Source organism: Hydrogenophaga sp. (assembly GCF_030373245.1).
Classification (GTDB): Bacteria; Pseudomonadota; Gammaproteobacteria; order Burkholderiales; family Burkholderiaceae_C; genus Hydrogenophaga.
In genome coordinates this window covers 391,911-447,670 of record NZ_JAUCZF010000001.1, presented here as the reverse complement: position 1 = coordinate 447,670, position 55,760 = coordinate 391,911, and the positions used below count along the sequence as shown (strand labels likewise).

The 55,760-nt window shown below is 65.3% G+C and carries 54 protein-coding genes (2 of these 54 cut by a window edge); 28 read left to right on the top strand and 26 right to left on the bottom strand.

The window, feature by feature from the left end; genetic code table 11:
• Nucleotides 1–340, top strand: the 3' portion of a protein-coding gene (locus QUV25_RS02225; protein ID WP_300860984.1) for a fatty acid desaturase. The gene continues 887 nt to the left of window position 1, outside the view; 340 of the gene's 1,227 nt are visible here — the last part of the coding sequence; the start codon falls outside the window, past its left edge; it ends in the stop codon at nt 338–340.
• Between the two features lie 129 nt (nt 341–469).
• Entirely contained in the window at nt 470–763 is a 294-nt protein-coding gene (locus QUV25_RS02220; RefSeq protein WP_300860982.1) for a YciI family protein, read from the top strand.
• A 59-nt stretch (nt 764–822) separates the two neighbouring features.
• On the opposite strand, the gene rpmG is transcribed toward QUV25_RS02220, so the two are convergent.
• From rpmG to trxB, 3 genes are all read right to left on the bottom strand, one after another.
• Nucleotides 823–993, bottom strand: coding sequence for a 50S ribosomal protein L33 (gene rpmG, locus QUV25_RS02215; RefSeq protein ID WP_300860980.1), 171 nt, complete (start codon nt 991–993; stop codon nt 823–825).
• A 12-nt stretch (nt 994–1,005) separates the two neighbouring features.
• A complete protein-coding gene (gene rpmB, locus QUV25_RS02210) occupies nt 1,006–1,239 on the bottom strand; it encodes a 50S ribosomal protein L28 (RefSeq protein ID WP_056269541.1) in 234 nt (77 codons plus the stop codon).
• 304 nt (nt 1,240–1,543) lie between these two features.
• Nucleotides 1,544–2,485, bottom strand: a complete 942-nt coding sequence (gene trxB / locus QUV25_RS02205; protein ID WP_300860978.1) for a thioredoxin-disulfide reductase — start codon at nt 2,483–2,485, stop codon at nt 1,544–1,546.
• Nucleotides 2,486–2,646: 161 nt separating this feature from the next.
• Here trxB and QUV25_RS02200 point away from each other — a divergent pair, with 161 nt between their 5' ends.
• The 8 genes from QUV25_RS02200 (at nt 2,647) to QUV25_RS02165 (ending at nt 11,661) form a co-directional block, all read left to right on the top strand.
• On the top strand, nt 2,647–3,321 hold the full coding sequence (locus QUV25_RS02200) for a Crp/Fnr family transcriptional regulator (protein WP_300860977.1): 675 nt from the start codon (nt 2,647–2,649) through the stop codon (nt 3,319–3,321).
• Nucleotides 3,322–3,390: 69 nt separating this feature from the next.
• The gene (locus QUV25_RS02195; RefSeq protein ID WP_300860975.1) at nt 3,391–5,742 is read left to right on the top strand and encodes a DNA translocase FtsK; all 2,352 of its coding nucleotides are present in this window, start codon (nt 3,391–3,393) and stop codon (nt 5,740–5,742) included.
• A 49-nt stretch (nt 5,743–5,791) separates the two neighbouring features.
• Nucleotides 5,792–6,427, top strand: a complete 636-nt coding sequence (lolA, locus tag QUV25_RS02190; protein ID WP_300860973.1) for an outer membrane lipoprotein chaperone LolA — start codon at nt 5,792–5,794, stop codon at nt 6,425–6,427.
• 19 nt (nt 6,428–6,446) lie between these two features.
• Entirely contained in the window at nt 6,447–7,745 is a 1,299-nt protein-coding gene (locus QUV25_RS02185) for a replication-associated recombination protein A (protein ID WP_300860972.1), read from the top strand.
• 228 nt (nt 7,746–7,973) lie between these two features.
• Nucleotides 7,974–8,903 carry a branched-chain amino acid ABC transporter permease gene (locus tag QUV25_RS02180; protein WP_300860971.1) on the top strand — a complete coding sequence of 310 codons (930 nt, stop codon included), beginning with the start codon at nt 7,974–7,976 and terminating at the stop codon, nt 8,901–8,903.
• Nucleotides 8,904–8,920: 17 nt separating this feature from the next.
• A complete protein-coding gene (locus QUV25_RS02175; protein WP_300860970.1) occupies nt 8,921–10,021 on the top strand; it encodes an ABC transporter ATP-binding protein in 1,101 nt (366 codons plus the stop codon).
• A gap of 13 nt (nt 10,022–10,034) precedes the next feature.
• Nucleotides 10,035–10,805: an ABC transporter ATP-binding protein gene (locus QUV25_RS02170; RefSeq protein WP_300860969.1), complete on the top strand. Its 771-nt coding sequence runs from the start codon at nt 10,035–10,037 to the stop codon at nt 10,803–10,805.
• Between the two features lie 139 nt (nt 10,806–10,944).
• Nucleotides 10,945–11,661 (top strand): ABC transporter ATP-binding protein, encoded by a 717-nt coding sequence (locus QUV25_RS02165; RefSeq protein ID WP_291014831.1) that lies wholly within the window; start codon nt 10,945–10,947, stop codon nt 11,659–11,661.
• A gap of 249 nt (nt 11,662–11,910) precedes the next feature.
• On the opposite strand, the gene QUV25_RS02160 is transcribed toward QUV25_RS02165, so the two are convergent.
• The 15 genes from QUV25_RS02160 to QUV25_RS02090 are packed head-to-tail and all read right to left on the bottom strand — an operon-like array spanning nt 11,911 to nt 28,489.
• Nucleotides 11,911–13,746 carry a nucleoside-diphosphate sugar epimerase/dehydratase gene (locus QUV25_RS02160; protein ID WP_300860967.1) on the bottom strand — a complete coding sequence of 612 codons (1,836 nt, stop codon included), beginning with the start codon at nt 13,744–13,746 and terminating at the stop codon, nt 11,911–11,913.
• Entirely contained in the window at nt 13,743–14,795 is a 1,053-nt protein-coding gene (pseI, locus tag QUV25_RS02155; protein WP_300860966.1) for a pseudaminic acid synthase, read from the bottom strand. The genes QUV25_RS02160 and pseI overlap by 4 nt, the downstream gene beginning before the upstream one ends.
• On the bottom strand, nt 14,782–16,335 hold the full coding sequence (gene pseG / locus QUV25_RS02150; protein ID WP_300860965.1) for a UDP-2,4-diacetamido-2,4,6-trideoxy-beta-L-altropyranose hydrolase: 1,554 nt from the start codon (nt 16,333–16,335) through the stop codon (nt 14,782–14,784). Before pseG ends, pseI begins: the two co-directional genes overlap by 14 nt.
• A gap of 2 nt (nt 16,336–16,337) precedes the next feature.
• Nucleotides 16,338–17,120 (bottom strand): imidazole glycerol phosphate synthase subunit HisF, encoded by a 783-nt coding sequence (locus QUV25_RS02145; RefSeq protein ID WP_300860963.1) that lies wholly within the window; start codon nt 17,118–17,120, stop codon nt 16,338–16,340.
• Nucleotides 17,114–17,752, bottom strand: coding sequence for an imidazole glycerol phosphate synthase subunit HisH (hisH, locus tag QUV25_RS02140; RefSeq protein ID WP_300860661.1), 639 nt, complete (start codon nt 17,750–17,752; stop codon nt 17,114–17,116). The genes QUV25_RS02145 and hisH overlap by 7 nt, the downstream gene beginning before the upstream one ends.
• A gap of 3 nt (nt 17,753–17,755) precedes the next feature.
• Nucleotides 17,756–18,907, bottom strand: coding sequence for an N-acetyl sugar amidotransferase (locus QUV25_RS02135; RefSeq protein ID WP_300860660.1), 1,152 nt, complete (start codon nt 18,905–18,907; stop codon nt 17,756–17,758).
• A gap of 20 nt (nt 18,908–18,927) precedes the next feature.
• A complete protein-coding gene (locus tag QUV25_RS02130) occupies nt 18,928–19,548 on the bottom strand; it encodes a pseudaminic acid biosynthesis-associated methylase (RefSeq protein WP_300860659.1) in 621 nt (206 codons plus the stop codon).
• Nucleotides 19,545–20,303 carry a glycosyltransferase family protein gene (locus QUV25_RS02125; protein ID WP_300860658.1) on the bottom strand — a complete coding sequence of 253 codons (759 nt, stop codon included), beginning with the start codon at nt 20,301–20,303 and terminating at the stop codon, nt 19,545–19,547. Before QUV25_RS02125 ends, QUV25_RS02130 begins: the two co-directional genes overlap by 4 nt.
• A complete protein-coding gene (gene pseC / locus QUV25_RS02120; RefSeq protein WP_300860657.1) occupies nt 20,300–21,475 on the bottom strand; it encodes a UDP-4-amino-4,6-dideoxy-N-acetyl-beta-L-altrosamine transaminase in 1,176 nt (391 codons plus the stop codon). Before pseC ends, QUV25_RS02125 begins: the two co-directional genes overlap by 4 nt.
• Before the next feature lie 11 nt (nt 21,476–21,486).
• The gene (gene pseB, locus QUV25_RS02115) at nt 21,487–22,485 is read right to left on the bottom strand and encodes a UDP-N-acetylglucosamine 4,6-dehydratase (inverting) (protein ID WP_300860960.1); all 999 of its coding nucleotides are present in this window, start codon (nt 22,483–22,485) and stop codon (nt 21,487–21,489) included.
• A gap of 37 nt (nt 22,486–22,522) precedes the next feature.
• Entirely contained in the window at nt 22,523–23,806 is a 1,284-nt protein-coding gene (locus QUV25_RS02110) for a UDP-N-acetylglucosamine 2-epimerase (protein WP_300860959.1), read from the bottom strand.
• Entirely contained in the window at nt 23,803–25,593 is a 1,791-nt protein-coding gene (asnB, locus tag QUV25_RS02105; RefSeq protein WP_300860958.1) for an asparagine synthase (glutamine-hydrolyzing), read from the bottom strand. Before asnB ends, QUV25_RS02110 begins: the two co-directional genes overlap by 4 nt.
• Complete coding sequence (locus QUV25_RS02100; RefSeq protein ID WP_300860957.1) at nt 25,593–26,147, bottom strand: sugar transferase; 555 nt, start codon at nt 26,145–26,147, stop codon at nt 25,593–25,595. Before QUV25_RS02100 ends, asnB begins: the two co-directional genes overlap by 1 nt.
• A complete protein-coding gene (locus tag QUV25_RS02095; RefSeq protein WP_300860956.1) occupies nt 26,144–26,962 on the bottom strand; it encodes an aldolase/citrate lyase family protein in 819 nt (272 codons plus the stop codon). The genes QUV25_RS02100 and QUV25_RS02095 overlap by 4 nt, the downstream gene beginning before the upstream one ends.
• Nucleotides 26,963–26,974: 12 nt before the next feature.
• Complete coding sequence (locus tag QUV25_RS02090) at nt 26,975–28,489, bottom strand: lipid II flippase MurJ (protein WP_300860954.1); 1,515 nt, start codon at nt 28,487–28,489, stop codon at nt 26,975–26,977.
• Between the two features lie 152 nt (nt 28,490–28,641).
• Here QUV25_RS02090 and lysS point away from each other — a divergent pair, with 152 nt between their 5' ends.
• The gene (gene lysS, locus QUV25_RS02085; RefSeq protein ID WP_300860952.1) at nt 28,642–30,204 is read left to right on the top strand and encodes a lysine--tRNA ligase; all 1,563 of its coding nucleotides are present in this window, start codon (nt 28,642–28,644) and stop codon (nt 30,202–30,204) included.
• Between the two features lie 13 nt (nt 30,205–30,217).
• Here lysS and QUV25_RS02080 read toward each other — a convergent pair whose 3' ends face one another.
• Both QUV25_RS02080 and rpoH read right to left on the bottom strand, forming a co-directional pair.
• Nucleotides 30,218–31,666, bottom strand: coding sequence for a ferric reductase-like transmembrane domain-containing protein (locus QUV25_RS02080; protein WP_300860951.1), 1,449 nt, complete (start codon nt 31,664–31,666; stop codon nt 30,218–30,220).
• A 166-nt stretch (nt 31,667–31,832) separates the two neighbouring features.
• Nucleotides 31,833–32,792, bottom strand: a complete 960-nt coding sequence (gene rpoH / locus QUV25_RS02075) for an RNA polymerase sigma factor RpoH (protein WP_300860949.1) — start codon at nt 32,790–32,792, stop codon at nt 31,833–31,835.
• A 290-nt stretch (nt 32,793–33,082) separates the two neighbouring features.
• Between rpoH and QUV25_RS02070 the strand changes: the two genes are divergently transcribed.
• Nucleotides 33,083–34,357, top strand: a complete 1,275-nt coding sequence (locus QUV25_RS02070) for a D-amino acid dehydrogenase (RefSeq protein WP_300860947.1) — start codon at nt 33,083–33,085, stop codon at nt 34,355–34,357.
• Here QUV25_RS02070 and QUV25_RS02065 read toward each other — a convergent pair.
• Entirely contained in the window at nt 34,327–34,812 is a 486-nt protein-coding gene (locus QUV25_RS02065; protein ID WP_300860946.1) for a hypothetical protein, read from the bottom strand. The genes QUV25_RS02070 and QUV25_RS02065 overlap by 31 nt on opposite strands.
• Nucleotides 34,813–35,198: 386 nt before the next feature.
• Between QUV25_RS02065 and imuA the strand changes: the two genes are divergently transcribed.
• From imuA to QUV25_RS02045, 4 genes are all read left to right on the top strand, one after another.
• On the top strand, nt 35,199–36,104 hold the full coding sequence (gene imuA / locus QUV25_RS02060; protein WP_300860944.1) for a translesion DNA synthesis-associated protein ImuA: 906 nt from the start codon (nt 35,199–35,201) through the stop codon (nt 36,102–36,104).
• A complete protein-coding gene (locus QUV25_RS02055) occupies nt 36,049–37,440 on the top strand; it encodes a DNA polymerase Y family protein (RefSeq protein WP_300860943.1) in 1,392 nt (463 codons plus the stop codon). The genes imuA and QUV25_RS02055 overlap by 56 nt, the downstream gene beginning before the upstream one ends.
• A 315-nt stretch (nt 37,441–37,755) precedes the next feature.
• Nucleotides 37,756–38,502: a hypothetical protein gene (locus QUV25_RS02050; protein WP_300860942.1), complete on the top strand. Its 747-nt coding sequence runs from the start codon at nt 37,756–37,758 to the stop codon at nt 38,500–38,502.
• 49 nt (nt 38,503–38,551) lie between these two features.
• Complete coding sequence (locus tag QUV25_RS02045) at nt 38,552–41,761, top strand: error-prone DNA polymerase (protein ID WP_300860940.1); 3,210 nt, start codon at nt 38,552–38,554, stop codon at nt 41,759–41,761.
• A 283-nt stretch (nt 41,762–42,044) separates the two neighbouring features.
• Here QUV25_RS02045 and QUV25_RS02040 read toward each other — a convergent pair whose 3' ends face one another.
• From QUV25_RS02040 to phnF, 5 genes are read right to left on the bottom strand one after another with little or no spacing between them, the layout of a single operon-like run.
• Nucleotides 42,045–42,866, bottom strand: a complete 822-nt coding sequence (locus tag QUV25_RS02040; RefSeq protein WP_300860939.1) for an endonuclease/exonuclease/phosphatase family protein — start codon at nt 42,864–42,866, stop codon at nt 42,045–42,047.
• On the bottom strand, nt 42,863–43,510 hold the full coding sequence (locus QUV25_RS02035; protein ID WP_300860938.1) for a DapH/DapD/GlmU-related protein: 648 nt from the start codon (nt 43,508–43,510) through the stop codon (nt 42,863–42,865). Before QUV25_RS02035 ends, QUV25_RS02040 begins: the two co-directional genes overlap by 4 nt.
• Complete coding sequence (phnN, locus tag QUV25_RS02030) at nt 43,507–44,061, bottom strand: phosphonate metabolism protein/1,5-bisphosphokinase (PRPP-forming) PhnN (RefSeq protein ID WP_300860937.1); 555 nt, start codon at nt 44,059–44,061, stop codon at nt 43,507–43,509. The genes QUV25_RS02035 and phnN overlap by 4 nt, the downstream gene beginning before the upstream one ends.
• 49 nt (nt 44,062–44,110) lie before the next feature.
• Complete coding sequence (locus tag QUV25_RS02025; RefSeq protein WP_300860936.1) at nt 44,111–44,827, bottom strand: DUF1045 domain-containing protein; 717 nt, start codon at nt 44,825–44,827, stop codon at nt 44,111–44,113.
• A complete protein-coding gene (gene phnF / locus QUV25_RS02020; RefSeq protein WP_300860934.1) occupies nt 44,817–45,578 on the bottom strand; it encodes a phosphonate metabolism transcriptional regulator PhnF in 762 nt (253 codons plus the stop codon). Before phnF ends, QUV25_RS02025 begins: the two co-directional genes overlap by 11 nt.
• Before the next feature lie 75 nt (nt 45,579–45,653).
• Here phnF and phnG point away from each other — a divergent pair, with 75 nt between their 5' ends.
• From phnG to QUV25_RS01960, 12 genes are all read left to right on the top strand, one after another.
• The gene (gene phnG / locus QUV25_RS02015) at nt 45,654–46,172 is read left to right on the top strand and encodes a phosphonate C-P lyase system protein PhnG (RefSeq protein ID WP_300860933.1); all 519 of its coding nucleotides are present in this window, start codon (nt 45,654–45,656) and stop codon (nt 46,170–46,172) included.
• On the top strand, nt 46,169–46,804 hold the full coding sequence (phnH, locus tag QUV25_RS02010) for a phosphonate C-P lyase system protein PhnH (protein ID WP_300860932.1): 636 nt from the start codon (nt 46,169–46,171) through the stop codon (nt 46,802–46,804). The genes phnG and phnH overlap by 4 nt, the downstream gene beginning before the upstream one ends.
• A gap of 2 nt (nt 46,805–46,806) precedes the next feature.
• Complete coding sequence (locus QUV25_RS02005; RefSeq protein WP_300860930.1) at nt 46,807–47,916, top strand: carbon-phosphorus lyase complex subunit PhnI; 1,110 nt, start codon at nt 46,807–46,809, stop codon at nt 47,914–47,916.
• Nucleotides 47,913–48,815, top strand: coding sequence for an alpha-D-ribose 1-methylphosphonate 5-phosphate C-P-lyase PhnJ (locus tag QUV25_RS02000; RefSeq protein ID WP_300860929.1), 903 nt, complete (start codon nt 47,913–47,915; stop codon nt 48,813–48,815). The genes QUV25_RS02005 and QUV25_RS02000 overlap by 4 nt, the downstream gene beginning before the upstream one ends.
• A 62-nt stretch (nt 48,816–48,877) precedes the next feature.
• A complete protein-coding gene (locus tag QUV25_RS01995; RefSeq protein ID WP_300861988.1) occupies nt 48,878–49,324 on the top strand; it encodes a GNAT family N-acetyltransferase in 447 nt (148 codons plus the stop codon).
• 126 nt (nt 49,325–49,450) lie between these two features.
• Nucleotides 49,451–50,239, top strand: coding sequence for a phosphonate C-P lyase system protein PhnK (phnK, locus tag QUV25_RS01990; RefSeq protein ID WP_300860928.1), 789 nt, complete (start codon nt 49,451–49,453; stop codon nt 50,237–50,239).
• A complete protein-coding gene (gene phnL, locus QUV25_RS01985) occupies nt 50,236–50,952 on the top strand; it encodes a phosphonate C-P lyase system protein PhnL (RefSeq protein WP_300860927.1) in 717 nt (238 codons plus the stop codon). Before phnK ends, phnL begins: the two co-directional genes overlap by 4 nt.
• Nucleotides 50,949–52,106 carry an alpha-D-ribose 1-methylphosphonate 5-triphosphate diphosphatase gene (locus tag QUV25_RS01980; RefSeq protein ID WP_300860925.1) on the top strand — a complete coding sequence of 386 codons (1,158 nt, stop codon included), beginning with the start codon at nt 50,949–50,951 and terminating at the stop codon, nt 52,104–52,106. The genes phnL and QUV25_RS01980 overlap by 4 nt, the downstream gene beginning before the upstream one ends.
• Nucleotides 52,107–52,296: 190 nt before the next feature.
• Entirely contained in the window at nt 52,297–53,157 is an 861-nt protein-coding gene (gene phnC, locus QUV25_RS01975) for a phosphonate ABC transporter ATP-binding protein (RefSeq protein ID WP_300860923.1), read from the top strand.
• Between the two features lie 89 nt (nt 53,158–53,246).
• Nucleotides 53,247–54,191 carry a phosphonate ABC transporter substrate-binding protein gene (gene phnD, locus QUV25_RS01970; protein ID WP_300860921.1) on the top strand — a complete coding sequence of 315 codons (945 nt, stop codon included), beginning with the start codon at nt 53,247–53,249 and terminating at the stop codon, nt 54,189–54,191.
• Nucleotides 54,192–54,309: 118 nt separating this feature from the next.
• Complete coding sequence (gene phnE / locus QUV25_RS01965) at nt 54,310–55,116, top strand: phosphonate ABC transporter, permease protein PhnE (protein ID WP_300860919.1); 807 nt, start codon at nt 54,310–54,312, stop codon at nt 55,114–55,116.
• Nucleotides 55,117–55,144: 28 nt separating this feature from the next.
• Nucleotides 55,145–55,760 carry the 5' portion of an MFS transporter gene (locus QUV25_RS01960; RefSeq protein ID WP_300860918.1) on the top strand. The gene runs 578 nt beyond the window's last position, so only the first 616 of its 1,194 coding nucleotides appear in the window; it begins with the start codon at nt 55,145–55,147; its stop codon lies off the right edge, out of view.

Here is a 55,760-nt window from a genome sequence, read left to right as displayed (position 1 = left end):
TGCGCGGGAAATGCGTGCCGCCTGCCAGCGGGAGCTCGAAGGCCTCAAGGCGCGCAGCGCCGACGTTGGCCCACTCCAGGTCGCGCGTCGCTGGTTGCATCGCGACCACGACAAGGTGCCCGAGGCATTGTTGCCCCAGTTGGCGTTGGCCCGTGCCGAGCACCCGGTGCTCGACAAGATGGTCACCATGCGTGAGGAGTTGCGTGCGCTCTGGTCCAGCACCAACGCCACCCGTGAGCAGCTCGCGACCGACCTGCAGGCCTGGTGCCGCCGTGCAGAAGATAGCGGCATCGCCGCATTGCGCGACTTTTCGATCCGGTTGCGCTCCGCGCACGCATAGAGCAGGCCCACGCCTGCGCCGCCCTTGCAGCGCGTCAAACCCTCAGTTGGCGACCCGACGGACCTGGCGATGTGCCACGTCTGCATGGGGCGGGCGGCCCGCTCGTTCTGAGCAAAGAGAGCCCGACACATGCGTTTCGTCGTGATTTTTGAAGAGGGTGACGAAATGGTGCCGGTGCGTGAGCAGCTGGAACCAGCACACTTGGCGTTTCTGGAGGCGCACCGGGACGAAATCCGGATGGCGGGTGGCTTGCGCAACGAGCACGGCGGACCATACGTGGGAGGTTTGTGGGTGTTTGAGGTGGACAGCCGAAAGCGGGCAGTGGCCTTGATCGAAAGCGACCCCTATTTCTTGGCGAATCCGCGCAAATACCGGTTGCTGGCCTGGGGCAAGGCCTTGCCGAGGTACCAGGTCACGCTCTGATCTGAAAAAAAAAGCCGCTGTGACAACAGCGGCTTTTTCATTGGGGGAGCCTTGCCGAATCACTTCAGCTTGATTTCCTTGTAATCCACGTGTTTGCGGGCCTTGGGATCAAATTTCTTGATCAGCAGCTTCTCTGGCGTGGTTTTCTTGTTCTTGGTGGTGGTGTAGAAGTGGCCGGTTCCAGCGGTGGATTCCAGCTTGATCTTCTCGCGCGTGCCTTTGGTTGCCATGGTCGGTTCTCCTTAAGCCTGCCCGCGGGCGCGCAAGTCGGCCAGCACAGCGTCGATGCCATTCTTGTCGATCAGGCGCAGCGCGGCACCCGACACGCGAAGGCGCACCCAGCGGTTCTCGCTCTCGACCCAGAAACGGCGGTATTGCAGGTTCGGCAAGAACCGGCGCTTGGTTTTGTTGTTGGCGTGGGAAACATTGTTCCCGACCATGGGCTTCTTGCCCGTGACGTCGCAGACGCGTGCCATGAGGACACTCCGATATTGTCAAACGGCCGCTACCCGTGCGGTAGGGGCCTCACCTCGCCAGAAGAAAGGGTGGCGGTAACCCAGAATTTGCAGCGCAAAACCCGAGGGCCATTTGCAGCAAAGCTCTCAATTATATGCAAGGTGGAGGCAGGGTTCCCGAGTGCGCCGACCAGCGGCAAGCACCTGGCCGGAGCGCGTGCCTTGTTCGAGGGGCACCGCGGAAAGGACTTTGCCCGGCCGCAGGTGCCGCCCACCGGCCAAGCCGAAGGTGCTAGAGCAGGGGCGCGCGCAGCGCGGCGGGGGGTTACTGGCTTTCCAGGAAGCGCTGGGCATCCAGCGCGGCCATGCAGCCTGTGCCGGCACTGGTGATGGCCTGGCGGTAAACATGGTCCTGCACATCTCCCGCGGCGAACACGCCAGGCACGCTGGTCATGGTGGCCAGGCCTTGCAGGCCCGAGCGGGTGACGATGTAGCCGTCTTTCATGTCGACCTGACCTTTGAAAATGTCGGTATTCGGGCTGTGACCGATAGCGATGAAACAGCCTTTGACGGTCAGTTCCTCGGTTGCGCCTGTCTGCACGTTTTTCAGCCGCACGCCGGTCACGCCAGACGCGTCACCCAGCACCTCGTCCAGGGTGCTGTGCAGCTTAAGCTCGATCTTGCCTGCGGCCACTTTTTCCATCAGCTTGTCGACCATGATGGCTTCGGCCTTGAAGGTGTCGCGCCGGTGGATCAGGTACACCTTGCTGGCGATGTTAGAGAGGTACAGCGCTTCTTCCACGGCGGTGTTGCCGCCGCCAACCACGCTGCAGATCTCATTTTTGTAAAAGAAACCGTCGCAGGTGGCGCAGCCCGAGACGCCCTTGCCCATGAAGGCCTCTTCGGACTGCAGTCCCAGGTATTTGGCCGAAGCGCCGGTGCAGATGATGAGTGCGTCGGTGCTGTATTGACCGCTGTCGCCAGTCAGAACGAAAGGCCGCTTGGAAAGGTCAACCGCATTGATGTGATCGAACACGATCTCGGTGTTGAAGCGCTCGGCATGAGACAGGAAGCGCTGCATCAGCTCGGGGCCTTGCACGCCGTCAACATCGGCCGGCCAGTTGTCCACATCGGTGGTGGTCATCAGCTGGCCGCCCTGCGCGATGCCGGTGATGAGCACTGGTTTGAGGTTGGCGCGAGCCGCATAAACGGCCGCTGTGTAGCCGGCGGGTCCGGAACCCAGAATAAGAACTTTAGAATGCTTCATGTTGTGGCGACCCGTCGAAACACTTGGGTCCTGCGGGATTGAATGAGAAGATCAGCGGGTGCTGAATGATGTGAGGTGCGTCCCTATAGGATGTAAGCATCGCAATAGCAAGATTGTATGAAAGTGTGCCGCCCCTGCGGACCAACCCGAGGAATACACGCATGTCCATCTTGTCGAACCTGGATCTGATTCGCCGGGTCCCCCTGTTTTCTACCCTGACCCAGGCGCAAGCCGAATCGGTGGCCGATGCGGTGATCAAGCGCCGTTTCAAGCGCGGCGAGTGCATCGTCGAGCAGGGCAAGAAGTCCAACATGCTGGCCATTGTGCTCACCGGCCGGGCGCGCGTGGTCACCACAGACAGTCGCGGACGCGAGGTGATTTTGGCCACCATGAACCCGGGTGATTACGTGGGCGAGATGAGTCTGATCGACAACCAGCCGCACTCGGCCACCGTGCGCGCCGAGGTGCAGACCGATGTGTTGATCCTTGGCCGGGTGGAGTTCGCGCGCTGCTTGCCAGAGAATACCTCTATGGCCTACGCTGTGATGAAGGGCCTGGTGCAACGCCTGCGCCACGCCGATCGCAAGATCGAGTCCCTGGCGCTGATGGACGTCTACGGCCGGGTCGCGCGTGCTCTACTGGAGGTGGCCCAGCCTGATCACGAAGGCCAGTTGGTGATCAAGGAACGCGTGTCGCGCCAGGACGTGGCCAAGATGATTGGTGCTTCGCGCGAGATGGTCAGCCGGGTCATGAAGGACCTCGAAGATCGGGGTTTCATCGAGGTGACCGAAAACGGCAGCACCATCATCAAGGAACGGCTCAACTCCCTGGGCTGATAACCAAGCGAAGCCCCTGGGGCAAGGGGTTGCTTGGGTTAAAGTTGGTGTCGATTCCCCTCGACGCCCATGACCTATTCGCTCAACACACTCAATGCCGACCGCGCCAACGAGGCGCCTTCTGGCGTGGGTCGATTCGCCCAGGAGATTGGGCTGGTGCTTGGCGCTGCATTGCTCGCGTTTTGGCTGCTCGCCATGCTCAGCCACTCGTTGGCTGACCCGGCCTGGAGCACGACTGGCAGCCAGCCGTTGGTGGGTAACTGGGCGGGCCGCTTCGGCGCGCTGATCGCCGACGGCAGCTACTTTTTGCTGGGCTTCTCGGTCTGGTGGTGTTTTCTGGCCGGTGTTCGCGCCTGGCTGTCGGGGCTTGCACGCTGGATCCGGGGTCAGCAGGGCGTGCAGAGCGACGAGCCCCTAGGCGAGGCGCCCAGCCGCTGGTGGCGCCTGTGGCGGCATCCGGCGAGTTTCTGGGTGGGTCTGGTGTTGCTGCTGGTCGCCAGTACGGTGCTGGAATGGAGTCGCTTGTACCGGCTAGAGGGTTTGTTGCCCGGCCATGCGGGCGGCGTGCTGGGTCACGCGATGGGTCCTTTGACCATGCGCTGGCTCGGCTTTACTGGTTCGGCGCTGGCCATGCTGGCCTTAGTGCTGGTGTGTCTCCCGCGGGTGTTCCGTTTCTCCTGGGGTCATCTGTCCGAGCGGATGGGCCACAAGCTGGATGGCTGGTTCGAAGCGCGGCGCGAGAAGCGCGAAGCGGTGGAAGACCAGCGCATTGGCGTGCAGGCGGCGCGCGAGCGTGAGGAGGTGGTGGCGGTCGAGCGCGAAGAGATCGAAGACCACCATCCAACACCGGTGGTGATCGAATCTCCACGGGTTGACTTGCCTCCCAGTGCGCGGGTGGCGAAGGAGCGGCAGAAACCGCTTTTCGTCGAAATGCCCGACAGCAAGCTGCCGCAGGTGGACTTGCTGGACGGCGCGCCGCAGCATCAGGCGGGTGTGGACAGCCAGACGCTGGAGATGACCAGTCGCCTGATCGAGAAGAAGCTCAAGGATTTTGGTGTTGAAGTGCGGGTGGTGGCGGCAGCGCCTGGCCCAGTGATCACCCGCTACGAGATCGAGCCCGCCACCGGCGTCAAGGGCTCGCAAGTCGTGAACCTCAGCCGCGACCTGGCGCGTTCGCTGTCGCTGGTGTCTATCCGTGTCATCGAGACCATTCCAGGCAAGAATCTGATGGCGCTGGAGTTGCCTAACGCCAAGCGCCAGATGATCAAGCTGAGCGAGATCCTCGGCTCATCGGTCTACAACGACGCACGCTCGCTGCTGACCATGGGCCTGGGCAAGGACATCGGCGGCCTGCCCGTGGTCGCCGACCTGGCCAAGATGCCGCATTGCCTGGTGGCTGGCACCACCGGTTCGGGCAAGTCGGTCGGCATCAACGCCATGATCCTGAGCCTGCTCTACAAGGCCGACGCGAAAGACGTGCGCCTGCTGCTGATCGACCCCAAGATGCTGGAGATGAGCGTCTACGAAGGGATTCCTCATCTGCTGGCGCCGGTGGTCACCGACATGAAGCACGCCGCCAACGGCTTGAACTGGTGTGTGGGCGAAATGGAAAAGCGCTACAAGCTGATGAGCAAACTGGGGGTGCGCAACCTGGCGGGCTACAACACCAAGCTCGACGAAGCCAAGGCGCGCGGCGAGATCATCGGCAACCCGTTCAGCCTCACGCCCGAGCAGCCCGAGCCGCTGGAGCGCCTGCCTTACATCGTGGTGGTGATCGACGAGCTGGCCGACCTGATGATGGTGGTCGGCAAGAAGATCGAAGAGCTCATCGCCCGGCTGGCGCAAAAGGCGCGCGCGGCCGGTATCCACCTGATTCTGGCGACCCAGCGTCCCAGCGTGGATGTGATCACCGGCCTGATCAAGGCCAACATCCCGACCCGTCTGAGTTTCCAGGTCAGCAGCAAGATTGACAGCCGGACCATCCTTGACCAGATGGGCGCCGAGAGCCTGCTGGGCATGGGCGACATGCTCTACATGCCTTCTGGTACGGGCTTTCCCATTCGTGTGCACGGTGCGTTCGTGAGCGACGAAGAGGTGCACCGCGTCGTGGCCTATCTGAAAGAGCAGGGCGGCGAACCCAACTACATCGATGGCGTGCTGGAGAGCACGGTCGGCGATGGTGAAGGTGGTGATGTTTTCGGCGAGGGCGGCGACAGCAGCGAAAAGGACGCGCTCTACGACCAGGCGGTGGAGATCGTGCTCAAGGACCGAAAAGCCAGCATTTCCTATGTGCAACGCAAGTTGAAGATCGGCTACAACCGCGCTGCGCGCTTGCTCGAAGACATGGAAAACGCCGGACTGGTGAGCGCGCTCACCTCCAGTGGTCAACGCGATATCCTGGTGCCTTCGCGTGGGGACTGATGTGCGTCTTCAGGCTGAACCTTGTGCCCGCGTCTTGGTCTGACTGCGCATGATCAAAATTTTTCTGGCACTTTCGCTGGCTCTCACCAGTGTTGTGGTGCACGCCGATGGCTTGAAGACGCTGGAGACTTTTTTGCGTGACGTGACGGGCGGCCAGGCGCGCTTCACGCAGGTGGTTACTTCGCCGTTGCGCGCAGGCGAGACGCAGGCGCGCACCAAAACATCCACCGGCACGTTTGAATTCCTGCGGCCGAACCGCTTCCGTTTCGACTACAACAATCCGTTCCCGCAGGCCATCGTGGCCGATGGTCAGACGCTGTGGCTGCACGATGTGGACCTGAATCAGGTGACTGCGCGCCGGCAGCAGGACGTGCTGGGCAGCACGCCCGCCGCGCTGATCGCGTCCGGGACCGACCTCAAGGCACTTGGCGAATCGTTTGAGCTGAAGTCTGCTCCGTCGGCTCAAGGCCTGGACTGGATCGACGCCAAGCCGCGCCAGCAAAATGGCCAGTTGCAGCGTGTTCGCGTGGGATGGCGCCAAGGCCAGCTCGCGGTGCTGGAGATCGCCGACAGCCTGGGCCAGCGCTCCGTGCTGACCTTCACCGAGTGGCAACCCGCGTCGTCGGTGGCCACTGAGCGTTTTCGCTTCACGCCGCCGGCGGGTGCGGATGTGATTCGTCCCTGAGCGGGTGCTCCCGCTGCCTGTGAGTCGCGCCCCGGACCCCGCCCTGACGCCTCTGGCCGAACGGCTGCGGCCTCGCACGCTGGCCGAAGTCATCGGGCAGTCGCAGCTGCTGGGTGAGGGCATGGCGCTGCGGCTGGCGTTTGAATCGGGCCAGCCGCACAGCTGCATCCTCTGGGGCCCACCCGGTGTCGGCAAGACCACCATCGCGCGTCTCATGGCCAGCGCGTTTGACGCCCAGTTCATCACCATCAGCGCGGTGCTCGGCGGGGTGAAGGATATTCGCGAGGCGGTGGAGCTGGCGCAAGCCGCGCGGGACGGGCTGGAGGCGCGTCGCACCATCGTGTTCGTGGACGAGGTGCACCGCTTCAACAAAAGCCAGCAAGATGCCTTCCTGCCGCACGTTGAGAGTGGTTTGTTCACCTTCATCGGTGCGACCACCGAGAACCCATCCTTCGAGGTCAATTCCGCGCTGTTATCGCGCGCCGCGGTCTATGTGTTGCAGTCGCTGGGCGAAGAAGACTTGCGCCAGCTGCTGGTGCGCGCGCAGGGCATGGGCGCGGTGCCGGCCATGGAGCGGGCCGCAGCGGATCGGCTGATTGCCTACGCCGACGGTGACGCGCGCCGCCTGCTCAACACCCTGGAAACACTTGCCGTGGCTGCGGGTCGCGAGAAGGTGTCAGAAGTGACCGACACGTGGTTGCTGCGAGTGCTGGGCGAACGCATGCGCCGGTACGACAAAGGTGGCGAGCAGTTTTACGACACGGTCAGCGCATTGCACAAAAGCGTGCGCGGCTCCGACCCGGATGCTGCGCTGTACTGGTTGGTGCGCATGCTCGACGGTGGCGCCGAACCGCGGTATCTGGCACGTCGGCTGATTCGCATGGCCAGCGAAGACATCGGCCTGGCGGACCCGCGAGCCCTGCGCCTGGCGCTGGATGCAGCGGAGGTGTACGAGCGCCTGGGGACACCCGAGGGCGAGCTGGCCCTGGCTGAGTGCGTGATCTATCTGGCCATGGCGCCGAAGTCCAATGCGGTCTACACCGCCTACAAGGCGGCTCGCGCCTGGGTGAAAAAGGATGGCACGCGCCCGGTGCCGCTGCACCTGCGCAACGCGCCCACCCAGCTCATGAAGCAGCTCGACTACGGCAAAGACTACCGGTATGCCCACGACGAAGCCGACGGTTTTGCGGCCGGCGAACGCTATCTGCCCGAGGGCATGGTCGATCCCGGTTTTTACCAGCCTGTGGAACGCGGGCTTGAGATCCGCATTGCCGATAAGCTGCGCAGCCTTCGGCGCCTGAACCATCAAGACGACTAATGCAACAACAATCCCGCTGATGACGGGGCTTTGGCGGCTGAGAAGCCAGGGTTAACCCGAGGCGCCTAAGGGCTTACACGCATGAGACGGGGTATACGCCTCGATACAATCCGGCCACCAACCCGCAGTCTGCCCTGTACATAGGTCGAGCCTGGCGGGTTTTTTGCTAAGTTGAAGGCAGCCCGGCAAACGCCGCGGCAGCACAACAACAATCCGAAGAGGTTTTTTATGGACGTTTTGCTGCAGCAGATCATCAATGGTCTGGTTCTGGGCAGTATGTACGCGCTGGTGGCACTGGGCTACACCATGGTGTACGGCATCATCGGCCTGATCAATTTTGCCCACGGTGACGTGCTCATGGTGGGCGCTCTGACCAGCTGGACGCTGATCGGCTGGATGATGGAGTCTTGGGCGGGTCTTCCAGGCTGGATGATCTTGCTGGTCGCCACGATGATCGCGATGGTGGTGTGCGCAGTGCTGAACTTCAGCATCGAGAAACTGGCCTACCGGCCGCTGCGCAATTCACCGAGATTGGCACCGCTCATCACCGCCATCGGCATGTCCTTGCTGTTGCAAACCATGGCCATGATCATCTGGGAGCCCAATCCCAAGCCCTATCCCGGCATGTTGCCGCGCGAACCGATCCCCATTGGCGGGGCTGTGATCACGATCACGCAGATCACTATCCTGGCCACCACGGCCATTACCCTGGCGCTGCTCATGTACCTGGTGAACCGCACCAATCTGGGTCGTGCCATGCGAGCCACAGCCGAGAACCCGCGGGTGGCTGCGCTCATGGGTATCAAGCCCGACGTGGTGATTTCCGCCACCTTCATCATCGGCGCCATGCTGGCGGCGATTGCTGGTGTGATGTGGGCGTCCAACTACGGCACGGTGCAGCACGCCATGGGCTTCATGCCCGGCCTCAAGGCCTTTGTGGCCGCGGTCATGGGCGGCATTGGCAACCTGGCCGGTGCGGTCGTGGGCGGCATTGCGCTTGGCCTCATCGAGTCGCTGGGCGCCGGTTATCTGGGCAAGCTCACCGGCGGCTTCCTCGGCAGTCAGTACACCGACATTTTTGCTTTCATCGTGCTGGCCTTGGTGCTCACGCTGCGGCCCTCGGGCTTGCTGGGTGAGCGGGTGGCAGACCGCGCCTGACGATCGAGGAAAACACCATGATGAATACCAAAGCCGGTAAATTTTTCGTCTATGCGGTGCTGGCGATCGCGGTGCTCGCGTTGCCGCTGGTGCTGCAGTCCACGGGCAGCAACTCCTGGGTGCGCATTCTGGATGTGGCCCTGTTGTATGTGCTGCTGGCGCTGGGCCTGAACATTGTGGTGGGCTACGCCGGTCTGCTCGATCTGGGCTTCATCGCCTTCTTTGCGGTCGGCGCCTACTTGTACGGCCTGCTCGCTTCACCCCACCTCACCACCACCTTTGCGTTCATGGCGGCCCATTTCCCCGATGGCCTGCACATGAACTTCTGGCTGGTGATGGTCATTGCGGGCATTGTGGCGGGGGTGACCGGGCTGATACTGGGTGCGCCCGTGCTCAAGCTGCGTGGCGACTACCTGGCCATCGTCACGCTGGGCTTTGGCGAGATCGTGCGCATCTTCATGCTCAATCTGGACCGCCCGATCAATATCACCAACGGCCCCAAAGGTCTGAGCAACATAGATGCGGTGAGCGTGTTTGGACACAGCATGAGTAACCGGCTCACCATCGGCTGGGGTGACTGGAGTTACACCTTCGAGTCGGTCACGCTGTATTACTACCTGTTCCTCTTTTTTGTTCTGGTGGCGATCGTGATCGCGCACCGGCTGCAGGACTCGCGCATCGGTCGTGCCTGGATGGCTATCCGCGAAGACGAAATCGCCGCCAAGGCCATGGGCTTGAACACCCGTAACCTCAAGCTTGCGGCCTTCGGCATGAGCGCCACGTTTGGTGGTGTCTCCGGTGTGCTGTTCGCCTCGTTCATGCGCGGTGTGTACCCGGAGTCGTTCATTCTGATGGAGTCGGTGATGGTGGTGGCCATGGTGGTGCTGGGCGGGCTAGGACACATTCCTGGCGTGATCCTGGGTGCGCTGTTGCTGGCTGGCTTGCCCGAACTGTTGCGCCACGTGGCGGGTCCGCTGGAAGCGCTGTCCGGTGGTCGCCTGCCGTCGCCGGAAATCCTGCGGCAGCTGTTGATTGCGCTGGCCATGGTGGCGGTGATGTTGATCCGTCCCAAAGGTCTGTGGCCTTCGCCGGAACACGGCAAGTCGCTGGCGAAATAAGGGAGGCAACTGAATGTCAGACACGATTCTCAAGGTTGCCAACGTCTCCAAGCGATTTGGAGGCCTGCAAGCCCTCAGCGATGTGGGCATCGAGATCCAGCGTGGCCAGGTGTATGGCCTGATCGGTCCCAACGGCGCGGGCAAGACCACGTTCTTCAACGTGCTCACAGGCCTGTACACCCCCGACAGTGGCTCGTTCGAGCTGGCCGGCAGACCCTACACACCCAAGGCGGTGCACGAGGTGGCGCGCGCCGGTATCGCGCGCACGTTTCAGAACATCCGCCTGTTCGCCGAGATGACCGCACTGGAGAACGTGATGGTGGGTCGGCATGTGCGCACGCAGTCGGGTCTGATCGGCGCGGTGCTGCGCACCGGTAGCTTCAAGCGTGAGGAAGCGGCCATCGCCAAACGTGCACAGGAGTTGCTGGAGTATGTGGGCATCGGCAAGCTGGCCGATTACAAGTCGCGCACACTGAGCTATGGCGACCAGCGCCGTCTGGAGATCGCGCGCGCCCTGGCTACCGACCCGCAGCTCATTGCGCTTGACGAACCGGCCGCGGGCATGAACGCGACCGAAAAGCTGCAGCTGCGTGAGTTGATCGACCAGATCCGCAAGGACAACCGGACGATCCTGCTGATCGAACACGATGTGAAGCTGGTCATGGGCCTGTGTGACCGCGTGACGGTGCTGGACTACGGCAAGCAGCTGGCGTCGGGTACGCCCGCTGAGGTGCAGCGCAATCCCAAGGTGATCGAAGCGTATCTGGGCACGGGTGGTGGGTGAGATCCCCCAGCGCCACGCTTCGCGTGTCACCCCCCAGGGGGTGATGCTGGCGGACCGGTTCAGCCGGACCAGCAGCATCCTTGGTTTATGGCACTTGCTCCGGCTAGACCGTTGAGCGCACAGAAGAGGGAAGTTTTACATGGCAAACACGCTGCTCAAAATCACCGGCCTGAAGGTCTCTTACGGTGGCATCAAGGCGGTCAAAGGCGTTGACCTGGAGGTGCGCGAGGGTGAACTGATCTCGCTGATCGGCTCCAACGGCGCGGGCAAGACCACCACCATGAAAGCGGTGACCGGGTCGCTGGCTTTTGAAGGCGGCGACATCGAGTACCTGGGGCAGAGCATCAAGGGGCGCGGGGCCTGGGACATGGTCAAGCAAGGCCTGGCCATGGTGCCGGAGGGCCGTGGTGTGTTTACCCGCATGACGATCATCGAAAACCTTCAGATGGGTGCCTACATTCGCACCGACAAGGCCGAGATCGCCAGCGACATCGAACGCATGTTCGGCATTTTTCCTCGCCTGAAAGAGCGCAAGGACCAGCTCGCGGGCACCATGAGCGGCGGCGAGCAGCAGATGCTGGCGATGGCACGCGCGCTCATGAGCCGGCCAAAAGTGTTGCTGCTGGACGAGCCCTCGATGGGCTTGTCGCCCATCATGGTGGACAAGATCTTTGAAGTGGTGCGCGATGTGTCCAAGCAAGGCGTGACCGTGCTGCTGGTGGAGCAAAATGCCCAGCGCGCTCTGCAGATCGCCGACAGAGGCTACGTGATGGACTCGGGCGAGATCACCATGACCGGTGCCGGCAAGGACCTGCTGGTGGATCCGAAGGTGCGCGAAGCGTACTTGGGTCACTAACCCCCGCCGCGCTGCGCGCGAACCCCTTGAGAGGGGGCAACACCTGCGGCCGGACAAAGCCAGTTCCGCGGTGCTCCTGGACCACGCCCCTTTGAGCGCTCGGCATCGCGAGGGCCAACGCCATTAGATTAGGGCCTTTTGCACCTCGTTCGCACTCAGGAAAATAGTGTGAACAGGCCCTAGCTAAGCCGGATCCACGGTGTTCTTGCATTTGGTGTTGCGCGCTCCTGGGGTCGCGGCCCGTTGTTGCTATTGGACGGGCTGATACTCCGGCACCAGCGACTGGAGCCACACCCGCAGCTCGGCCGCGCTGGGTGCGGGGCCTGCGCTGGCGATCCATTGCAACACCGCTTCGGTATCAACCTGCGTGTCCGCGCCTTTGGCCACCCGCAGTTTGGCGTGGGGCGTGGGTTCGGTGGTCTCGTCGTTGGCCAGCAATTCTTCAAACAGTTTTTCGCCCGGGCGCAAGCCGGTGAAGCTGATGGGAATATTCTGCTCGGTTTGTCCTGAGAGCCGAATCAGCAAACGCGCAAGGTCCACGATCTTCACCGGCTCGCCCATGTCCAGCACAAAGATCTGTCGCGTCTGGCCCATGAGACTGGCTTGCAGCACCAACTGTGCGGCTTCGGGAATGGTCATGAAGTAGCGCACGATGTCGGGGTGCGTCACCGTGACGGGACCGCCGCGCCCAATCTGGCTGGTGAAAAGCGGCACCACCGAGCCGCTGGAGCCCAGCACATTGCCAAAACGCACCGCTACATAACGCGTCTGCGCAAACTCGACCGCCACCGATTGCAGTACCTGCTCGGCCAGGCGCTTGCTCGCTCCCATGACATTGGTCGGATTCACCGCCTTGTCGGTGGAGATCAGAACAAAGCGCTGTGCACCCACGCGGCCAGCCACGCGCGCAGCGTTTAGCGTGCCCAGCACATTGGTGCGCAGCGCCTCGATCTCGTTCAGCGACTCCATCAGGGGCACATGCTTGTAGGCCGCGGCATGGAAGACGGTGGCGGGCCGGTGCTGCTCGGCGATGGCGAGCAGTCGTTCGAACTCGCGAACGTTGCCTGTGTAGTACAGGCCCTGCATTTGCGGATGCGAGGCGGCGAGCTCTCGTTCCAGCTGATAGATCGCGTATTCCGACACGTCCACACACACCAGCCGCCGTACCCCAAAGCGTGCGATCTGGCGGCAAAGCTCCGAGCCGATGGAGCCACCTGCGCCAGTCACCATCACGGTCTGACCGGTGAGCAGTTCGGACAGGCCTTGTTCGTCCAGCGCCACCGGCGCCCGCCCCAGCAGGTCTTCCAGTTCGACTCGCCGCGGCTGGCTGTGATCATTGCGCAGCCATTCGTCGGGTCGCGGCATGGTGAGCAAAGGCAGACCCACCTCGCTCGCGCCCATCAGGGCGGCTCGTCGGGCATCGGTTCCTGGTGCTGATACGACCAAGGCGGCCGCCGCCTCCAGCCGTTGGGCCAGACGCGGGAGATCCGCCAGAACGCCGACCACGCTCAGGCCTTGCAGCGAGCGCCCCTGTTCTGCGGCCACGGGACTCACGATGCCCACGGGCGTCCACTGACGCAAGCCCCGCAAGGCCGGCAGGGCAGCGGCTGCGTCCTGCACCGAGCCCACCAGCAACAGTGGCTTGCCCGATAGAAATGAGGGCTCGGCGCCAGATAGGGCGATGCGTGCGAGTGCGCGCGCTGCGCCCAGTGCCACCAGGGCCAGCAAGGGATGCAGAAGCAGCACCGAGCGGGGGAAAAACTCAACCCGCAACATCAGGATCGCCGCCGCGGTGAGCAGACCGCCGAGCGCCACCGCGTAGCTCAGGCGGGTGAGCTCGGCCACGCTGGTGTAGCGCCAGATGTGGCGGTAGACACCGAAACCCAGCAAGCTCGCGGCAAATGCCAGCAGCGGCCAGACCAGGGTCTGCACCATCATGGACTGGAACTCGTCGGGTGTGTCCAGGTTGAAGCGCAACCAGAACGCAAACCACCAGACCGCAGCCACCAGCGCGAGGTCGATGGGCAGCTGCAGCCAGCGGCTGTCAAGCCGGATCAGGCTGTGGACCTTGTTGCTGGTGCTCATGCGGCGGGGGAAAGCAGCGCCCAGGCCATCGGCGTGCCCGCCACCGCGTCGCGTCCGATGCGCTGCCCGAGCAGGCTGTCGAGGTGCTTGGGTGGTAGGCCAAAGCCAGGTCGAACACAGCGCAGGTTTTCCACAGTGAGTACATCGCCAGCTTTCATGTCCTGTGCGATGTAGAGCGAACGTCGAAAACCGAGCGATTTCATTTCGGCGGCGGTGGGGCCGTAGGCGATGCGTCCCACGGCTTGCCAGGCGCGTTCGGTTTCTTCGCGAAGCTGGCGCAGCTCCAGCGGTTCCATGGAAAAGCTCGAATCCACACCGCCGTCGGCACGGCGCAGGGTGAAGTGTTTTTCGATCACCGTCGCGCCCAGGGCGGTAGCAGCCACCGACACACCGCAGCCCATGGTGTGGTCCGACAGACCGACCTCGCAGCCATAGAGTGCGCGCATGTGGGGGATGGTGCTGATATTCGTGTTGTCCGCGGTGGCAGGGTAGGTGCTGGTGCACTTGAGCAGCACCAGGTCCTGGCAGCCGGCTTCGCGCGCGGCGCGCACGGCCTCGTCGATCTCGCCCGCGGTGGCCATGCCGGTGGACATGATCATCGGTTTTCCGGTGGTGGCTACACGGCGGATCAGAGGCAGGTCGGTGTTCTCGAACGAGGCGATCTTGTAAGCGGGGACGTTCAGCGATTCGAGGAAGTCAATCGACGTGGCGTCAAAGGGTGTGCTGAAGCAGGCCACGCCGTGCGAAGCCGCGCGCGCCATGATGGGCGCGTGCCACTCCCAGGGGGTGTGCGCCTCTTCGTACAGCTCATAGAGCTGGCGCCCGGCCCACAGGCTCTTGGGGTCGTCGATCACGAAGCCGGGCATGCGCAGGTTGAGCGTCATGGTGTCGGCGGTGTAGGTCTGCAGCTTGATCGCATCGGCGCCATGCGCGGCCGCTGCGTCCACGATCTCCAACGCGCGCTCCAGCGACTGGTTGTGGTTGCCCGACATCTCGGCGATCAGGTAAGGGCGCTCGCTGGGGCCGATGGTGCGGTCAAGAATCTTCATGGCTGTCCTCAACGGATTTGGCGTACTGCAGCGGGCCCCCATGGTAGCCGCAGCTTTCAAACAGCCGCTGCGATGCGGTGTTGCCAGGCAACACCGTGGCGCGGACGGAGAAGGGGTGACCCAGGCGCCTGGCCATGGCTTGCTCACCTGCGAGCAGCAGGGGTGGACCGAGGCCCAGACCCAGCAGATCGGGGTCAAGGTAGAGCGAGACTTCCTGCTGGTCGTCGGCGACGCGGTCCCATCGAATGCTGCCCACCGCGCACTCGCCGATCTGGCCGATCAAAAGCCATCGGTCAGGTGCGTCCAGCACCCGGTCGAGCCAGGCCTCATGGTCGCTCAGGGCGATCTCTTCGCCCTGGGTCGACACCGCCCGCACCGTCGGGTGGTTTCTCCAGCGATGAAGCTGTCCGGCGTCATCCTGGCTGGCTGGCCGGACTTGCAGCGTGGACGCCAGCAGGTGCAGCGCCACGCGCTGCGCGCCACGTCCATCGACGAGGGCGCCTGCGCGCTCGGCCAGCCGAGCGCGCGCGGGCGCATGGGTCAGCAGGTCGATCAGCACCCTGGTCAGCGGCGGAGCATCTGGCAGAGCTGTACCGGGCAAAGACGCAGCGCGAACAGCGCCGAGTTGCGTCAAGCCGGGGACCACCGCGGTCTGGTTTTCGGCCAAGGCCAGGACGATGGTGGGCGCGCCGATGCAGCAGCGCTCCCAGGTGGCGCCCCCTCCAGCACCGACCTGCAGGTCATGCCGTGAAAAAAAATTTGCGAGATCAGGCAGGTCGATGGTGAGACGCGCCGGTGGCGAGTCTGCGTATGCGGTCCGCAAGTCGGCCAAGTTTGGGTTGGCCGAGGTGGTGGCGATCTCGATCTCACCGGCAAATCCGGCCTCCCGACACGCGGCCAATACGCGCATGCTGATGCCACCTGGATCGGTGCCGCCCATGAAGATGCCGATGCTGCGCACCTCGGGGGCCTGCCGGTACCTGGGCGCATCGCGATAAGTCCTCCCCAGCAGCGCGAAGCGCGGGCCAGCCAGCCAGCGCGGTTCGCGCCCGAGTTGGCCCGCGTACTTGGCTCGGTGGTCGGCGGACCAGTTGTGATCGAGCAGCGCATCCGCGTCGATGGTTCGATCGGCCGTATCGTCGATCACCAGCAGGCGGGTATTCAGGTCCTGGCTCACCTGGCGGTGCCAGCGCGCATCGAAGGCGTAGTGATCGAGCACCAGCCAGTTGGGTGGGCTGGCTTGCAGCGCGGCGACGGTTTCGTCCGCATCCTGCTGCCAGTCGATCGCAGCCCAGCTCGCGTGGGGCGGATCGTCTGCTCGGGGCGTTTTGTCAACGTCCTCGTCGGGCCGACTCAACCAGTGCACCGGCCATACCAACCCCCTCAGCACCTGGGCCGCCACCGCGTCGATCGGCCTCACCAGGAAGTCCACCGACGCACCTGCCGCTTGCAAGGCCTCGGCCAGCGAAAGGCAGCGCTTGAGGTGCCCTGTGCCGATGTGGGCCGACGCGTCGACCCGGATGCTCACACGGCTCGCCATGCTCAGGCTGCCGTATCGGGCTGGAACGCCTGGCGCACCGGTACGCCGGCCGCGGCCAGCGCGGCCTTGGCGCCGGCTGGCGTCTGCTCGGTGAAATGGAACATGCTGGCGGCGGCTACCGCCGATGCGCCGGCTTTTGTCACGGCCTCCACCAGGTGCTGGTAGGCACCCGCGCCACCAGAGGCGATCACCGGGATGTTGACGGCCCGCACCACGGTCTCGATCAGCGCGAGGTCGTAGCCCTGCATGGTGCCGTCGCGCTCGATGGAGGTGATGAGGATCTCGCCGGCACCGCGGTCTTCGAGTTCTCGCGCCCAGGCCGCCACCTCGCGGCGGGTGGCTTGCTGACCGGCGTGGCTGAAGCAGGTCCAGCCACCGCCGATCTGCGCGCGCACGTCGATGCTGGCCACGACGCACTGCACGCCGTGGCGTTTTGCGATCTCGGACACCAGCTCGGGGTGGCTGTAGGTAACGGTGTTGAGGCTGACCTTGTCGGCTCCCGCGCGCAGAAGGCGCTGCACCTGTTCCATCCGCGTGATGCCGCCGCCCACGGTGAGCGGCACAAAGCAGTCCTGACCAAACTCGTCGATGGATTCGAAATCCGGGTCATCGTCGCCCAGGTGGGCGACGATGTCGACCAGCACCAGCTCGTCCACCTCGCGCTGGTTGTAGACCTTGATCGCCGGCAGCACCGGCCCGACGCGGCGCCAGCTGTCGAAGCCGACGCCCTTGACCAGGCCGAACTGCTTCCAGAGCAGGGTGGGGATGACGCGCACCTTCAGCATGCCGGTCCCGCGATGAAGTTGCGCAGCAGCTGAAAACCGGCGCGGGAGCTTTTTTCGGGGTGGAACTGGGTGCCCCAGACGTGGCCGCGTCTGACGGCGGCCGTCACCGGGATACCGCAGTCGGTGGTGGCCAGTACATCGTGTGCGTCGGCGGGTACGAAGGCGTAGCTGTGCACAAAGTAGAAATCGGTGCCGTCGGGAATGCCTTTGAACAGGTGATCGCGGGTGGGTGTCTGGGCGATCCCGTTCCAGCCCACATGCGGCACGCGCGCGGTGCATCCCAGCGTGCGCAGGTGCTCAACGCGGCCGGGCACCAGCCCCAGGCCAGGGACACCTTGCGAGTCGCTCGCGCCTTCCATGCTGGCATCGGCCAGCAGCTGCATGCCCAGACACACGCCGAGCAGCGGGCGGTTGTAGCCCAGCACCTCGTCGCGCAACGCCTGCATCCAGCCACCACCCTGAAGCAGTTGAACGCAGTCAGCGAAATGACCGACGCCGGGCAGGATCAGACAGTCGGTGGCGTGCATGTCCTGTGCGCGGTTGACCAGCACCGGCGTCACGCGCAGTGCTTCCACTGCGCGCAGCACCGAGCCCAGGTTGCCCACGCCGTAGTCTATGACGCCGACCTTCATGGTTCAGATGTTGTCGTCATTGATCTTCGTGAGGTTGCCGTCGCGGTCTTTCATCAGTGCACCGCTCACGTCGCGCTTGAAGATCTTCTTGTTGGTGAACTTGTCGCAGATGCGGATGAATTCGTCTTCGGTCAGTTCCAGCGGCCGCAGGATGTCTTTGAGCGACTTGCCCAGGTACTCCCAGGGGAACAGCCCGTCCAGCCGCTTGACGGCTTCCAGGCCGTCTTGCCGCGTGAGGCGGCCGCGGCGGATGTGCAGGCAGGCCAGGTCGGTGGCGCGGCCGAAGCCGAACTTCAGGAACTTGAAGTAGTCGTGGATGCCGGTCTGGTGGTTGTCCAGGTTCTCGTAGTTGACCATCGAGCCTTCGACCACCTTGTGGTAACTGTGGAAGCCGTTGGCCTGCGCGATCAGCGTGTTGGACAGGCCGTCCCAGGGCAGGTAATGGCCCAGAAACAGACCGGTCACGCCCACCCGCTGCAGCTCTTCGTCGCTCGGGTAGGTGTAGTGGATCAGGTGCTTGGCTTCGATGCCTTCCTGACCAATCAGATCGGACACGCGCATGCCGAGCAGGCCGCCGAACTCTTCGAGCCAGCGGCGGTTGAGCACGTTGTTGTCGGCCGCGGCGGCGGGGCCGCCGTATTCGTTCTGCGAGTTCTCACCCCAGACGATCAGCGGCACGTTGAACTGCACGGCGGCGCGCACGGGAATCGTGAAGATGCCCACGTGTTCGGGCCACGAAATGTCGCCCACTTGGGTGAGGCCCACGCGGTTGAGCTTGGCGCGCACCAGCGGGTTGGGGGATATCTCGATGTGGTCCACGCCCAGGCGTTTGAGGTTCTCGATGTTGGCGCGGCCCAGCGGCGAGAGATCGCAGGTGGACGAGGTCACGCAAAGCGGGTTCAGGCCCAGCTGCAGCATGCGCACCACCTGGTAGGTGCTGTCCTTGCCACCGCTCACCGGCACGATGCAGTCCCAGTGGCTGCCGTCCGGGCGCCGGTACTTGTCCAGCACCTTGAGCAGGTCCTGGTAACGCGCGTCCCAGTCGACCTCGGTGCGTTTCTCGTAGCTGCGGCAGGCGTTGCACACGCCGTGTTCGTCCAGGTGCAGGTCCGGCTTCGTGTCCGGCATCACGCAGTGTTTGCAGTAGGTCAGCATGCTCTTCTCTTGGAAAGGAATCAGCGCTTTTCCATCAGGAACCAGGTGATGTCGTCCTGCGGAAAGTTGGGGTCGCGGCGGTAGGCGAAGCCGTAGTCCACCAGCTGCAGCTGCGGATGGCGTTCCATGATCTCGCCAGCGAAGTCGCGCTTGAACAGTCGGTCGCTGTGGCCGCGGTAGGGAATGGCCACCGGCGCCGGGTTGTAGTACTCGGCCACCATCAGGTAGCGGCTGGTGCTGGCCACAAGCTTGTCGTACACCTGAGGCAGCACCTCGGGGTTGATGTGGATGAGCACGCCCTTGATGAGCGTCAGATCCCACTGGCGTGAGGGCGCAAAGTCCAGGATGGAGCTGTGGTGCACGTTCGCTGCGGGGATCACCTCGCCGAGCTGCCGGGCCGCTTCGGCGTTGATCTCGATGGCGTGCGCGTCGATGCCGGGATGCAGCAGCTTGAGCGCCCTGAGGTTCATGCCGATGTTGGCGCCGAATTCGATGCAGCTTTTGATGCCGCGCGCCTGGCGCAGGGCCTTGCCGAAAAAATCGAGGTTGGAGGCCAGCAAGGCATCGCCCTGGTTGCGCTGGATGTACTCGGTGCCGAAGTCGCCGGCCCAGAAGGCTTCCTGCTCGGTCTTGAACGTCATGGGTGGGTCTCCTGTGGGGTTTGTGATTCGGTGGCCGGCTTCTGCCGGATGTGCTGGTTGATCGCGATCCAGTCGGGATGGGCATCAAGCACGGCGAGGATGTCGTTTTGCGTGAAGTGGGGCCGTGCCGGATACAGCGCTTCGAACAGGCGACGGACCAGTTCGTAGTCTTCCGCCGTGTCCACCGTCCAGCGGTGGTGGCTCAGATCCACCGGGCTGGTGACGTTGCGCAGCCGGTAGCGCTCGGGGTGCGCGTAGAGGAAGGGCGTGACGTGTTCGCGCTCGGCGGGCTGCCTGGCTTCGGCGTGCGCCTGCTGCAGCGCGGCGGCGCTGAACACCTCGACCGCCATGCCGTAAGGCCAAGTGGGCGGCAGCATGTTGGAGACGCAGTCGCTGTCGCCTTCTTCGTAAACCGCGATCACCTGGTCGATCAGCGCCGGGTCGATCAGCGGGCAGTCGGACGTGATGCGCACCACCACGTCGGCCCTGTGCAGGCCGGCCGCATCGGCGTAGCGCGAGAGCACGTCGAGTTCGCTGCCGCGGTGGCAGGGCACGCCCAGTTTCGCGCACAGCTCGGCGATGGCGTCGTCGGTGGTGTTGGTGGTGGTCGCGATGACGATGGCATCGGCGCGCTGCACCCGGCGCAGCCGCTCCACCAGCTGCGTCAACATGGGCTTACCGGCCAGCGGCAACAGCACCTTGCCCGGCAAGCGGGTCGAGGTCATGCGGGCCTGCACGATGATCAGCATTGTCATGCTTGCAGGGCTTTCTTCAACGCCGCCACCACGTAGTCCTGCTGCTCATCGGTCAGCGACGGATACAGCGGGATCGACAAGGCCTGCGCGGCGTAAGCCTCGGCTACCGGGAACTGGCCGGGACGGAAGCCCAGACCTCGGTAATAGGGTTGCAGCGGGATCGGTTCGTAGTGCATGTTGACGCCGATGCCCGCCTCGCGCAGACGGGCGAACACGGTCGCGCGGTCGGCCACGCCGGGGCTGGGCACCACCTCCACCACATACAGGTGCCAGGACGACTGGGCGGTCGCGCTGGCCGACGGCGCTCGTGCGGGCAGCTTCAGCGGCAGACCGGCCAGCAGCTGGTCGTAGCGGTCGGCCAGGCGTTCGCGCGCGGCCTGGAAGCTGTCCAGACGCTGCAGCTGCGAATACCCCAGGGCCGACTGGATGTCGGTCAGGCGGTAGTTGAAGCCCAGGCTGTGCTGTTCGTAGTGCCAGGCGCCCGTGTCGGGTTGCTGCATCTCGCTGGTCTCACGCGTGATGCCATGCGAACGCAGCAGCTGCAGTCGACGAGCGATCGCAGGGTCTTGGGTGGTGACCATGCCACCCTCGCCGGTGGTGATGATCTTGACCGGATGGAAGCTGAACACGCTGGCATCGGCGTAGCGGCTGCCGATCGGCTGGCCCTCGTAGCTGGCACCCACGCCGTGCGAGGCGTCTTCCAGCAGCTTGAAGCCGTAGCGATCAGCCAGCGCGCGCATGGGCAACAGGTCGCAGGGTAGGCCGGAAAAATGCACCGGGATCACCACGGTGGGCAGCGAGCCATGGCGCTCGGCTTGCTCCAGCTTGGCCTGAAGTGCTGCGACGCTCATGTTGCGCGTGAGCGGGTCGATGTCCACGAAATCGACGTCGGCGCCGCAGTACAGCGCGCAGTTGGCCGACGCCACAAAGCTGTTGGGGCTGGTCCAGACCGTCTTGCCCGGACCTGCACCCAGCGCGAGGCAGGCTATGTGCAGACCGGCAGTGGCATTGCACACGGCCACCGCGTGTGCCACGCCATGTGCCTGAGCGAAGGCTTCTTCGAAGCGAGGCCCTGCAGGCCCCTGTGTGAGCCACCCGGAACTCAACACCTCCTGAACAGCGGCGATGTCGTCTTCGTTGATCGACTGCGTGGCGTAGGGTATGACGTTCATGGTGAGCCGGCTCAGATGCGGCCGATCTTGTCCTGGTGCTGCGCGATCCAGGTCTGCAGGGCGGCTGCGTCCATCCACTCGGTGTTGCTGTCGCTGGCGTAGGTGAAGCCTTCGGGTACGCGTTGGCCATCCTTGATGCGCTTGAAGTCCTCGTGCCAGCTGTGGATGGCCGGCAGGATCTTGAAGTGCTCGGGGTATTCGTAGGTGTAGTAGGCGTCTTCGGGGCTGATCATCTGCTCGTGCAGCTTCTCGCCCGGACGGATGCCCACAATCTCGTGCCTGGCGTCGGGGTCCACCGCGTGCGCGATGTCGGTCACCTTCATCGACGGGATCTTCTTCACGTAGATCTCGCCACCTTCCATGTCTTCAAACGCGTGCCAGACCAGTTCCACGCCCTGTTCCAGGGTGATCATGAATCGCGTCATGCGGTCGTCGGTGATGGGCAGCGAGCCCTTGCCCTTTTGCGTGAGGAAAAACGGAATGACCGAGCCGCGCGATCCCATCACGTTGCCGTAGCGCACCACCGAAAATTTGCAGCCATCGGCTCCCGCATAGGAGTTCCCCGCCACGAACAGCTTGTCGGAGGCGAGCTTGGTCGCACCGTACAGGTTGACCGGGCTGCTGGCCTTGTCGGTCGAGAGCGCCACCACACCTTTCACCCGGGTGTCGATGCAAGCATCGATCACATTCATGGCGCCGTTGATGTTGGTCTTGACGCATTCGAACGGGTTGTATTCGGCCGTGGGCACGATCTTGGTGGCCGCCGCGTGCACCACGTAGTCCACGCCATCGAGCGCGCGGTACATGCGTTCGCGGTCGCGCACATCGCCTATGAAGAAGCGCACACGGTCATCGCCCTGGAACAGCTTGGCCATTTCCCATTGCTTCATCTCGTCGCGCGAGTAGACGATGAGCTTGCGCGGCTGGTAGCGGGCCAGCGTCATCGGCACAAAGGTGTGTCCAAACGAGCCGGTGCCGCCAGTGACGAGGATGGTGGAGTTCTTCAGCATGGTGGGGTGCCTGACGCTCTCGGGTGTAACCAAAGCACTATTCTGTCCGATCCGCCGTCGGCAAAAAGCGATTGTGGGCGCCTTTTTCCGCCGCATTTCTCACCACCTGGGCCACGCGCGAAGCGGCACGACCGTCGCTGCGAAACGCGGGGCTGGCGCTTGTGATCCTGCCGTCGAGTACGCGAGCAAGCGTGGAGGGCAAGTCCCTCGGCTCAGCGCAGCCGGTGGACACGCCCTGTGCCGCCAGGCTGAACCAGATGTGAGCGGCGGGCGAATTCTCGACCGAGATCACCGGCTTGCCCGCCACCGCACTCTCCAGCCCGACGGTGGAGGTCTGGACCACCACCGCCTCCGAGGCCAGGATCAACGGGTGAATGGGCTCCTTCGGCGGTTCGCTGAAGTGGATGCGAGGCTCGTCGGCCAGTCGTGGGTATTGGGTCCAGTCACTGGGGTGGTAGCGGACCATGAGCGCGAGATCGGGGCGCTGGCGCACATGGTCTCGCAGCACCGTCTCGATCTCCCGCGGCAGGGCCTGGCCGACAGGCACCGGCGTGGCCGGGTGGGCCTGTGGCTCCCAGTGGCCGGCGAACAGCACGGGTCGCAGGTCTTGCCAGCCACGCTCGGTCACAAAGGCCTTGGCGCGGCGTCGGTTGTCTTCGGTGAACAGGCCGTCAAACGCAGGGTTGCCGGTGACCACCACGCCCTCTGAAGGAAAGCCGCGCTCCACCAGCCGCTCGCGCACGCGATCGGCAATCACGCAGGTCCAGTCGGGCTTGATGTTGCGCATCACATAGGTGTCGCTGTCCAGGCCAAACAGATCCACCATGCCCACGCTGGGGACGCCCAGGGTTTTCGCCGTCTCCAGTACCGCCTGTTCGCTGCGCGGCGAGTTGGTGGCGACCACCACATCGGGTTGCAAGGCTCCGATGACCTGGCGCATGAAGTGCAAGGGAAGAAAACCGTATCGTCCATGCTGGCGGTAGTGGTCGGCCGCACCCGCCTCGCCATGTTGCGAGATCAGGTCCAGGTAGTTGATGCCGAGGTAGGCAAAGGTCTCTTCGATGGGGACGTCGGGACTGGTGTTGCCTTCGCTCAAGCGCTCGCCCCATTGGCGGGCGGCGCGGCCATCAACCAGATGCAGAAAGTCGAGGTATCCCAGGGTGGGTCGCTGCGCTTTTGCCTTGAGGTGGCCGGTGGTCAGCGCCATCAGCTGGCAGTCCACGCCGGGCCACTGGGCTTCCAGTTCGCGGATCACTGGCAGCACCATGCCCACGTGACCACCACCGTAGGTCACGAACAGCACAAGAGGAGCGCGACTCATGCAAAGGCCTCCCGATGCCAGATGGCCAATGCCGCCAGTGCGCGCAACTCGCGCGTGAAGTTCGCCTGGCCGTCGCGGTGCTGGTCGAGCATGGCTTGTACTGCCTTGGGTTCGAACAGCTCACTGATCACCTCGCTGTCGCTCAGGGTGCCGCGCAGCCAGCTGTGCAGCTCACCTTTGAACCAGTCGCCCACCGGCACGGTGAACATCTGCTTCTTGCGGTGGGCCAGACCTTCTCCGATCAGGGGTGCGGCAGCGCGCTTGAACCAGTGTTTTTTGTCGCCCTCTCGGGAGAGCTTGGTGTGGCCGCGGGAGCGAAAGGCGAACTCCATCATGCGCCAGTCCAGGAACGGCGTGCGGGCCTCGATGCTCACCGCCATGCCCATGCGGTCGGGTTTTACGAGGTTGTTGCCGCTCAGCAGCAATTGCATGTCGAGGTAGAGCGCCTGGTTGATGCGGTCGAAATGAGCGGCTTCTTTCAACCACGGCTGCGCGGCTGCGCAAAAGCTGTCGACGCCAGCCAGCCGACGACCTATCTCGGGCCGGTACAGCGCGGCCTTGGACTCAGGAGAGAACAGGGAAATGCTGTCGAAGTAGCTGCGCTCAAAACTGGCCTGCGACAGCGCAGCGGCATCGTTCCGAGTGAAAAACTGCGCGTATTTGTCGTAGCCTGCGAACAGCTCGTCTCCGCCATCGCCGGTGAGCACCACTTTCACATGTTTCGAGGCCAGCTCGCTCACCCTCAGCGTGGGCAGGAAGGAAGCATCGCCGTGAGGCTGGTCGAGGTGGTGCAGCACCTGTGGCCAGCGGTCGAGCATGTTGAGCTCAGCCACTTCGCGGGTGTGCTGGCAGCCGAACCGGTCTGCAGCGTCCTGGGCGAACGCCGACTCGTCGTAGCGCGGGTCTTCGAACCCAATGCAAAAGGTTTTGACCGGCTCTTTCACGTGGCGTGCCATCAGGCCGACGATGGTGCTGGAGTCCACCCCGCCAGACAGAAAGGCGCCAAACGGCACGTCGGCGCGCAGACGGATGCGGGTGGCGTCGTCGAGCAATGCCATGAACTCTTCCGACCAGTGCTCGAAGGTGTGGTCCTGCTCTTGCCGGCTGGCCAGGCTCCACCAGCGCTCGGTCCGCACGTGTTGGCCGCGCGTGAACTTCTGCCAGGTGCCCGGCATGACATGGCGCACACCCTCGTAAGCGGTCCACGGAGCCGGGATGTAATTGAAGCTCAGATAGTGGTGGATGGCTTCGAGGTCCATGGGTCGCCGCTGTCCACCGCGAGCGGGCCACAGCGCCTTGAGTTCCGACCCGAACAGGACGCGCTGCCCGTCGTCCAGCGTGTAGAGCGGTTTGACCCCGATGCGATCGCGCGCAAGGTACAGCGCGTCTTCGCGCGCATCGTGAATGGCGATGGCAAACATGCCATTGAGCCGCTTCAAGCAGGCGATGCCTTCAAGCTCGTACAGCCTCAGGATGACTTCGGTGTCGGAGTGCGTGTCGAGTCGAACGCCTTGTGCGCGCAACTCGGCGGCCAGCTCCACATGGTTGAAGATTTCGCCGTTTTGCACCAGCGCGATCTGCCCATCGTCGCTCACGAACGGCTGGTGGCCGTGACCGATGTCGATGATGGACAAGCGCCGGTTGCCGATGGCCACGCCCCGCGCTGGCTGGTGGTGGATACCCTCGTCGTCCGGCCCTCGGTGCACCAGCGCGTGTGCCATGGCGCGCAGGGCGTCGTCGCTAAGCGAGCGATGACCGCGATCCCAGTAGCCAAAGATGCCACACATCAGTTCGCCCCTTTCCCCGAGAGTCGGCGAAACGTCCACCAGCAGATCTTGATGTCCAGCCACAGCGAGTGCTCGCGTGTGTAACGCAGGTCGGCCTCCAGCCGCTGAGCCTCGGTGGATTCGGAGCGGTACAGGGCCTGCGCCAGACCGGTGATGCCGGGTCGCACGCTGCAGCGCTGCGCCCAGTCGGCTTCGCTGTAAAGGCCGCGTTGGGCCGGCACGTCGGGACGCGGGCCGACCAGGCTCATGTCGCCCAGCAACACGTTGATCAGCTGCGGCAACTCGTCGATGCTGGTGCGGCGAAGGAAGCGGCCGACGCGCGTGATGCGCGGATCGTTTTCTGCCGTGAAGTAGGGCCCGAGGCTGGCCGCGTTCTTCACCATGCTGCGGAACTTGAACATGCCAAATTCGCGGCCGCTCAATCCGATCCGGGTCTGGCGAAACAGCACCGGCGCGCCCGATTCGACCGCGATCACCGCTGCAGCGACCAGCAACAGAGGCGAGAGCACCAGCAGCGCAATCAGCGCGATCAGCACATCCATCAGCCGCTTCATGCCGCGGCTGCAGGTCGCGCGGCCGCCTGCATCGCGATGCGGCCAATGATCTCAGCGATGCGCTGGCGGTCGGCTTCGACAAGGTCAGGCTTGCGCTGGCTCAGCAAATGCTCGGCCTCGCGCAGCGCGGCCACTTCCTCCTCAAAGCGGGTTGTACCCGCGCTGCCGTGAAAGGTGCGCGAGAGAATCACCGCCTGCGAGCCCAATCGCAGGTGCTCGGCCAGCACATCGCGCCCGGGCAACAGGCCCTCGTCCAGACGGGCGATGCCGCCAAATCCCAGGCGCAACCCTTGAGCCCGAAGCAGACGCGCAGCACTGTCGAGCAGCCCCAGGGCCAAGGGTTCGAACATGAAGCGAAGACCCAGTGACAGGTGCAGGTCGTTGAGCCCCACGAAGACCTCGTGCAGACCGGGTGCATCCATCCACATCGGCAGCGTCTCGAACGCGCCCGCCGTCTCCAGCAAGGCCACCACCGGTGCGCGCCCATCGACCAGGTGACAAAAGCTGCGCAGCTCATGCGCGTCGCTGAACATGGGCAGCATCAGGAGGTCTGCGCCCTCGCGCAGCACCGCGTCCACTTCGGCCGCGGTACCAGCGTGCAAAGGGTTGACCCGCACCATCAAGGGCGCTTGTTGCAGCACCGCTTTGACTCGGCCCACATCAGCGATGGTGTGCGTGCTGATGAAGGTGTTGCGCCCAGCCTGGCGTTCGGCCTTGCCTTGCTGCTCCAGGTCGACCATCAGCCGCATGCCCGGCAGCGCATCGCAGCGTCGGGCCATCTCGGGGTCGTTGGTGATCTGGATCAGGTCAATCATGTCAGTCCGGAATTATCGGCGCAGGGCTTCACGCAGCCCAGGGGAGAGTGCCCAAGCCACGAGCAAGACCGACAGCGCCAAGCCCACCGCCATACCCAGGCCGGGCAGGCGTGGCGGCGTGGGCAGACTGGTGGCGAGTGCGGCCAGGATCACCGCCGCCAGCAGCGCCGGCAACAGATCCCGAAAGACCAGCACGCCGCGCAGAAAGTTACGCTCGCGCACCAGCAGCGCCACAGCCGCCGCGCTGAAGGCTGCGTTCAGGGCCCACATCACCTGCGCACCGTCGAGCCGGCCCCCGGCGTAGGACAGTGCGCCCAACAGCAGCAACAGACCGAGCGCACCCAGGTAGGCCCCCACCGCGCCGCGCAGACGCCCGGTGCTGGCCATCAGCGTCAGCAACACCGCCAGCAGTGCCTGCGGCAGCAGCGACCAGGCGCCGATGCGGCCCCAGGCGGCCACCTGGGCCACGGCCTCTGGCGTCATGCGACCCCAGCCAAACAGCAATTGCGCCAGTGCCGGGGCCATGCCCGCAATGGCTGCCGCCGCGGCACAGGCCAACGCCCAGGCCAGGACGAATGCGCCGCGCAGGGCGCGTACCTGTTGCTCGCGCCGGGCAGGGTTGAGCGCAGCGTCACCCGCGACAAACGCCGCTGCAATGCTGGGAAAAGCCAGCGTCGCCACGAGCTGAATCGCCAGCACCAGAGGCAGTTCCACCAGCTTCCAGGCGTAGTTGAAGGTGGTCAGCGCGCCCTCGCCAGACGTGGAGGCGAGGCTGCGGCCCAGCAGGGGCAGCAGCAGCGGCAAACCTGCGCTGGCCAGGGCCCAGAGCCAGATCGAGGCAGCGGGAAACCCCACAGATCTGGCGCCGCGCTGCGCGATGTCTCGCTCGACGCGCGTCGGCGGGCCATCCGTCCTGTGCAGCCGCCAGCGCAGCCAGGCCAGCCGCAAAACCATGCCCAGCAACAAGCCGCCGCCCACCAGACCGATCGGCGCTGACACCGAGCCGCCCAGGGCCACCAGCAGCAAGGCGCCCACGATGCAGACGTTGACGACCAGGTTGGCGCCGTACATGCCCAGAAAGTCGCGCCCGTGTTGCAGGCGGGTGGTCCACAGGGCGGCCACCAGGGCCAGCGGCATGGCGGCCGCGCTCCAGACCAACGCGCCGTGGGCGGTGGCGTGGCCGATGTCGCTCAGGCCGGGCGCCAGCACCGCCGTCACCAGCTCAGGCGCGAGCACCAGCACCACGCCCGACGCCACACCCGCCACCAGCAGCCAGCGCAACAGCCGTATCTGGGTCGCGGCCTGCTCAGCCGCTTGCTGGCGTGCCCACAGAGGAAGCAACACATAGCTCAGCGCGCCCGCAGCCAGGATGCCAGTGAGCAGGTCGGGCAGGGTGAGCATGAGCACAGCCACGTCGGCCAGGCCCGTGGCGCCCAGGGCTGCGGCCTGAACCGACTCGCGCAGCAGCCCCAGCAAGCGGCTGGCCAGCAACAACGCGAGTGACACCAGACCAGCACGCAGGAACATGGCCCGCATTATCCGGGCCACCAGCGCGTTGCCGGCATCGGCCGGTCGGCCCAACTAAAATGCGTGGTTGGTCGGCGACAGCGCTTGTTCGACCCGCGTTGGCCGCTTGCGCCGACGGTCTCCCGCCGCTTTGGCTCTCACCGGTCTGTTTCATGTCCCAAGCTCCCATTTCCAGCGTCCCGCCCGCAGAGGCCCCGGCGCACGACGAAAACCAGCTCATCGCCGAGCGCCGCGACAAGCTCAAGGCCTTGCGCGAGATGCAGAAGCAGGGTGGCGCGATCGCCTTTCCGAACGATTTCAAGCCTGCTGACAAGGCCGCCGAGCTGTTTGCTTCGCATGGGCAGACCAGCAAGGAGGCGCTGGAAGCCGCGCCGGTGCGCGCCAGTGTGGCCGGACGCATGATGCTCAAGCGGGTCATGGGCAAGGCCAGCTTCGCCACGCTGCAGGACGCCTCGCTGGGAGAGAGCGGCGGGCGCATCCAGATATACCTGAACAACGACAGCGTGGGCGAGGCGGTTCATGCCGCCTTCAAGCACTGGGACCTGGGCGACATCGTGGCCGCCGAGGGCGTGGTGTTCCGCACCGGCAAGGGCGAGCTCACGATACACGCCGACTCCATTCGCCTGCTCACCAAGAGCCTGCGGCCGCTGCCCGACAAGTTTCACGGCCTGCATGACCAGGAGATGAAGTACCGCCAGCGCTATGTGGATCTGATGACCGACGAGGCCACGCGCCGACGTTTTGTGGTGCGCAGCCAGGCGCTCTCAACCTTGCGCGAGTTCATGGTCAGCCACGGTTTCCTGGAGGTCGAGACGCCCATGCTGCACCCGATCCCGGGCGGCGCCAATGCACGGCCCTTCGAGACGCATCACAACGCGCTTGACCAGCAGATGTTCCTGCGCATCGCGCCCGAGCTGTACCTCAAGCGCCTGCTGGTGGGTGGCTTCGACCGCGTGTTTGAGATCAACCGCAACTTCCGCAACGAAGGCATCAGCGTTCGACACAACCCCGAGTTCACCATGATGGAGTTCTACGCGGCGTACTGGAATTACCAGGACCTGATGGACTTCAACGAGCAGCTGATCCGCCATGTGGTCAAGCAGGTGCATGGCGACACGCCGCTGACCTACAACGGCCAGCCCGTTGATGTGATGTCACCGTTCGAGCGCCTGACCATCCGCCAGGCGATCCTGAAGTACACCGAAGCGGGTGATCAGGTCGACTCAGCCGAGTGGCTGATTCCACAGCTCAAAAAGTTGGGTCTCTCAGAAGCCAAGCATCAGCTGAGCCAGCGCAGCCTGGCCAGCCTGCAGGTGCTGTATTTCGAGGAGACGGTGGAGGAGAAGCTGTGGAACCCCACCTTCATCATGGACCACCCGACCGAGATCTCGCCTCTGGCGCGCGCCAACGATGCCAACCCGGACGTGACCGAGCGCTTCGAGCTCTACATCACGGGTCGCGAGTTCGGCAACGCCTTCTCCGAGCTCAACGACGCCGAGGACCAGGCCGCGCGTTTCCATGCTCAGGTGGCGAGCAAAGACGGCGGTGACGACGAAGCCATGCACTTCGACGCCGATTTCATCCGCGCGCTTGAATACGGCATGCCGCCCGCAGGCGGCTGCGGTATCGGCATCGACCGCCTCATGATGCTGCTGACCGACAGCTCCAGCATCCGCGACGTGATCCTTTTCCCCGCGCTGCGCCGCGAGGCCTGAGCCCGTCGCCTGCTCAGCGCCAGACCAGCGCCAGCACCAAGCCCAGCAGGCTTGCGGCCGACAACCCCCACCACGTCTGGCGCATGCGTTTGGCCAAAGGCGACAGGCCGGAGAAGTCGTATTTGAAATGTTCGGAGACGACGCGTTCCGGTGGGACGCCGCGCGTCACCAGCGCGGTCTCCACCGCGTCCATCATGGGCTCGGGTCCGCAGACCAGGTGGTACGCGGTGTTGGCCAGCGGCGCCACGGCTGGGTGAGCCAGTGCCTTCGCCAGGCCAATCGCATCGAGTCGCCCTGCAAGACCTTCCCATGCGGCATCCGGCTGCTCCACCATGGGCAGCAGCTGGAAGTCGGGCAGGGCATCGGCGCCTGACAGCGCCACCACGTCCACCATCTGGTCGCGGAGCTTGTCGGCGTAGATCAGGCGCAGCGGTCGAGGATCCTGCCGCGCCACTGCGTCGGCCAGCAGGCTCACAAACGGCGCCACGCCGATACCGCCCGCGTGCATCACCACGGCGGTGGCCTCGGGCGGTAGGTCAAAGCGCCCGTGCGGCCCGTCCAGGTAGGCAGTATCGCCCACCGTGTGCTGGGCGAGCCCGCGCGTCATGTCGCCCGCCTCCTTGATCAGGAATTGCACCCGTCCCCCTTCACCCGGCGCGTTGCTGATGGAAAAGGGGTTGTCGCGGTGCGGCCACCGGTGGCCCAGCTTGAGCCAGGCGAACTGGCCGGCGCGAAAACGCGCCCCTTTTGGCGAGCGCGGTGCGATCTCCAGCCGCCAGATGCGGTCGGCGCAGCGCTCGAGTTTTTCGATCCGGTAGGGGTGCGCGCCTTGCCACAGCGGACGCACCCCGTAGACCCACAGCCACGACAACAGTGCCAGTCCTGCCAGTGCCCACCAGACGGAAGCCACCGCGCCGAACTGCGCGAAGCGGCCCGACACCAGCGTGTGGTGCAGGCCCAAACCCACTACCGCCAGCGCCAGCGCGCTGTGCATCAGCCGCCAGCGTTCGTAGGACGTGTCGCTGCGTTGCCGCCAGATCGCGCTGGCCACCAGCACGAGCAGACAGCCCAGGGCGAGTACGCCGGTGACCAGGCCCCAGGAGCCGCCACCGATGCGAAGCACCTCCGCCGCGGAGGTGCTTGTCGGCCCGGGTGGCGCACGCCACAGGCTGTAGAAGAACGGATGCAGCAACAGCATCAGCACAGCAGTTCTCGCAAACAACTGGTGTGTCTGCATCAGCAAGTCGCTGCCCAGCCAGCCCGACAAGGGCTTGAACCGCCCCAGAAGGAAGAACGACAGCAAGACCAAGGCAAACCCGATCATGCCCAGCCCGGATGCCCATTCGTCCAGCCAGGGCCTGCGCTCCAGCCCCGCGGTGCGCGCCGCCCACTCGCCGATCAGCAGCGGCAGCAGCATCAACAAGAGATAGAGGGCGGCCCAGAAGGCTTTTGGGCGAAGCATGAACAGACCTGCGGAGAATGTGACCGGCTCGGGATGAGCCAGCCTGCCAGTTCATGGTGCAGAGCGGAGCTTGGCGCGTCAAGCCGATGTGCCGACGGCTTGATCTGGCGCAAAAAGAAAGCCCGGGCAGACCAAGGTCTGACCGGGCTGGCTGGGTGGCGCGGTGTCAGGCGAATTCGATCAGCGCCTTGCGCATCTTCTTCATCGCCGCCACCTCGATCTGGCGCACCCGCTCGGCACTCACACCGTACTCGGCGGCCAGCTCGTGCAGCGTCATGCCACCCGACCCGTCGTCGTTCACTTTGAGCCAGCGCTCGGTGACGATGCGGCGCGAGCGGTCGTCCAGCTCGCTCATCGCACGCGCGACGCCTTCGGTGGCCAGCGCGTCGCGCTCGGCACTCTCCAGCACCGCGGTGGGCTCGTGATTCACGTCGGCCAAATAGGCGATCGGACCGTAGCTCTCTTCGCCGTCGTTGCCGGGCGACGGGTCCAGCACCACGTCACCGCCCGACAGCCGGGTCTCCATTTCGCGCACTTCTTCCGGCTTGACGCGCAGCTCCCGCGCCATCACCTCGACCTCGCCATCGGAGAGCACCTCGCGGTGGGTGTCGCCGTCCAGCGCTTCGGCCCGGAAGTTTTGCTTGCGCGAGCGCAGATTGAAAAACAGCTTGCGCTGGGCCTTGGTGGTGGCTACCTTCACCATGCGCCAGTTTTTCAGCACATATTCATGGATCTCGGCCTTGATCCAGTGCATGGCGTAGCTCACCAGGCGCACGCCCTGGTCAGGATCAAAGCGCTTCACCGCCTTCATCAAACCCACATTGCCTTCCTGAATCAGGTCGCCATGGGGCAGGCCGTAGCCCAGGTACTGGCGGGCGATCGACACCACCAGCCGCAGGTGGGACATGACGAGTTGACCCGCGGCCTCGATGTCGTTGTCGTCGCGCAGGCGCCGCGCGGCGCTCTGCTCTTCTTCCAGCGTCAGCAGCGGCATGCGATTGACGGCGGAAATGTAGGCGTCCAGGTTGCCGAGCGCAGGCAAGCTCAGTGAGCGGCTCGCCCACGGGCTGGCTACCGCCAGGGTGGTGGACGGTGCGGCGTTGAAAGCAAGAGTTGCAGCAGACATGGTGTGTTCCCTCCTAAGGGTGCTCTTCTGGAAATGTTAGCACTCTATGAGAGAGAGTGCTAAGTGCTTTGGTTCCCGGAATGTGACAAATGTGGGCTGGTTCAAGTCTGGATGTCGAGATGTGTCTTAAGTGCTTGATTCAATTGAAAAAATAGCTTGATGAGGCTTTGATCATCGATGCTCGGTCATCAGACCGGGTGTCTGGTCAAAAAGCTCAAGGCACGGCCACGCTTGCCGTCGAGACGCCCGCTCATTTCAGCAGCCAGCCACCCAAGGCCTATAGTGCATTCATGAAAGTCACCATTCTGGGCAGTGGCGTCATCGGTACGACAGCCGCTTATTACCTGGCCAAGGCCGGGCATGAGGTCACGGTGCTGGAGCGCCAGGCCGGGCCAGCACTGGAGACCAGTTTTGCCAACGCCGGCGAGGTCTCGCCGGGCTATTCGGCGCCCTGGGCAGGACCGGGTGTGCCGATCAAGGCGGTGAAGTGGCTGCTGATGCACCACAGCCCGCTGGTCATCAAGCCCATGCTGGACTGGGCCATGTGGCGTTGGGGCCTGGGCATGCTGCGCAACTGCACCGAGGCGCGCTACCGGGTGAACAAGGCGCGCATGGTGCGACTGGCCGAATACAGCCGCGACTGCCTGATGCAGCTGCGCGCGGACACCGGCATCGCCTACGACGAGCGCATGCAAGGCACGCTGCAACTGTTTCGCACCCAGAAGCAGCTCGACGGCACAGCCAAGGATGTAGAGATCTTGCAGCAGTACGGCGTGCCCTATCAGTTGCTGGACCGCGCTGGGTACCTGCAGTACGAGCCGGCGCTGGCCGACGTGAAAGAAAAGTTCGTCGGTGCGCTGCGCCTGCCCGGCGACGAAACCGGTGACTGTTTTCTGTTCACCAACCGCCTGGCCGAGATGGCCAAGGCGTTGGGCGTTCAGTTTCGTTTTGGGGTCAACATCCGCAGCCTGCGGTCCAACGGCGCCGACATCACCGGCGTGGAGACCGACGCCGGGCTGGTCACGGCCGACCGCTACCTGCTGGCGCTGGGCAGCTACTCTGCCCAGATGCTGGCACCGGTGGGTTTGAACGTGCCGATCTACCCCGTCAAGGGCTTTTCAATCACGGTGCCGATCACCGACGCCACCCAATCGCCCGAGTCCACCATCATGGATGAGACGCACAAGGTGGCTGTGACCCGGCTGGGTGACCGCATCCGCGTGGGCGGCACGGCGCAGCTCTCGGGTTTTGATCTGAAGCTGGACGCCAGTCGCCGCAGGACACTGGAGCATGTGTGCACCGATCTGTTTCCGCGCGGGGGCGATGTCTCTCGCGCCGAGTTCTGGACCGGCCTGCGCCCCATGACGCCGGACGGCACCCCCATCGTCGGTCCCACCCGCCTGCCCGGTCTTTGGTTGGCCACAGGTCATGGCACGCTGGGCTGGACCATGGCCGCCGGCACCGGCCGCCTGCTGGCCGACTGGATGGGCGGAGGGCAGCCCGAGATCGACACCGAAGGCCTGACCATCGCGCGCTACGGCGCGTCGCTGGGGGCGGCGGCCTGAGCCAGGGCATTGCCCGGGTCGGCATCGTCTGCAGCTTGGGCTCGCGCTCGCTGCACCAGCACGGTCACCAGCAGGGCCGCCGCCGCTGACGAGGCCATCACCGGCGAAGCCGCCACGATCTGAGCCAGCCCGTAGATGGCGTCTGTGCTCACCTGCTGCAGGCGCTCAACCAGGGCGCTCACATCGTTGCCTTGCACCTGCCCGACGTCTTCCAGACCCACGCGGATGCGCGACGATTCGTTGCGAAAAAGAATGCGGGCAAACAGGCCGTCGGCCACCACGGCCAGCGATAACACGCCCACCCGGGGCAACAGGTATTCCAGCAAGCGCCGCCGGTCCGCGGCGGGCGCAACTTCGTACACCTGCCCGATCAGCGTGGCGACCCGCGCTTCAGATGCCGCCGGCGCAACGCTGTGCTCGGCAAGACCCGCATTGGGCAACGCATGGCATGTCATCGGGGAGCCTCCTTGACTTGAAGAGTCCCACCATAGCCACATTGGGGCGGACAGGTGAGTGCAAGCGTGACCAGATGTTCATCGATGCAAGAAGCCTTCAGCGCGCCAGAGCTTGTCAACACCGTTTTCTGGGTGCGAACTGGGGTGGGGCTTGGAAAAAAAAGGCCACGCGACGTTGCGAAGCCTGACCGGGGGACACGCTGGCTGCGGTTTGCGCCTTTTGCACCTCATTGCACTCAGAAACATGGTGTGAACAGGTCCTTGCCCGTCGGGTTTTCAAGTTTTTCTGGACAGGCAGAAGCATCTTTGATACTGTACGAAAAAACAGTATCTATCGCCTTCTCCTTTTCCTTGTTCCAGCCGTTCTCTGCCCTTGCTGCCCCTACATGCCTCCCGCCACCGCCTTGCTGGCCGACACGCCGTCGGCCGGACCTTCTGTCCCCTGCGCCAGCCGCCCAGTCTTCGCGGCGGGCGCTTTGCCGGCTGCGGTGTCGGCGGCGTTGTGGCGCGGCGACCAGCTCGGTGCGCCGGTGGTCACCGTGCACCCGAGCGGTTTCCATGCGCTTGACGCCGAACTGCCTGGCGGCGGCTGGCCGGGCCACAGCCTCACCGAGATCCTGAGTCCGCAGAGCAGCACGCTGGAGTGGCGGCTGCTCGGTCCCGCGCTGCAGCGCGTGTGCGCCGCCGCGCGCACGGTGGTGGTGGTCGGCCCGCCGCGCACGCCGCATCTGCCGGGTCTGCGGCTGGCGGGGCTGGATGAGCGGCACCTGGTCTGGGTGCAGGCCGAGACACCGGCCGAGCGCCTGTGGTCGGCCGAGCAGCTGGTCAAGGCCAACGCGGGTGGTGCCTTGCTGGTCTGGCTGCCGCAGGTGCGACCCGAGCAGGTTCGCCGCCTGCAGGTGCTGGCCGCCGGCCACGCCGGGCCGGTGTTTGTGTGCCGTCCCAGCACGGCGGCGCAGGAATCGTCCGCCGCGCCGCTGCGCCTGCTCGCCCGCGTGGGGGCTGACTGGGCGCTGCAGGTCGACCTGCTCAAGCGCAAGGGGCCGCCGCTGGTCAACACGCTGCATCTGCCCTCGGTGCCCGCCGGTCTGCAGGCCATCCTCACGCCGCGGTTGCAACGGCCCAGCGCCTTGCGGCTGCGCCCGCCCGCGAGCGGTGGTGCGCCAGCGGTCGCTCAGACCACGAACCGCGCACCCGCGCCGGTGGCGTCCCCCAACGCCTCTGCCCAAGCCGACCATGCTCTGGTCCGCGCTGCTGCTGCCCCGCCCCGACGACGCGTGCCCTTCCATTGACGCGGCGCTGCAGGCGCTGGCGGTCTGGGCGCTGCAGTTCACGCCCCGGGTCGCCGTCGCCGACGAAGCCGTGGTCATGGAGGTGGCGGGCAGCCTGCGCCTGTTCGGTGGCCGGCGTGCGCTCGCCGAGCGCGTGTGGGCCGAGGGGCAAGAACTCGGCGTGCAGCGCCTGGCCTGGGCACCCAACAGCCTGGCCGCGCTGGCGCTGTCGCGCGCCGGTATTCAGCACGGCGGGCGCGCTCCCCTGTCAACCGTGCTCGACGCGCTGCCGCTCGCTGTCTTGAGCGCGGTGCGGCCGCACGCGGTGACGCTGGCCCACATCGGCTGCCGCACCCTGGGCGACCTGCGCGCGCTGCCGCGCGGCGGCGTGGCCAGGCGCTTCGACAAGCAGCTGCTGCACGCGCTCGATCAGGCCTATGGCCTGATGCCCGAGGTGCACGAATGGGTGCAGCTGCCCGAGACGTTTGACGCGCGGCTGGAGCTGATGCACCGCGTGGAAGACGCCAGCGCCCTGCTGTTCGGCGCGCGGCGTCTGCTGCTGCAGCTGTGCGGCTGGCTGAGCGCGCGCCACAGTGGCGTGACGGCTTTCACCCTGCACTGGGCGTTTGATGCGATGCGTTCACGGTCGGTGGGCGAGGGCGATGCCAGCCGTCCGCCGGGCCGCCCCAAGAACGGCTGCACCCCCTTGGGGGGCCAGGCGCAGCCAGGGTGGGGGTCACATACCGTGCGCACCGCCCAGCCGATGCGCGATGTGGAGCACCTGTGCCGCCTGCTGGCCGAGCACCTCGCTCGGATTGAACTGGCCGCACCCGTGGGTGATTTGCGGCTCACCGCCGACGAGGTCCACCAGCTCCAGCCGACCAGCCACTCGCTGCTGCCTGACAGTGTGCACCAGGGTGAAACTTTGCACCTGGTGCTCGAGCGCCTGGCGGCACGCCTGGGCCCCGAGCGCGTGTTGCGCCCGGTGCTGCTGGAAGACCACCGGCCCGAGTGGATGTGCCGTTGGCAGCCTGCGCTGCAGACCTTGCCTCGCAAGCCCGCGGTCGCGCCGGATGGGCCCCAACCCACCTTTGTGCTGCCACAACCGCTCAAGCTCGCCATGCACGGCAACCGGCCGCTGTACCAGGGCGAACTGCAAATGCTCGCCGGTCCGCAGCGCATCGAAGGCGGCTGGTGGGATCGCGTCGAGATCACCGTCGCCCCCGAGCCCGGCCACACGCGCAACGTGACGCGCGACTACTGGGTGGCGCTGTCGGAACAAGCGGGTGTGTTGTGGGTGTTTCAAACCCGGCTGGACGAAGCACCCGCCTGGTACCTGCACGGGCATTTCGCATGAGACAGAACCCCCACGCTCCGCTGCTGCGCAGGTCGCCCCTTGCAGGGCGCGTCACGGCCGCAGGCCGTACCTCTTCGGGCTGTCCGAGCCTGCGCAGGCAGGTTCGGAGCCGCGGCCCTCAGCCCCCAGCGGGGGCTGGGTCTGCCTTGGGAGCGGCCCGGCGGCTGGCCCGTTGCTCCCGCGCTGCGTCGTCCTTGCTCTTCTGCGCAGGGGCTGCGCCCTCCATACCCACCCCTGTTGGTAGTCATCCCGCATTACCATCTGGGTCCTGCGTCGCGACCGATCTTGCCCATCGCGCACACCTGCCCACACACCATGAACCCAGAACCCAAAGACGGCGACTTCGCTCGCCTGGTGAGTCAGCACACGCAGGCCAGCGCGCCATCGCCGGGTTTTGCCACCGCGGCCTCACCCGCTGCGCCCGAGGTGCCTTGGCCTCAGCACTGGGAGCCTGTGCTGGTGTTTGTGTCGCAGCAGCGTTTTCGTTTGATTGGCCTCATGGCCACGGCCACGGTGGCGGTGGCCGCAGTGCTGGTCTTGCTGACGGCGCTGGTCATCAAGACCGAAAGCCCGATCTCGGCTTTTCTGCTCAACCAGGTCGTGCAGTCGTCGTTTTCACAAATCGTTTTGGACGGTGTGCAAACCCACTACCAGACGCAGGTGATCGAAGCGGCCGAAGCGTTTCAGTCCACAGGCCAGGCGCCGCCGGGTGTGAGCGTCACGCAAAACGGCCATATCACCGAGGTCGACACCGAAGCCATCAAGGCGCGCCTGCCACTCAAGGAAGTGATGCTGGGCGCCGCCGCTGTGGCGCTGGCGTTTGCGGTGGCAGCAGGCGTGATCTTTCAGCAGCTCCGTGCCGTGGCGCCGAGCGCGGTGACGCCGCGCCGCCTGTGGCTGGCCACGGCGGTACTGGTCTCGCTGGAGGCCTGGGCCTATTCGCTGCAAGGCTTCTGGGGCTTGTCGCTGGTGCTGTTGGCGGTGGGTGGCGTGAGCGCGGGGCTGTTGTGGCTGCTGCGGCAATGGCCCAGGATCGCGACCGTGATCCCACCCAGGACCTAGCCCAAGAGCCACCGCTCAAGCGCCATGGCGACTCGTGTGGGACGGCGCCATGAAGTCCGTCCAGTCTGGCCACGCCATCCCGCCTTACGCCGAGCTGCGCTGCCTCTCCAACTTCAGCTTTCTGCGCGGCGCGAGCCGCCCCGAAGAGCTGGTCGAGCGCGCCAAGGTGCTCGATTACGCCGCGCTGGCGCTGACCGACGAGTGTTCGCTGGCTGGCATCGTGCGCGCGCATGTGGCCGCGAAAGAGCAGGGTCTGAAACTGCTGGTGGGTAGCCAGTTCCGGGTCGACTGCAGCCACCCGTTCACGCTGGTGGTGATCGCCTGCAACGGCAACGGTTACGGCAACCTGTGTGAGTTCATCACCCGGCTGCGCCGGGCATCGCCCAAGGGCAGCTACCACCTCGGCCTGAGCGACATTCACGCGCAGCACCTGGCCGACAACCTGGTCATTGCCGTGCCCGATCGCGGCAACACCCAGGCGCAGATGGACGACACCGCCCGCTGGTTGTTGCAGCACTTTCTCGGACGCTGCTGGCTGGGTGTGGAGCAACTGCGCCGCCTGGACGACGAGCTGCTGTTGCACCGCTTGCGCCAGAGCGGCGCGCTCACCGCGGTGCCGCTGGTGGCGCTGGGCGATGTGCAGATGCACCTGCGTTCGCGCAAGCCGTTGCACGACGTGCTCACCGCCACGCGCGTGGGCCGACCGCTCACCCAATGCGGTTACGCGCTCGCGCCCAACGCCGAGCAGCGCCTGCGCTCGCGCCTGGCGCTGGCGCAGCTGTATCCAGAAGACCTGATGCGGGAAACCCTGAGCGTGGCCGAGCGCTGCGTGTTTTCGCTCGACGAGCTGCGCTACCAGTACCCGGATGAGGTGGTGCCCGCGGGTGAAACCCCGGCCAGCTATCTGCGGCGCCTGGCCTGGGAAGGCGCTGGGCGACGCTGGCCGCAGGGCGTGCCTGCCTCGGTGCACCACCAGATCGAGCACGAGCTCGCGCTGATCGGCGAGCTCCACTACGAGCACTATTTTTTGACGGTGTACGACATCGTCGCCTTCGCGCGCGCCCAGGGCATCCTGTGCCAGGGGCGTGGCTCGGCGGCCAACAGCGCGGTCTGTTACTGCCTGGGCGTGACCGAGGTGGACCCGGCGCGCACGGCGGTGCTGTTCGAGCGCTTCATCTCGAAAGAGCGCAACGAGCCGCCCGACATCGATGTGGACTTCGAACACGAGCGGCGCGAAGAAGTCATCCAGTACCTCTACGCCAAATACGGGCGCGAGCGCGCCGCGCTCACCGCTGCCGTCATCAGCTACCGGCCACGCAGCGCCATCCGCGACGTGGGCAAGGCGCTCGGCTTTGACGAAGCCACGCTCTCGGCCGTGGCCAAGGGCCATTACTGGTGGGACGGCAAAGCCATTGACCCCGAGCGCCTGAAAGAAGCCGGGCTGGAGCCTGAGGACCTCGCGGTGCGCCAGCTCGTTCGCCTCACCGCCCAGCTCATGGGCTTTCCGCGCCATTTGTCGCAACACACCGGCGGCTTTGTGCTCACGCGCGGGCCGCTCTCGCGCCTGGTGCCGATCGAAAACGCGAGCATGGCCGACCGCACCGTGATCGAGTGGGACAAGGACGACCTCGACGCCATGGGCCTCTTGAAAGTGGACGTGCTCGCGCTCGGCATGTTGACGGCCATCCGCAAGTCGCTCGATTTCATCGGCGCGCGCCAGGGCCAGGTGTTCCAGATGCAGGACATCCCGGCCGAAGACGCCAGCACCTACGACATGATCTGCGCCGCCGACACCGTGGGCGTGTTCCAGATCGAAAGCCGCGCGCAGATGAGCATGCTGCCGCGCCTGCGCCCGCGCTGTTTCTACGACCTGGTGATCGAAGTGGCGCTGGTGCGCCCTGGGCCCATCCAGGGCGGCGCGGTCCACCCCTATCTGGAGCGGCGGCAAGGCAAGGTGCCGGTGAGTTACCCCAGCGCGGCGCTGGAGCAGGCGCTGGGCCGCACGCTCGGTGTGCCCGTGTTCCAGGAGCAGTGCATGCAGATCGCCATTCTGGCCGCCGGCTTCACCCCCGGCGAGGCCGATGGCCTGCGCCGCGCCATGGCCGCCTGGAAACGCAAGGGCGGTCTGGGGAAATACGAGCGCCGCCTGATCGACGGCATGACCGAGCGCGGCTATACCCCCGAGTTTGCGCAAAGCGTGTTCGAGCAGGTCAAAGGTTTTTCCAGCTACGGCTTCCCCGAAAGCCACGCCGCCAGCTTCGCCCTGCTGGTCTACGCCAGCTGCTGGATCAAGCACCACCACCCGGCCGAATTCCTCGCCGCCATGCTCAACAGCCAGCCGCTGGGCTTTTACACACCCAGCCAGCTGGTGCAGGACGCCAAACGGCATGGCGTGGAAGTGAGAGCGGTGGACGTGATGACCAGCGATTGGGACTGCACGCTGGAGGAAACCACTGGCGAGCAACCAGCCGTGCGCCTGGGGCTGCGGCTGGTCAGTGGCCTGTCGAAGGCGGCAGCCGATCGCATCGCCACAGCGCGTGCCGGGTCTTGTTCAGCGCATACCGCGGAACCGGCTTTGCCGGGCCGCTGGTGTGGCCCCCCTTCCAGGGGGGTGACGCGAAGCGGCGCAGGGGGTGGCTTTGTTGACGCCGACGAACTGGCCCGTCGCGCGGAACTGAACCAACAAGACATGCGCCAACTCGCGGCAGCCGACGCGCTGTTGTCTCTGAGCGGCCACCGCCGGCAACAGGTGTGGGACGCCGCTGCGCTCAAGCCAGCACCTGCGCTGCTCAGCCACGCGCCGGTGGACGAAGACGTGTTGACCCTGCCCGAAGCGCCCGAAGGCGAAGCCATCGTGTGGGATTACGCCAGCCTGGGCCTCACCCTGCGCCGCCACCCGCTGGCGCTGCTGCGCCCGCTGCTCGCCAGGCGCCGCCTGCAGACCGCCGAAGAACTCAAGGAAGCGCCCAACGGTCGTCTGGTGCGCCACTGCGGCATCGTCACCCTGCGCCAGCAGCCCGAGACCGCACACGGCGTGGTCTTCGTCAGCCTGGAAGACGAAACCGGCGTGGTGCAGGTCATCGTCTGGAAGGCGCTGCGCGAACGCCAGCGCGCCGCGCTCACCCGCTCACGGTTGCTTGCGGTCTACGGCACCTGGCAACGCGAAGGCGAAGTGCGCAATCTGATCGCCGGCCATCTGGAAGACCTCACGCCGTTGCTGGGCCGCCTGGCGGCGGGACGCAGCCGGGATTTCCATTGAGGAAGGTGAATGTCGGAGGGAGGCCAGTTGTGTTGAAAAACTCATGCGCCGTCGCCGAGGTCATCGTGACAAAAATCAATCTCATCGAACGACCCAGGATCGCCGACTTCTCTCGAAGTGAGGGGTGAGGCAATCCCCGAAAACAGGTTGAACTGTTGCCTCACTTTGAGCGGCTTGCAACCGGAGAAAAAGAACAACAATGAAAGCAGCCTTGCTGCGCGAATTGTGTTTGCAGCGTTTGACAGAAACTTTGGTTGACTGCTCCTGCCAAGCCAAGCTCAATTTAGCCGAGGGCGAAGGTCACGCTGACCCCTGAATGATCGCTGGGCATTGCGCCCCACGGCGTTGTAGCCGTATTCAGCACCATCACGGCCTCGCGATAGCTCACGGACACTCGTGAGCAAGAGGGCACACAAAGTATGTGGTCCAGGTTCAGGCCCTGCCCTCCGGGCGCAAAGAAGGTGAACTTCTCCGCGCCTCCAGACTGTGCAAAAGCATCCAACAAGCCCCAGGGATGAGTCATAAATGGGGCCAGTTCAGGCGAGTCCATCGATGCGTTGAAGTCGCCGCAAACCAGGCTCAGGTCGTGCCGCGGCATCTGCCCCAGTCGATTCAACAGCGTTCGCAGCTGTTCGGTGCGCAGCGGGTCGCCATCTGGATGGGGTAGGTGCGACAGATGGACATTGACCAGTAACACCGACCACCCGGCAACCTCCATTGAACAGAAATTGGCCACTCGGCCGCCATCGGTCACCGAAGACGGCAGTTCCAGCGCTTCGCCGGACCGTATCGGCTCGCGCGACAACACGGCCAGCGAGGAGAAGCTGTCCACCCACCCACCTTGAAACCAGCGCGGTTTGCGGCGGGCAGGAGCGGTGTGCAGGTGCATGCCCAGGTGGTGTGCCAGGAAGCGAGCGGTGTCGGTGCTGCCGTCGAGCGTGGCAAAACATTCCTGCAGCGCGAAAACATCGGCGTCCAGAGCCTTCATCTGCTCGCACATCGCCTCCAGGCGCATGGCGTATTCACCGTCGCACTTCCAGGTGTTGAACGTAACCACCTTCAACCGGGTGGGGCTTGTGTCGGTGGCAGTCTGTTCTGCGGTCATGGGGCGTAACTCGACAGAAAGCGCCTCAGGTCATTGAAATCGTCTATGCGTTCGGCCAGTGTGGCGTGGTCCCAGTCCCACCAGGCAGTGGACTCGATGGCACGGGCAATCGACGGGGTGAAGCGCTGGCGCAGCACCTTCGCCGGGGCACCTGCCGCGATGGCGTAGGCGGGCACGTCTTTGGTGACAACCGAGTTGCTGCCGATTACCGCCCCGTTGCCGATGCTCACGCCCGGCATGATGACCACGCCGTGTCCGATCCAGGTGTCGTGGCCGATGCTGACGCGTTGGCGAAGGCGCCACTCGAAGAAGCTCGCATCGTCGTCCGGAGCGAAGCCGTACCGGGCACGGCGGTAGGTGAAGTGGTGCAGCGTAGGGCGCTCCATGGGATGGAAGCCCGGGTTGATGCGCACCATGGCCGCGATGTTGCTGAACTTGCCGATGTCGGTCGACATGATGTCGCAGCCCCGCTCCAGATAGGAGTAGTCGTCGAGCACGCTGTCGGTCAGGCGCGCCTGATCGCCCACCTCGGTGTAGCGGCCGAAGCGGCAGTCCTTGACAACGGCGGTGGGGGCGATGCTCGGCGCCACGCCAAGCCGCGGTACTTCGCCGACGTTGAACGATGCAATGTGGGTGTGGGTCATTCGGGCCATCCGGGCAGATGCTGGAGGTGGTTGAGGAGCATGCGGCCTGCGTCTTCCAGCGCGCCGTCGTTCAGGATCTCGATGGCCTGTACCGGCGGCAGCGACTGCGTGCGCCGGATGCGCGCCTCGACCTCCGCGAGGCCTTCCCGGCCGCGCGCCAGCAGTCGCTGGCGCAGGGTCTCGGGGCTGGCACAGACGTGTACCACGGTCAGCCCCGGAAAGCGGCTGCGGGTGGGTTCCAGGTAGCCTCGGGAGCCGTTGACGAGTACCCAGTGGCCATGGTCCAGCGGCGCGGTTTCACAGTGGCGAATGCCGTAGTGAAGCCCGTTGGCTTGCCAGTTGAGCGCGAAGGCACCCCGTTCCCGCAGTGCCAGAAACTGCGTCTCGTCCACCGCCTCATGCACCTCGTCACCCGGACGCGCCGCGCGGGTGATGGTGCGCCGTGCCCAGTGGATCGATGGCGTGTTCGCGAGCTGGTGGCGCGTCCAGCCGAGCACGCTGTCTTTGCCCGCGCCCGACGGGCCGACCACGTACACGAGGCGACGGCTCATCGCTTGACCTCCGCCCTGCGGACAGGATGGGCGGTGCCCGTTGCCGCGCTCATTGAGAAAACGCCCAGCGCTCGACGAAAACGAAGTCGGCGCCCTTGGTGGGTTCGACAAACAGCGAGAGTCCATCAAAAAGGCAGCGCGGTAGCGCACCGAACCAGGCCTTTGCCGCATGCTCTAGGCCCTGTACCGTTTGGGCATCGGCCCCTTGCAGGTTGCCGGTGAGCGAGAGGTGGAAGCGGTAGCGCTCCAGCACATAGGGGTAACCCCAGCGCACCAGCAAGGCGTCTTCCTGTGTGGAAAGGCTGCTCTTGCGCCGCCGGCGTTCGAGTTCGTCTGACGACAAGGGCGCGGCCAGCCGGTCCAGCTGGGTCACGCAGGCGCTGGCCACCGCGTTGATGGCGTCCTTGCCGCCTTCCGGGCACAGGGCCAGGAAATCCCCCAGCTGTCTCACCTGAAGGGCCGACATGTCAAAGGCGGTGAACGAGGCTGCCAACGCTTGCAGCGCCCCTCGCAGGTCTTCCAGGCCCACGCCCTCGCTCAGCACGAACGGCGCTTTGAGTGTGGCGTGCCATCCGTAGCGCGCAGGCTCTGCGGTGAGCCGCCGTTGCAGCTCGGGCCCGAGACCGTCGAAGGCGGGCTGTTCGAGTGGGGTTTCGCTGGCCGCGTCACGGCCCAGCCAGTGGCTGCCCGCCTCCCACCAGGCCGAGCCAGGCGGTGGCGCGAAGTAGACGGCGAAGCGGTGGGCCTGGGCGAGATCAATGTTCATCGTGGGTCACCGTGAGCTTGACGCGGTCGCCCGCGAACCAGGTGCTGGCGAACTCGATCGGCACGCCCTCGCTGTCGACGTTCACGCTGGTCACGAACAGCACCGGCCGGTTGACCGGCTGCTTGAGCAAGGCCGCCACCTCCGGGCTGGGCATCTGCGCGGTGATGCGGCTTTCCTTGCGGGTGTAGTCGGTTACACCATGAGCGGTGAAGGCATCGGTGATCGAGCCGGTCTCGCGCAACACCGCTTCGAACCGGTCGAAGCGAGGCAGGGGGAACACCCGGTCGCTCACGTGCAGCGGCTGACCCGCACCCACACCCAGCACCTGCAGGCGCAACACAGGGCTGCGCGCGGGCACCTGCAGAGCCTGCGCCATCGCGGCGGAGGCGCGGGTGCGTTGGGCGTCCTGCACCTCGAAACGCCCTTGCAGACCGGCCTGCGCCATGTTCTGGCGGTGGCGCGTGCGCTTGCCAATGATCAGGTCCACCGCGAAGTCCTCGACATAGGTGCCGCTGCCTTGCGTGATGCGCACCAGGCCCTTCTGGCACAGGCTGGCGAGGGAGCGGCGCACGGTGTGGCGGTTGACGCCGTACTGCTCGGCCAGCACATGCTCCGAAGGCAGACGCTGGCCGGGCTCGTACACGCCGCGCGCAATGGCCTCGGAGATCTCATTGGCGATGCGCGACCAGAAGCTCTGGTTGGCGCGAGGGGCATCCGGAAGGGTGTTTGTGAGGGTCAGAAGTTTTGTCATGAAAGGGACATTTGCCGGCTCTACGCTCAAGGCCTGGATTCAATTTGTCTAGACGTCTTACAAGGTACCACGGACATGTTTCACGCATTTGACAGTTCAGCGCCGAGCCGGCCGAAATCTCCGCTGACCAGGCCCGACTGGATGGCCCTGCTGGCGCGCGCACCGATGCCGGTGCTCGAGGTCGCGCTGGCACCCCACAGCGTGGCGCCGCCGCGCTGGCTGCGCGCTCCTGAGACCGGGCTCATGATGGTGCAGGGCCGCGCGGGCGGCACCGGCGAGCGCTTCAACCTCGGTGAAGTCACCGTGACCCGCTGCGCGCTGCGCCTACCCGGCGCCACCCAGCAGGACCCAGTGGGCGTGGCCTATGTGATGGGACGTTCGCACCGCCACGCTCAGCTTGCGGCGCTGGCCGATGCCATGTTGCAGGACCCGCTGCAACAGCCGGCGCTGGAGGCGCAACTGCTGCAGCCGGTGCGCGACCATCTGGCACAGGAGCAGGCGCGGCGCCTGCTGCGCGTTCAGAGCACGAAGGTCGAGTTCTTCACCGTGGCACGCGAGTCGGGCGGTGCCGACGGCGAAGAGGAGGGCGAATGATGGCTCACGATCTGTCTTCGGTGGGGGCCGGTTTTTCCCATGAGGCCTTTGGCAGCCAGGCGGTGTTCCGGTCTGCCTTGATGGCCCTGTCGCACCCCGGTCGCTGCATCCCGGTGGAACACGATGCCGAGTTGCCCCGACGCGGCAACGCCGCCGCTGCGGTGTTCCTGCTCGCCATGCTCGACGCCGACTGTGGCCTCTGGCTGTCCCCCTCGCTGCGCGACAGCGATGCCGCCATGTGGCTGCGTTTTCACACTGGCTGCCAGCTGCTGGAGCACGCCGAGATGGCCCAGTTTGTCTGGGTGGGCGCTGGCGATCTGCTACCCGAACTGCAGAGCCTGCAGCAGGGCAGCGACGAAAGCCCCGACCAGTCGGCCACCTGCGTGGTCGATGTGAGTTGCCTGTCCGCCGGGCCCGTTGATGACGCTGATGCGCAGCACTGGACGCTCAGCGGCCCCGGCATTCGCGAGCAGGCGACGCTCGGCGTCACCGGCCTGCCCGCTGACTTTGCCGCGCAATGGGCGCTCAACAACGCTGGCTTCCCGCGCGGCGTCGACCTGTTCCTCGCCACCCACGACCAGCTCGTGGGTCTGCCGCGCACCACGCGCATTCACACACCTGTCGAGGCCTGACCATGTACGTTGCCGTCAAGGGCGGAGAAACCGCCATCCTCAACAGCTACCGCCTGCTGGCCGACCAGCGCCGTGGCGACCCGGCCCAGCCCGAGCTCGGTGTGGCGCAGATCCGCGAGCAGCTCAAGCTGGCGGTTGATCGCGTCATGACCGAAGGCTCGGTGTACGACCCCGAGCTCGCCGCCCTGGCCATCAAACAGGCTTCGGGCGATCTGGTTGAAGCCATCTTCCTGCTGCGCGCCTACCGCGCTACGCTACCGCGCCTGGGCACCACCTGCGCGCTGGACACGGCTCGCATGGCGCTGGAGCGCCGCGTCTCGGCCACCTTCAAGGACCTGCCTGGTGGCCAGGTGCTCGGCCCCACCTACGACTACACCCAGCGACTGCTCGACTTCACCCTGCTGGCCAGCGGCGCACCGGTGGTATCGGGTGACGCGGTCGCTGCGGGCGGCGCTCAGCCCGAGGCTTCGCCGCGCGTGGTGGACCTGCTGAACCAGGAAGGCCTGATCGAAACTCGCCCGGTGCCGCCAGGCGATCCTTCGCCGGTGGATCTGACGCGTGAGCCGCTGCGTTTTCCCGCCGACCGCGCCACGCGACTGCAGAACCTGGCGCGCGGTGATGAAGGTTTTCTGCTCGCGATGGCGTATTCGACGCAGCGCGGTTATGCGAACTCGCACCCCTTCGTCGGCGAAATCCGCCTCGGGCAGGTGGCGGTGGAGATCGTGCCCGAGGAACTGGGCTTTGCCATTTCCATCGGTGACATGGAGCTGACCGAATGCGAGATGGTCAACCAGTTCGCTGGCAGCAAGACCGAGCCACCGCAGTTCACGCGCGGCTACGGCCTGGCCTTTGGCCACAGCGAGCGCAAGGCCATGGCCATGAGCCTGGTGGACCGCGCCTTGCGTGCCGACGAACTCGGTGAGGCCGTGTCGTCGCCGGCCCAGATGCCCGAGTTCGTGCTCTCGCACAGCGACAGCCTGGAGGCCTCGGGCTTTGTGCAGCATTTGAAGCTGCCGCACTACGTCGACTTCCAGTCCGAGCTGGAGCTGGTGCGCAAGATGCGCGCCGTGGCCGTCACACAGCCCATCGCCGAAGAAGAGGATGCCGCATGAACGCACCGTACGAAGCCGTGGCGCTGGAGCGCCTGCCCGAGCCCTCCGTCGAACGCGCGGCCGAGGTCAACTTCGCCTACCTCGATGAACGCACCAAGCGCATGATCCGCCGCGCCATCCTCAAGGCCGTGGCCATTCCTGGCTACCAGGTGCCGTTCGGTTCGCGCGAGATGCCGCTGCCCTACGGCTGGGGCACCGGCGGCATCCAGGTGACCGCCTCGGTGATCGGGCCGGACGACACCTTGAAGGTCATCGACCAGGGCTCGGACGACACCGTCAACGCGGTCAACATCCGGCGCTTCTTCCAGCGCACCACCGGTGTGGCCACCACCACGCGCACTGTGGACGCCACGCTGATCCAGACGCGCCACCGCATCCCCGAGATCCCTCTGGTTGAAGGACAGGTGCTGGTGTATCAGGTGCCGGTGCCCGAGCCCATGCAGCGCCTGGAGCCGCGCGAGACCGAGACACGCACCCTGCACGGCCTGGCCGAATACGGGTTGATGCACGTGAAGCTCTACGAAGACATCGCGCGCTATGGCCACATCGCCACCACCTACGACTACCCCGTGCTGGTCAACGGCCGCTACGTGATGGCGCCGTCGCCGATCCCGAAGTTCGACAACCCCAAGATGCACATGAACCCCGCCCTGCAGCTGTTTGGCGCCGGGCGCGAGAAGCGCATTTACGCCGTGCCGCCGTACACGTCGGTCGAAAGCTTGGGTTTCGAGGACTATCCGTTCGAGGTGCAGCGCTGGGACGCCGCCTGCGCCCTGTGCGGCGCCACGGATTCCTTCCTCGACGAGGTGATCACCGATGACGCTGGTGCGCGCATGCATGTGTGCTCGGACTCGGACTATTGCCAGTCGCGCCAGCCGACTGGCGGGACGCCGACATGAGCGCCGCGCAGGGCCGCTCCCAAGCAAGCTCGCACCGCAGCCCGCAGGGCGGAGGTACGTCAATACACCCCCTGATCCGGCAGGCCACTGAGGCCGATCTGGACCATGTGCTGACGCTCTATCTCCAGTCCGGCCTCGACAGCCGGGTGCTGGAGCCCGCGCAGGCGCGTGCGCTGTTCCGCCGCTTCGCCGAGTACCCCAGCTACCGGCTGTTTGTTGCCTGCGACGCCCAAGGTGGTGCCGTGGTCGGCAGCTACGCGCTGCTGGTGATGCACAACCTGGCTCACAACGGCACGCCGTCGGCCATCGCCGAGGACGTGGTCGTGGCACCCGAGCGCCAGGGCCAGGGCATTGGCCGCCTGCTTATGGCCCATGCCTTGCAGCAAGCACGCGATGCCGGTTGCTACAAGCTGGCCTTGTCGTCGAACGCCAAACGCCAGGCCGCACACGCCTTCTACGAATCCCTCGGCTTCCAGCGCCACGGCTTCAGCTTCGTCGTAGAGATATGAAAAATCCCCGCCGCGCTTTGCGTGAACCCCTCCAGGGAGCAACACCATTGGCCCGGAAAAGCCGGTTTCAAGGCGTTCCCGGATGGCGCCTGGGCAGGCGCTGCGGATCACCAAGAGGAAACTGATGTGAAAAATTCTTTGTCTTCAACCCCCTTGCTGCGTGTGCGCGGCGTGGCCAAGCGCTACGGCGATCGTGTCGCGCTCCACGAGGCGTCTTTCGATCTCTGGTCGGGCGAGGTGCTGGCCGTGGTGGGCGAGTCCGGCTCGGGCAAGACCACCCTGCTCAACGCCATCGCTGCGCGCACCACACCCGACGCCGGCAGCGTCGAGTTCCTGGGCCGCGATGGCCTGCTGCAGGACGTGCACACCATGTCGCAGGCGCAGCAGCGCCTGCTGGCGCGCACCGACTGGGGCTTCGTGCATCAGAACGCAGCCGATGGTCTGCGTATGGACGTGTCAGCCGGTGCCAACGTGGGCGAGCGCCTGATGGGCCTGGGCGAGCGCCATTACGGGCGGCTGCGTTGTACCGCCGAAGAGTGGCTGCAGCGTGTCGAGATCGACCCGATCCGCATCGACGACGCCCCGCGCACCTTCTCCGGCGGCATGCGCCAGCGCCTGCAGATCGCGCGCAACCTAGTCACCCAGCCACGACTGGTCTTCATGGATGAGCCTACGTCGGGCCTCGACGTGTCGGTGCAGGCCCGCCTGCTTGACCTGATGCGCCAGCTCACGCGCCAGATGCACCTGGCCGCGATCATCGTCACGCACGACCTGGCTGTGGCCCGCCTGCTGGCCCACCGCATGATGGTGATGCAGCGCGGCCGCGTGGTCGAAGCGGGCCTCACCGACCAGGTGCTCGACGACCCGCAACACCCCTACACCCAGCTCCTCGTCTCTTCGGTACTGCAACCATGAACCCACCCCTGCTTCAGATGAAAGGGGTGGCCAAACGCTTCACCCTGCACCACCAGAGCGGCGCCGAACTCTCGGTGCTGAACAACGTCGATCTGGATGTCCGGCCCGGAGAATGCGTGGTGCTCGACGGCCCTTCTGGCATGGGCAAGAGCACGCTGCTCAAGCTCATCTACGCCAACTACCGCGCCACCGAAGGCCGCATCACGGTGGCGCCTCCGGGCAGCGCGCCGGTGGAGGTGACCGAGGCCACGCCGCGCGAGCTGGTGCGGCTGCGTCGCGAAAGCATCGGCTACGTGAGCCAGTTCCTGCGCGTGATTCCCCGCGTGTCGGCGCTCGACGTGGTGGCTGAGCCGTTGATGGAAGACAGCGGCGACGACCCGGCGGCGCTGGAGTCCGCCCGCGAGCAGGCACGCGCCTGGCTCACCCGATTGCGCATCCCTGAGCACCTGTGGGCTTTGCCGCCGGCCACATTCTCCGGCGGCGAACAGCAGCGCGTGAACATCGCTCGCAACATGATCAAGCCACGCCCGCTGATGCTGCTCGACGAGCCCACGGCCTCGCTCGACGCGGCCAACACCCGCACCGTGATCGAGCTGATCCAGGAGGCCGCCGCGCGCGGCGCCGCACTGGTCGGCATTTTTCATGACGCCCATGTCGGCGACGCCGTGGCCACGCGCCGCGTCAACGTCGCTGATTTCAGGAGTGCAGCATGAACCCGCCCATCGTGTTCAAGAACGCCCGTTTGGTCCTTCCCGACGAGGTGCAGACCGGCAGCCTTTCGGTGGAGGCCGGTCGCATCGCCGGGTTCGGTGCCAGCAACAGTTCACTGCCGCAGGCCATCGACCTGGAGGGCGACTTCCTCATGCCCGGCTTCATCGAGGTGCATACCGACAATTTCGAACGCCACCTGATGCCGCGTCCCAAGGTGCAGTGGGCCGAGATGCCCGCGCTGCTGGCGCACGACGCAGAGATCGCCGCCGCCGGCATCACCACCGTGTTTGATGCGCTGGGGGTGGGCGATGCCGACCACGAGAGCCTGCGCGGCACCGCCTGGGACGCAGTGCTGCAGACGCTGGACGCCTGCGCGGCTGAAAACGTGCTGCGCGCCGACCACCACCTGCACGTGCGTTGCGAGCTGCCGGCGCACAACACCATTGACCTGTTCCAGCCCTTCCACGGGCATGAGCGCCTGTCGCTGATCTCGCTAATGGACCACACGCCCGGTCAGCGCCAGTGGGAAAACATCGAACATGCGCGCATCTACTACACCGGCAAGAAGGGGTGGAGCCAGCAAAAGTTCGAGCACCAGGTGGCGCACGCCGAGCGCCTGCAGGCGCAATACGCCGAGCCGCACCGCGACTACTTCGTGCACTACTGCCGCGAGCACGGCATCGCGCTGGCCAGCCACGACGACACCACCGTCGCGCATGTGGAACAGGCACATGCCGAAGGTGCCAGCATGTCCGAATTCCCGACCACCCTGGCCGCCGCACAGGCCGCGCGCGAGCGTGGCCTGCTGACGGTGATGGGTGGACCCAACGTGGTGCGCGGCGGCTCTCATTCGGGCAACGTGGCCGCAGCCGATCTGGCGCGCCACGGCCTGCTCGACATCCTCTCCAGCGACTATGTGCCGGGCAGCCTGCTCAGCGCCGTGTTGCGGTTGGTGGCCGATGAGATCCTGAGCCTGCCCGAGGCCGTAGCCATCGTCAGTCGCAACCCGGCCCGCGCCACCGGTCTGCACGACCGAGGCGCTATCGAGTCCGGTCTGCGCGCCGACCTGGTCCAGGTGCGCGTGGTGGACATGCCCAACGGCGTGCGCCACGGCGTCGTGCGTGCGGTCTGGAGAGAAGGCATGCGGGTTTTATGACCCCTCGCGCCGCCTGCGGCGTCACCCCTCAGGGGGCGATGCGAGTGGCCCGGCAAAGCCGGTTCCACCGCATCCTGGGTGAAGTCACTTCGCGCCGGAGGGGGTGTCTTCCAATCTTCCGTGAACCGTCAAACGACTGTCACAACGCGAAACCAAACTCAGCGTGTCTAGACAACTTTGGAGCCCACCCATGACCAATGCCCTGCGAATTCACAAACTGAACAAGCATTTCGCCAACGGCAAACACGCCCTGTGCGACATCAACCTGGAGATTTGCCAGGGTGAGATGGTGGCCCTGATCGGTGCCTCCGGCTCCGGCAAGTCCACGTTGCTGCGCCATGTGGCGGGCCTGGTGGTGGCCGACGCGGGCGAAGGCTCGCTGATCGAGATCGACGGCCAGTGCGTGCAGCAAGGCGGCCGAGTGCACCGGGACATCCGCAAGGTGCGCTCGCAGATTGGCTTCGTGTTCCAGCAGTTCAACCTGGTGGACAGACTGCCGGTGATGGCCAATGTGCTGGTCGGTCGTCTGCACCAGATGCCGCTGTGGCGCGGCCTGACCCGATGGTTCAACGCCCAGGAGCGGGCGCTGGCCATTGAAGCGCTCGCCCGCGTTGGCATCGCCGAATGCCACGCGCAGCGCGCCTCCACGCTGTCGGGTGGCCAGCAGCAGCGCGCCGCCATCGCCCGCACGCTGGTGCAGGGCGCCAAGGTGGTGCTGGCCGACGAGCCGATCGCCTCGCTCGACCCCGAATCCTCGCGCAATGTCATGGAGATCCTCACGCGCATCAACCGCGAAGACGGCTCCACCGTCGTGGTGTCGCTGCATCAGGTGGACATGGCCTTGAAGTACTGCCCGCGCGTGATTGCGTTGCGCCAGGGCCAGGTGGTGTTCGACGGCGCTGCGGCGTCGCTCACCCCGTCCCTGTTGCGCGAGCTCTATGGCATGCAGGCTGACGAAATGCTGATGGGCGAGGCACCTGTTGGCCCACCGGCCCACGCGTCCAACTTGCCCGGGCGCCAGTGGCCCGCACCGCTGGCCCAGGTGGCCTGAGAGCCGCACCCAGTTTCCCGCCTTTGTTTCCCCCGTTTCCCGCTGTCATCCGTTTTCCGTTTTCAACCCCTTCTCACGGAGTCTTTCCCATGTTCAAGAAAACCCTGGCCGGCCTCGCGCTCGGTCTCACCCTCACCGGCGCCCTGGCGCAGGACATCAACTTCGGCATCATCTCGACCGAGTCGACGCAGAACCTCAAGGCAGACTGGCAACCCCTGCTCGACGACATGGCCAAGCAGACCGGCTTCAAGGTCACGGCCTTCTTCGCGCCCGACTACGCCGGCGTGATCGAAGCCATGCGGTTCAACAAAGTGCACGTGGCTTGGTACGGCAACAAGTCGGCCATCGAGGCCGTGGACCGCGCCAGCGGCGAAGTGTTTGCCCAGATGGTCAACGCCGACGGCACCGATGGTTATTACTCGCACCTGATCGTGCACAAGGACAGTCCGATCAAGTCGCTCGACGACGTACTCAAGAACGGCAAGAGCTACAGCTTCGGCAACGGCGACCCGAACTCCACCTCCGGCTTTGTCGTGCCGAGCTTCTACGTGTTCGCCAAGAACAAGGTCGACCCGCGCACGCATTTCAAGGTCGTGCGTTCCGCCAACCACGAAACCAACGCCCTGGCCGTGGCCAACCAGCAGGTCGACATCGCCACCAACAACAGCGAGAACCTGGCCAAGATCGAGCAAAGGTTCCCTGAGAAGCGCAAGGACATCCGCGTGATCTGGACATCTCCGCTGATTGCTTCGGATCCGCTGGTGATGCGCAAGGACCTGCCGGAAGCCACCAAGACCAAGATCAAGAACTTCCTCTTCACCTACGGCAAGACCGATCCCAATCAAAAGGCGATCCTCATGAAGCTTTCGAAGATCACGGGCTTTAAGCCGTCCACCAACGCCCAGCTGCTGCCGATCCGCCAGCTGGACCTGTTCGGCAAGCGCACCAAGATCGAGTCCGACACCGCGCTGAGCGAAGCCGACAAGATGGCCAAGCTGGCCGAAATCGACAAGCTGCTGGCCGCGCTGAACTGATCCTTCCTCCTTCAGCACGCCTTCCCTGGCGTTGTTCACCCGGACCGCTCGCGGCACCCTGCTGCGCGCGGTCTGCGGCAGAAGTTTGCCCTCGATTTCTCTTACCCGGCCCACGACCATGTCCACCACGCTCAACGTCCACCGCCTGACACCGGCCGTGGTTCCTGCCCCGAAACGCAGCCTGATCTGGTACCTCTCGTGGGCTGCCCTCCTGCTGCTGCTGGCGGGCTCGTGGAACGGCGCCGACATGCGCCCGCTCGACCTGATCCGCGACTCGGGCAACATGGCCACCTACGCGGCCGATTTTTTTCCACCCGATTTTTCCCAGTGGAAGCTGTACCTGAGCGAGATCATCATCACGCTGCAGATCGCGCTCTGGGGAACGGCGCTGGCCGTGATCACCGCCATCCCGCTGGGCCTGCTGGCCTCCAGCAACATCACGCCCTGGTGGGTGCACCAGCCGGTGCGCCGCCTGATGGACGCGTTTCGTGCCATCAACGAAATGGTGTTCGCCATGTTGTTCGTGGTCGCAGTTGGCCTCGGGCCTTTTGCCGGCGTTCTGGCGCTGTGGATCCACACCGCGGGCGTTCTGGCCAAGCTGTTCTCTGAGGCGGTGGAGGCCATCGACCCGCAGCCGGTGGAGGGCATCCGATCGACCGGTGCGAGTGCGCTGCACGAGATCGTCTACGGCGTGATCCCGCAGGTCATGCCACTGTGGATTTCCTACATGCTCTACCGATTTGAGTCCAATGTGCGCTCGGCTTCGGTGGTGGGCATGGTGGGCGCCGGCGGCATCGGTGTGGTGCTGTGGGAAATCATCCGCGGCTTCCAGTACGCCGAAACCTGCGCGGTGATGCTGATGATCATTGTCACGGTGAGCGTGATCGACCTCATCTCCTCTCGCATTCGAAAAGTGCTCGTCTGAGTGCTGTGCCCGACGTAGAGTCGGCACCATGCTGATCTCGCATCGCACTTCGGTGGTCGCTCGCCTGGGCACCGCGCAGACGCTGGCCTGGGCCTCGTCTTACTACCTGCCGGCCATGCTGGCCACTGCGATGGCCGCGGACCTGGGTGTGTCCGTGCCCATGGTCTTTGGTGCGTTTTCTTTTGGCCTTGTTGTCTCGGCGGTGTTTGGCCGCTGGGCAGGGCAGTTGATCGACCACCATGGTGGCCGTCCGGTGCTGATCGGCACCAACTGGTTGTTCGCGGCCGGGCTGGCGGCGCTGGCGATGGCGCAGGGCCCGGTGCTGCTGTTCCTGGCCTGGGGCGTGATAGGGGTGGCCATGGCTGCGGGCTTGTACGACGCTGCGTTTGCGACCCTGGTGCGTCTGTATGGCCACGACGCGCGCAGCAGCATCACCGGCATCACCCTGGTCGCCGGTTTCGCCAGCACGGTCGGCTGGCCGCTCACGGCCTGGCTGGAACTCGAATTCGGCTGGCGCGGGGCCTGCCTGTGCTGGGCGGGCCTGCACCTGCTGCTCGGACTGCCGCTCAACGCGTCCTTGCCGCGCAGCGGAGCAGCGCCCGGTGTAAACCCGGTGCCAGTGGCTGTGTCACCCATCGCCGCAG

Excerpts from the sequence above, each read along its gene's own strand:
- QUV25_RS02170 (WP_300860969.1), top strand. The coding sequence starts at position 10,035 with ATGTCAGACACGATTCTCAAGGTTGCCAACGTCTCCAAGCGATTTGGA.
- QUV25_RS02045 (WP_300860940.1), top strand. The coding sequence starts at position 38,552 with ATGAAGTCCGTCCAGTCTGGCCACGCCATCCCGCCTTACGCCGAGCTG.
- lolA (WP_300860973.1), top strand. The coding sequence starts at position 5,792 with ATGATCAAAATTTTTCTGGCACTTTCGCTGGCTCTCACCAGTGTTGTG.
- QUV25_RS02000 (WP_300860929.1), top strand. The coding sequence starts at position 47,913 with ATGAACGCACCGTACGAAGCCGTGGCGCTGGAGCGCCTGCCCGAGCCC.
- QUV25_RS02145 (WP_300860963.1), bottom strand. The coding sequence starts at position 17,120 with ATGCTGAAGGTGCGCGTCATCCCCACCCTGCTCTGGAAGCAGTTCGGC.
- phnC (WP_300860923.1), top strand. The coding sequence starts at position 52,297 with ATGACCAATGCCCTGCGAATTCACAAACTGAACAAGCATTTCGCCAAC.
- QUV25_RS02090 (WP_300860954.1), bottom strand. The coding sequence starts at position 28,489 with ATGTTCCTGCGTGCTGGTCTGGTGTCACTCGCGTTGTTGCTGGCCAGC.
- QUV25_RS02175 (WP_300860970.1), top strand. The coding sequence starts at position 8,921 with ATGATGAATACCAAAGCCGGTAAATTTTTCGTCTATGCGGTGCTGGCG.
- trxB (WP_300860978.1), bottom strand. The coding sequence starts at position 2,485 with ATGAAGCATTCTAAAGTTCTTATTCTGGGTTCCGGACCCGCCGGCTAC.
- QUV25_RS02005 (WP_300860930.1), top strand. The coding sequence starts at position 46,807 with ATGTACGTTGCCGTCAAGGGCGGAGAAACCGCCATCCTCAACAGCTAC.
- QUV25_RS02040 (WP_300860939.1), bottom strand. The coding sequence starts at position 42,866 with ATGACCGCAGAACAGACTGCCACCGACACAAGCCCCACCCGGTTGAAG.
- QUV25_RS02160 (WP_300860967.1), bottom strand. The coding sequence starts at position 13,746 with ATGAGCACCAGCAACAAGGTCCACAGCCTGATCCGGCTTGACAGCCGC.
- QUV25_RS02095 (WP_300860956.1), bottom strand. The coding sequence starts at position 26,962 with ATGATTGACCTGATCCAGATCACCAACGACCCCGAGATGGCCCGACGC.
- rpoH (WP_300860949.1), bottom strand. The coding sequence starts at position 32,792 with ATGTCTGCTGCAACTCTTGCTTTCAACGCCGCACCGTCCACCACCCTG.
- phnL (WP_300860927.1), top strand. The coding sequence starts at position 50,236 with ATGAACCCACCCCTGCTTCAGATGAAAGGGGTGGCCAAACGCTTCACC.
- hisH (WP_300860661.1), bottom strand. The coding sequence starts at position 17,752 with ATGAAGGTCGGCGTCATAGACTACGGCGTGGGCAACCTGGGCTCGGTG.
- QUV25_RS02180 (WP_300860971.1), top strand. The coding sequence starts at position 7,974 with ATGGACGTTTTGCTGCAGCAGATCATCAATGGTCTGGTTCTGGGCAGT.
- QUV25_RS02080 (WP_300860951.1), bottom strand. The coding sequence starts at position 31,666 with ATGCTTCGCCCAAAAGCCTTCTGGGCCGCCCTCTATCTCTTGTTGATG.
- pseC (WP_300860657.1), bottom strand. The coding sequence starts at position 21,475 with ATGAACGTCATACCCTACGCCACGCAGTCGATCAACGAAGACGACATC.
- QUV25_RS02165 (WP_291014831.1), top strand. The coding sequence starts at position 10,945 with ATGGCAAACACGCTGCTCAAAATCACCGGCCTGAAGGTCTCTTACGGT.
- phnE (WP_300860919.1), top strand. The coding sequence starts at position 54,310 with ATGTCCACCACGCTCAACGTCCACCGCCTGACACCGGCCGTGGTTCCT.
- QUV25_RS02195 (WP_300860975.1), top strand. The coding sequence starts at position 3,391 with ATGACCTATTCGCTCAACACACTCAATGCCGACCGCGCCAACGAGGCG.
- pseI (WP_300860966.1), bottom strand. The coding sequence starts at position 14,795 with ATGAAGATTCTTGACCGCACCATCGGCCCCAGCGAGCGCCCTTACCTG.
- QUV25_RS02055 (WP_300860943.1), top strand. The coding sequence starts at position 36,049 with ATGCTCTGGTCCGCGCTGCTGCTGCCCCGCCCCGACGACGCGTGCCCT.
- phnH (WP_300860932.1), top strand. The coding sequence starts at position 46,169 with ATGATGGCTCACGATCTGTCTTCGGTGGGGGCCGGTTTTTCCCATGAG.
- rpmB (WP_056269541.1), bottom strand. The coding sequence starts at position 1,239 with ATGGCACGCGTCTGCGACGTCACGGGCAAGAAGCCCATGGTCGGGAAC.
- QUV25_RS02135 (WP_300860660.1), bottom strand. The coding sequence starts at position 18,907 with ATGCTGACCTACTGCAAACACTGCGTGATGCCGGACACGAAGCCGGAC.
- phnN (WP_300860937.1), bottom strand. The coding sequence starts at position 44,061 with ATGAGCCGTCGCCTCGTGTACGTGGTCGGCCCGTCGGGCGCGGGCAAA.
- QUV25_RS02070 (WP_300860947.1), top strand. The coding sequence starts at position 33,083 with ATGAAAGTCACCATTCTGGGCAGTGGCGTCATCGGTACGACAGCCGCT.
- phnF (WP_300860934.1), bottom strand. The coding sequence starts at position 45,578 with ATGACAAAACTTCTGACCCTCACAAACACCCTTCCGGATGCCCCTCGC.
- phnG (WP_300860933.1), top strand. The coding sequence starts at position 45,654 with ATGTTTCACGCATTTGACAGTTCAGCGCCGAGCCGGCCGAAATCTCCG.
- QUV25_RS02125 (WP_300860658.1), bottom strand. The coding sequence starts at position 20,303 with ATGACAATGCTGATCATCGTGCAGGCCCGCATGACCTCGACCCGCTTG.
- QUV25_RS02130 (WP_300860659.1), bottom strand. The coding sequence starts at position 19,548 with ATGACGTTCAAGACCGAGCAGGAAGCCTTCTGGGCCGGCGACTTCGGC.
- QUV25_RS02110 (WP_300860959.1), bottom strand. The coding sequence starts at position 23,806 with ATGAGTCGCGCTCCTCTTGTGCTGTTCGTGACCTACGGTGGTGGTCAC.
- QUV25_RS02200 (WP_300860977.1), top strand. The coding sequence starts at position 2,647 with ATGTCCATCTTGTCGAACCTGGATCTGATTCGCCGGGTCCCCCTGTTT.
- QUV25_RS02220 (WP_300860982.1), top strand. The coding sequence starts at position 470 with ATGCGTTTCGTCGTGATTTTTGAAGAGGGTGACGAAATGGTGCCGGTG.
- QUV25_RS02065 (WP_300860946.1), bottom strand. The coding sequence starts at position 34,812 with ATGACATGCCATGCGTTGCCCAATGCGGGTCTTGCCGAGCACAGCGTT.
- QUV25_RS02025 (WP_300860936.1), bottom strand. The coding sequence starts at position 44,827 with ATGAACATTGATCTCGCCCAGGCCCACCGCTTCGCCGTCTACTTCGCG.
- lysS (WP_300860952.1), top strand. The coding sequence starts at position 28,642 with ATGTCCCAAGCTCCCATTTCCAGCGTCCCGCCCGCAGAGGCCCCGGCG.
- QUV25_RS02100 (WP_300860957.1), bottom strand. The coding sequence starts at position 26,147 with ATGAAGCGGCTGATGGATGTGCTGATCGCGCTGATTGCGCTGCTGGTG.
- asnB (WP_300860958.1), bottom strand. The coding sequence starts at position 25,593 with ATGTGTGGCATCTTTGGCTACTGGGATCGCGGTCATCGCTCGCTTAGC.
- phnD (WP_300860921.1), top strand. The coding sequence starts at position 53,247 with ATGTTCAAGAAAACCCTGGCCGGCCTCGCGCTCGGTCTCACCCTCACC.
- QUV25_RS02035 (WP_300860938.1), bottom strand. The coding sequence starts at position 43,510 with ATGACCCACACCCACATTGCATCGTTCAACGTCGGCGAAGTACCGCGG.
- rpmG (WP_300860980.1), bottom strand. The coding sequence starts at position 993 with ATGGCAACCAAAGGCACGCGCGAGAAGATCAAGCTGGAATCCACCGCT.
- pseG (WP_300860965.1), bottom strand. The coding sequence starts at position 16,335 with ATGGCGAGCCGTGTGAGCATCCGGGTCGACGCGTCGGCCCACATCGGC.
- imuA (WP_300860944.1), top strand. The coding sequence starts at position 35,199 with ATGCCTCCCGCCACCGCCTTGCTGGCCGACACGCCGTCGGCCGGACCT.
- pseB (WP_300860960.1), bottom strand. The coding sequence starts at position 22,485 with ATGCTGAAGAACTCCACCATCCTCGTCACTGGCGGCACCGGCTCGTTT.
- QUV25_RS01980 (WP_300860925.1), top strand. The coding sequence starts at position 50,949 with ATGAACCCGCCCATCGTGTTCAAGAACGCCCGTTTGGTCCTTCCCGAC.
- QUV25_RS02050 (WP_300860942.1), top strand. The coding sequence starts at position 37,756 with ATGAACCCAGAACCCAAAGACGGCGACTTCGCTCGCCTGGTGAGTCAG.